The sequence below is a fragment of the Methylobacter tundripaludum SV96 genome (assembly GCF_000190755.2).
GTDB lineage: Bacteria > Pseudomonadota > Gammaproteobacteria > Methylococcales > Methylomonadaceae > Methylobacter_A > Methylobacter_A tundripaludum.
Genome location: NZ_JH109152.1, coordinates 806,351 through 864,021, shown reverse-complemented (window position 1 = coordinate 864,021; position 57,671 = coordinate 806,351). Strand labels below are relative to the sequence as shown.

At 47.4% G+C, this 57,671-nt stretch carries 56 protein-coding genes and 1 CRISPR repeat array (2 of these 57 running past the window's edge); of the genes, 26 read left to right on the top strand and 30 right to left on the bottom strand.

The features are described from left to right. Positions 1-714 carry the start of a sodium-translocating pyrophosphatase gene (locus METTU_RS03890; protein WP_006889994.1) on the bottom strand. 1,413 nt of this gene lie to the left of the window's left edge, so 714 of the gene's 2,127 nt are visible here — the first part of the coding sequence; the start codon lies at positions 712-714; its stop codon lies beyond the left edge, outside the window. A 115-nt stretch (positions 715-829) separates the two neighbouring features. After that, positions 830-1,309: a hypothetical protein gene (locus METTU_RS03885; protein WP_006889993.1), complete on the bottom strand. Its 480-nt coding sequence runs from the start codon at positions 1,307-1,309 to the stop codon at positions 830-832. A 474-nt stretch (positions 1,310-1,783) separates the two neighbouring features. Between METTU_RS03885 and METTU_RS03880 the strand changes: the two genes are divergently transcribed. From METTU_RS03880 to METTU_RS03810, 15 genes are all read left to right on the top strand, one after another. Beyond that, on the top strand, positions 1,784-2,683 hold the full coding sequence (locus METTU_RS03880; RefSeq protein ID WP_254257815.1) for a helix-turn-helix transcriptional regulator: 900 nt from the start codon (positions 1,784-1,786) through the stop codon (positions 2,681-2,683). A 163-nt stretch (positions 2,684-2,846) separates the two neighbouring features. Beyond that, a complete protein-coding gene (locus tag METTU_RS03875; protein ID WP_006889991.1) occupies positions 2,847-3,050 on the top strand; it encodes a type II toxin-antitoxin system HicB family antitoxin in 204 nt (67 codons plus the stop codon). A gap of 245 nt (positions 3,051-3,295) precedes the next feature. Next, on the top strand, positions 3,296-6,055 hold the full coding sequence (cas3, locus tag METTU_RS03870; RefSeq protein ID WP_006889990.1) for a CRISPR-associated helicase/endonuclease Cas3: 2,760 nt from the start codon (positions 3,296-3,298) through the stop codon (positions 6,053-6,055). Positions 6,056-6,190: 135 nt separating this feature from the next. Beyond that, positions 6,191-7,717, top strand: a complete 1,527-nt coding sequence (gene casA, locus METTU_RS03865; protein WP_006889989.1) for a type I-E CRISPR-associated protein Cse1/CasA — start codon at positions 6,191-6,193, stop codon at positions 7,715-7,717. Continuing rightward, positions 7,710-8,186, top strand: coding sequence for a type I-E CRISPR-associated protein Cse2/CasB (casB, locus tag METTU_RS03860; protein ID WP_006889988.1), 477 nt, complete (start codon positions 7,710-7,712; stop codon positions 8,184-8,186). The genes casA and casB overlap by 8 nt, the downstream gene beginning before the upstream one ends. A 2-nt stretch (positions 8,187-8,188) precedes the next feature. Beyond that, a complete protein-coding gene (locus tag METTU_RS03855; protein WP_006889987.1) occupies positions 8,189-8,446 on the top strand; it encodes a DUF4160 domain-containing protein in 258 nt (85 codons plus the stop codon). A 5-nt stretch (positions 8,447-8,451) separates the two neighbouring features. Continuing rightward, complete coding sequence (locus METTU_RS03850; RefSeq protein WP_006889986.1) at positions 8,452-8,712, top strand: DUF2442 domain-containing protein; 261 nt, start codon at positions 8,452-8,454, stop codon at positions 8,710-8,712. Beyond that, complete coding sequence (cas7e, locus tag METTU_RS03845; RefSeq protein ID WP_006889985.1) at positions 8,705-9,973, top strand: type I-E CRISPR-associated protein Cas7/Cse4/CasC; 1,269 nt, start codon at positions 8,705-8,707, stop codon at positions 9,971-9,973. The genes METTU_RS03850 and cas7e overlap by 8 nt, the downstream gene beginning before the upstream one ends. Before the next feature lie 3 nt (positions 9,974-9,976). Continuing rightward, the gene (cas5e, locus tag METTU_RS03840) at positions 9,977-10,669 is read left to right on the top strand and encodes a type I-E CRISPR-associated protein Cas5/CasD (protein WP_006889984.1); all 693 of its coding nucleotides are present in this window, start codon (positions 9,977-9,979) and stop codon (positions 10,667-10,669) included. Further along, positions 10,656-11,273, top strand: coding sequence for a type I-E CRISPR-associated protein Cas6/Cse3/CasE (gene cas6e / locus METTU_RS03835; protein ID WP_006889983.1), 618 nt, complete (start codon positions 10,656-10,658; stop codon positions 11,271-11,273). The genes cas5e and cas6e overlap by 14 nt, the downstream gene beginning before the upstream one ends. A gap of 53 nt (positions 11,274-11,326) precedes the next feature. After that, the gene (locus METTU_RS03830; protein ID WP_006889982.1) at positions 11,327-11,602 is read left to right on the top strand and encodes a type II toxin-antitoxin system Phd/YefM family antitoxin; all 276 of its coding nucleotides are present in this window, start codon (positions 11,327-11,329) and stop codon (positions 11,600-11,602) included. Then, on the top strand, positions 11,599-11,925 hold the full coding sequence (locus METTU_RS03825; protein ID WP_006889981.1) for a type II toxin-antitoxin system RelE/ParE family toxin: 327 nt from the start codon (positions 11,599-11,601) through the stop codon (positions 11,923-11,925). Before METTU_RS03830 ends, METTU_RS03825 begins: the two co-directional genes overlap by 4 nt. 265 nt (positions 11,926-12,190) lie before the next feature. Beyond that, positions 12,191-13,102 carry a type I-E CRISPR-associated endonuclease Cas1e gene (gene cas1e, locus METTU_RS03820; protein ID WP_006889980.1) on the top strand — a complete coding sequence of 304 codons (912 nt, stop codon included), beginning with the start codon at positions 12,191-12,193 and terminating at the stop codon, positions 13,100-13,102. After that, positions 13,083-13,388 (top strand): type I-E CRISPR-associated endoribonuclease Cas2e, encoded by a 306-nt coding sequence (cas2e, locus tag METTU_RS03815; protein ID WP_006889979.1) that lies wholly within the window; start codon positions 13,083-13,085, stop codon positions 13,386-13,388. The genes cas1e and cas2e overlap by 20 nt, the downstream gene beginning before the upstream one ends. Positions 13,389-13,473: 85 nt before the next feature. Next, a CRISPR array of direct repeats spans positions 13,474-16,308; the repeat unit is 29 nt; unit sequence GTGTTCCCCACACCCGTGGGGATGAACCG. A 333-nt stretch (positions 16,309-16,641) separates the two neighbouring features. Further along, positions 16,642-17,646, top strand: a complete 1,005-nt coding sequence (locus METTU_RS03810) for a cytochrome-c peroxidase (RefSeq protein WP_006889978.1) — start codon at positions 16,642-16,644, stop codon at positions 17,644-17,646. Positions 17,647-17,808: 162 nt separating this feature from the next. Here the strand turns inward: METTU_RS03810 and METTU_RS03805 are convergent, their stop codons facing one another. Together METTU_RS03805 and ppx are read right to left on the bottom strand one after the other, a co-directional pair. Beyond that, positions 17,809-19,017, bottom strand: coding sequence for a YfiM family lipoprotein (locus METTU_RS03805; RefSeq protein ID WP_254257814.1), 1,209 nt, complete (start codon positions 19,015-19,017; stop codon positions 17,809-17,811). Positions 19,018-19,087: 70 nt separating this feature from the next. Next, the gene (gene ppx, locus METTU_RS03800) at positions 19,088-20,587 is read right to left on the bottom strand and encodes an exopolyphosphatase (protein WP_006889976.1); all 1,500 of its coding nucleotides are present in this window, start codon (positions 20,585-20,587) and stop codon (positions 19,088-19,090) included. Positions 20,588-20,730: 143 nt separating this feature from the next. Here ppx and METTU_RS03795 point away from each other — a divergent pair, with 143 nt between their 5' ends. The 4 genes from METTU_RS03795 to METTU_RS03780 all read left to right on the top strand — a co-directional run bounded on the left by METTU_RS03795 (position 20,731) and on the right by METTU_RS03780 (position 23,830). Further along, positions 20,731-21,675, top strand: coding sequence for an ABC transporter ATP-binding protein (locus METTU_RS03795; protein WP_006889975.1), 945 nt, complete (start codon positions 20,731-20,733; stop codon positions 21,673-21,675). Continuing rightward, a complete protein-coding gene (locus METTU_RS03790; RefSeq protein ID WP_006889974.1) occupies positions 21,672-22,436 on the top strand; it encodes an ABC transporter permease in 765 nt (254 codons plus the stop codon). The genes METTU_RS03795 and METTU_RS03790 overlap by 4 nt, the downstream gene beginning before the upstream one ends. Positions 22,437-22,801: 365 nt before the next feature. Next, complete coding sequence (locus METTU_RS03785) at positions 22,802-23,404, top strand: glycoside hydrolase family 19 protein (protein ID WP_006889972.1); 603 nt, start codon at positions 22,802-22,804, stop codon at positions 23,402-23,404. A gap of 99 nt (positions 23,405-23,503) precedes the next feature. Next, positions 23,504-23,830: a hypothetical protein gene (locus METTU_RS03780; RefSeq protein WP_006889971.1), complete on the top strand. Its 327-nt coding sequence runs from the start codon at positions 23,504-23,506 to the stop codon at positions 23,828-23,830. A 7-nt stretch (positions 23,831-23,837) separates the two neighbouring features. Here the strand turns inward: METTU_RS03780 and cpdA are convergent, their stop codons facing one another. The 10 genes from cpdA to hemF all read right to left on the bottom strand — a co-directional run bounded on the left by cpdA (position 23,838) and on the right by hemF (position 33,373). After that, positions 23,838-24,641, bottom strand: coding sequence for a 3',5'-cyclic-AMP phosphodiesterase (gene cpdA, locus METTU_RS03775; RefSeq protein WP_006889970.1), 804 nt, complete (start codon positions 24,639-24,641; stop codon positions 23,838-23,840). Positions 24,642-24,650: 9 nt separating this feature from the next. Next, positions 24,651-25,967 (bottom strand): amino-acid N-acetyltransferase, encoded by a 1,317-nt coding sequence (gene argA / locus METTU_RS03770; RefSeq protein ID WP_006889969.1) that lies wholly within the window; start codon positions 25,965-25,967, stop codon positions 24,651-24,653. A gap of 66 nt (positions 25,968-26,033) precedes the next feature. After that, complete coding sequence (locus METTU_RS03765; RefSeq protein WP_006889968.1) at positions 26,034-26,432, bottom strand: hypothetical protein; 399 nt, start codon at positions 26,430-26,432, stop codon at positions 26,034-26,036. 1 nt (position 26,433) lies between these two features. Continuing rightward, positions 26,434-26,946, bottom strand: coding sequence for a hypothetical protein (locus tag METTU_RS03760; protein WP_006889967.1), 513 nt, complete (start codon positions 26,944-26,946; stop codon positions 26,434-26,436). Positions 26,947-27,150: 204 nt separating this feature from the next. Beyond that, a complete protein-coding gene (locus METTU_RS03755) occupies positions 27,151-27,411 on the bottom strand; it encodes a hypothetical protein (protein ID WP_006889966.1) in 261 nt (86 codons plus the stop codon). Between the two features lie 177 nt (positions 27,412-27,588). Then, positions 27,589-29,277 (bottom strand): dihydroxy-acid dehydratase, encoded by a 1,689-nt coding sequence (ilvD, locus tag METTU_RS03750; RefSeq protein WP_006889965.1) that lies wholly within the window; start codon positions 29,275-29,277, stop codon positions 27,589-27,591. 49 nt (positions 29,278-29,326) lie between these two features. Then, on the bottom strand, positions 29,327-29,998 hold the full coding sequence (locus METTU_RS03745) for a TIGR04211 family SH3 domain-containing protein (RefSeq protein ID WP_006889964.1): 672 nt from the start codon (positions 29,996-29,998) through the stop codon (positions 29,327-29,329). A gap of 139 nt (positions 29,999-30,137) precedes the next feature. After that, on the bottom strand, positions 30,138-31,046 hold the full coding sequence (argF, locus tag METTU_RS03740) for an ornithine carbamoyltransferase (RefSeq protein WP_006889963.1): 909 nt from the start codon (positions 31,044-31,046) through the stop codon (positions 30,138-30,140). Beyond that, complete coding sequence (locus METTU_RS03735) at positions 31,036-32,223, bottom strand: aspartate aminotransferase family protein (RefSeq protein ID WP_006889962.1); 1,188 nt, start codon at positions 32,221-32,223, stop codon at positions 31,036-31,038. Before METTU_RS03735 ends, argF begins: the two co-directional genes overlap by 11 nt. A 235-nt stretch (positions 32,224-32,458) precedes the next feature. Beyond that, entirely contained in the window at positions 32,459-33,373 is a 915-nt protein-coding gene (gene hemF, locus METTU_RS03730; protein ID WP_006889961.1) for an oxygen-dependent coproporphyrinogen oxidase, read from the bottom strand. A 256-nt stretch (positions 33,374-33,629) separates the two neighbouring features. Here hemF and METTU_RS03725 point away from each other — a divergent pair, with 256 nt between their 5' ends. Continuing rightward, the gene (locus METTU_RS03725) at positions 33,630-34,025 is read left to right on the top strand and encodes a cupin domain-containing protein (protein ID WP_006889960.1); all 396 of its coding nucleotides are present in this window, start codon (positions 33,630-33,632) and stop codon (positions 34,023-34,025) included. Positions 34,026-34,097: 72 nt separating this feature from the next. After that, positions 34,098-35,003, top strand: a complete 906-nt coding sequence (locus METTU_RS03720) for a DMT family transporter (protein ID WP_006889959.1) — start codon at positions 34,098-34,100, stop codon at positions 35,001-35,003. A gap of 71 nt (positions 35,004-35,074) precedes the next feature. On the opposite strand, the gene METTU_RS25045 is transcribed toward METTU_RS03720, so the two are convergent. Next, on the bottom strand, positions 35,075-35,332 hold the full coding sequence (locus METTU_RS25045) for a DUF3309 domain-containing protein (RefSeq protein WP_436969944.1): 258 nt from the start codon (positions 35,330-35,332) through the stop codon (positions 35,075-35,077). A 699-nt stretch (positions 35,333-36,031) separates the two neighbouring features. Here METTU_RS25045 and METTU_RS03715 point away from each other — a divergent pair. Beyond that, a complete protein-coding gene (locus METTU_RS03715; protein WP_006889958.1) occupies positions 36,032-36,799 on the top strand; it encodes a Crp/Fnr family transcriptional regulator in 768 nt (255 codons plus the stop codon). A 54-nt stretch (positions 36,800-36,853) separates the two neighbouring features. On the opposite strand, the gene METTU_RS03710 is transcribed toward METTU_RS03715, so the two are convergent. The 4 genes from METTU_RS03710 to METTU_RS03695 form a co-directional block, all read right to left on the bottom strand. Continuing rightward, the gene (locus tag METTU_RS03710) at positions 36,854-37,300 is read right to left on the bottom strand and encodes a hypothetical protein (protein ID WP_006889957.1); all 447 of its coding nucleotides are present in this window, start codon (positions 37,298-37,300) and stop codon (positions 36,854-36,856) included. A 166-nt stretch (positions 37,301-37,466) separates the two neighbouring features. Next, the gene (locus METTU_RS03705) at positions 37,467-37,940 is read right to left on the bottom strand and encodes a BON domain-containing protein (protein WP_006889956.1); all 474 of its coding nucleotides are present in this window, start codon (positions 37,938-37,940) and stop codon (positions 37,467-37,469) included. 297 nt (positions 37,941-38,237) lie between these two features. Beyond that, complete coding sequence (locus METTU_RS03700) at positions 38,238-39,329, bottom strand: OmpA family protein (RefSeq protein WP_006889955.1); 1,092 nt, start codon at positions 39,327-39,329, stop codon at positions 38,238-38,240. Positions 39,330-39,656: 327 nt separating this feature from the next. Then, a complete protein-coding gene (locus METTU_RS03695) occupies positions 39,657-40,139 on the bottom strand; it encodes a CinA family protein (protein WP_006889954.1) in 483 nt (160 codons plus the stop codon). Positions 40,140-40,175: 36 nt separating this feature from the next. On the opposite strand from METTU_RS03695, the gene mutS reads away from it, so the two are divergent. Next, positions 40,176-42,746, top strand: coding sequence for a DNA mismatch repair protein MutS (gene mutS / locus METTU_RS03690; protein ID WP_006889953.1), 2,571 nt, complete (start codon positions 40,176-40,178; stop codon positions 42,744-42,746). A 61-nt stretch (positions 42,747-42,807) separates the two neighbouring features. Here the strand turns inward: mutS and METTU_RS03685 are convergent, their stop codons facing one another. From METTU_RS03685 to rpsB, 9 genes are all read right to left on the bottom strand, one after another. After that, positions 42,808-43,530: a DsbC family protein gene (locus METTU_RS03685; RefSeq protein ID WP_006889952.1), complete on the bottom strand. Its 723-nt coding sequence runs from the start codon at positions 43,528-43,530 to the stop codon at positions 42,808-42,810. Between the two features lie 97 nt (positions 43,531-43,627). Next, on the bottom strand, positions 43,628-44,989 hold the full coding sequence (gene rseP, locus METTU_RS03680; protein ID WP_006889951.1) for an RIP metalloprotease RseP: 1,362 nt from the start codon (positions 44,987-44,989) through the stop codon (positions 43,628-43,630). Beyond that, positions 44,989-46,173, bottom strand: coding sequence for a 1-deoxy-D-xylulose-5-phosphate reductoisomerase (gene ispC, locus METTU_RS03675; RefSeq protein ID WP_006889950.1), 1,185 nt, complete (start codon positions 46,171-46,173; stop codon positions 44,989-44,991). Before ispC ends, rseP begins: the two co-directional genes overlap by 1 nt. After that, positions 46,170-47,051, bottom strand: coding sequence for a phosphatidate cytidylyltransferase (locus METTU_RS03670; RefSeq protein ID WP_006889949.1), 882 nt, complete (start codon positions 47,049-47,051; stop codon positions 46,170-46,172). Before METTU_RS03670 ends, ispC begins: the two co-directional genes overlap by 4 nt. 60 nt (positions 47,052-47,111) lie before the next feature. After that, positions 47,112-47,900 carry an undecaprenyl pyrophosphate synthase gene (gene uppS, locus METTU_RS03665; RefSeq protein ID WP_006889948.1) on the bottom strand — a complete coding sequence of 263 codons (789 nt, stop codon included), beginning with the start codon at positions 47,898-47,900 and terminating at the stop codon, positions 47,112-47,114. 14 nt (positions 47,901-47,914) lie between these two features. Beyond that, a complete protein-coding gene (frr, locus tag METTU_RS03660; RefSeq protein WP_006889947.1) occupies positions 47,915-48,472 on the bottom strand; it encodes a ribosome recycling factor in 558 nt (185 codons plus the stop codon). Next, on the bottom strand, positions 48,465-49,196 hold the full coding sequence (pyrH, locus tag METTU_RS03655) for a UMP kinase (protein WP_006889946.1): 732 nt from the start codon (positions 49,194-49,196) through the stop codon (positions 48,465-48,467). Before pyrH ends, frr begins: the two co-directional genes overlap by 8 nt. Positions 49,197-49,294: 98 nt before the next feature. After that, a complete protein-coding gene (tsf, locus tag METTU_RS03650; RefSeq protein ID WP_006889945.1) occupies positions 49,295-50,182 on the bottom strand; it encodes a translation elongation factor Ts in 888 nt (295 codons plus the stop codon). 112 nt (positions 50,183-50,294) lie between these two features. After that, on the bottom strand, positions 50,295-51,032 hold the full coding sequence (rpsB, locus tag METTU_RS03645; protein ID WP_006889944.1) for a 30S ribosomal protein S2: 738 nt from the start codon (positions 51,030-51,032) through the stop codon (positions 50,295-50,297). A 315-nt stretch (positions 51,033-51,347) separates the two neighbouring features. Here rpsB and map point away from each other — a divergent pair, with 315 nt between their 5' ends. Then, entirely contained in the window at positions 51,348-52,112 is a 765-nt protein-coding gene (gene map, locus METTU_RS03640; RefSeq protein WP_006889943.1) for a type I methionyl aminopeptidase, read from the top strand. Continuing rightward, complete coding sequence (gene glnD, locus METTU_RS03635) at positions 52,109-54,754, top strand: [protein-PII] uridylyltransferase (RefSeq protein WP_006889942.1); 2,646 nt, start codon at positions 52,109-52,111, stop codon at positions 54,752-54,754. The genes map and glnD overlap by 4 nt, the downstream gene beginning before the upstream one ends. A 183-nt stretch (positions 54,755-54,937) precedes the next feature. On the opposite strand, the gene METTU_RS03630 is transcribed toward glnD, so the two are convergent. After that, positions 54,938-55,315: a PilZ domain-containing protein gene (locus METTU_RS03630; RefSeq protein ID WP_006889941.1), complete on the bottom strand. Its 378-nt coding sequence runs from the start codon at positions 55,313-55,315 to the stop codon at positions 54,938-54,940. Positions 55,316-55,459: 144 nt separating this feature from the next. Beyond that, complete coding sequence (locus METTU_RS03625; RefSeq protein WP_006889940.1) at positions 55,460-56,677, bottom strand: UbiH/UbiF/VisC/COQ6 family ubiquinone biosynthesis hydroxylase; 1,218 nt, start codon at positions 56,675-56,677, stop codon at positions 55,460-55,462. 393 nt (positions 56,678-57,070) lie between these two features. On the opposite strand from METTU_RS03625, the gene gltB reads away from it, so the two are divergent. Then, positions 57,071-57,671, top strand: partial view of a glutamate synthase large subunit gene (gene gltB, locus METTU_RS03620; RefSeq protein WP_006889939.1) — the beginning only. 4,019 nt of this gene lie beyond the right edge of the window; only the first 601 of its 4,620 coding nucleotides appear in the window; its start codon is at positions 57,071-57,073; its stop codon lies off the right edge, out of view.

The window sequence follows — 57,671 nt, the reverse complement described above, 5'->3', positions numbered from 1 at the left end:
AATGATAGAACCGCTATAACTTTCAAATAAGTCGGCACCCATGCCCGCGACATCACCCACATTATCGCCCACATTGTCAGCAATGACGGCGGGATTGCGCGGATCGTCCTCAGGAATGCCTTGTTCGACCTTACCCACCAAGTCAGCGCCCACATCGGCGGCTTTGGTATAAATGCCGCCGCCGACCCTTGCAAACAGCGCAATACTGCTCGCGCCAAACCCGAAGCCGGTAATATAGGTCAGCTGGTTCGGGTTGCCGTTAAACATCAAAAACAGTACCGTCATGCCGATCAGACTAAAACTGACCACCGCCATACCCATAATCGAGCCGCTGCCAAAGGCAACGCGCAACCCTTCATGCAGATTGCGCCCGGCCGCTGCCGCAGTTCGGACGTTGGCGCGAACCGCCACATACATCCCCAAATAGCCCGCGCCTGCCGACGCAATCGCCCCCACCACAAAACAAAGCGCGGTCTGCCAATGTAAAAATGTGGAAATAACCGTAGCGACTATGACGACAAAAATCGCAATGACACGATACTCACGCGACAAAAAAGCCGCCGATCCCTCTTGAATAGCCTTTGCAATGGCTTGCATGGTTTCATTACCGGGGTCATAGCCAAGAACGCGTCGCAATTCCCAAATCACGAATGCGCCCCCTACAATACCCATCAATAATGCGATAACAACTGATGCAGATGTTGGAAACATCATAACTACCTCTCCTCTTTGGTTGGTTTAGCTCTAAGCCCGTAAGCTCACGCTATTTTTTTATTATTTATTTAGCTATCGCACGCAATTGGACAGCCATGACTATTAGAAGCGGCATTTACGCGAGACGCAACTGTTTAAGTCCGGCGCAAGCCTCACCGCCACCGATGTCTGGCATTATTCTTAACTCCAACACCTTTAATTGATTAAGCCTGACCTCATAATGCTCGATTTCGCGCGTGGTGCCCGGAGGAGAAAAGTGGTATTGCTGGCGTAAAATTTCCCGGTATGCATCCTCATTATCCATCAACCAAAGTAGGATAAATTCCTGGGTGCGCGACTGTTGCTGCTCATCGAACATCAGAAAAATGTGTTCTATGGTGAGGGGTTGATCGAAAACAAGACGGATCGTTTGCTCACCGGCGCTTGCCGCCTGCCATCCTGCGCCCGAATCCCCCGTCAGTAACAAGGCGGACTCAACCGGGTGCTCCGGACACTCCGAGGTAAACTCTACTTGGGCCAGATGCTCCAGATCCAGAAAATTCAGATCGGAAGATGGGGCATGTTCAGCGGCTTGGTTGATCATTATTTTGCGCATTATTAATCTCCTGTTGCAGCGTAACGTTCATAGTAAAAAGGGAGCGTCAAACAGGGACAAGACAAAAGAACGCTGCCTTTTCACTTAGCGATATGACGCTTTATGGCTACTCATCTCCTCGCGTTTGCGCTGGCTTACCGTGTAAAAACACCCAGCCGAAGATTAACCAACGGTGCAAACCACCGTGGGCTAGTAATAACACGAATTTGACTGATAAACACTGATAAAATCCGTTTCAACCCGTCAATCAGTGTCGCCTAGAGGCGCCTGCTTTTGGTATCCGTGTTCTATTATTCATAGCCGGAAACCGTTGAATAGCTACGCTTTATTGAATATTTCAATCGTAGGGTAGTAGCCCGGCCGATCACCATGCTAAACAAAACAGGAAAAAATCAAATGGACCGTTTCGACAGAATATATCGATTACACAACCTCTTAACCAACCGCCGCACCCCGATACCGTTAACAGACATCATGAAAGAACTCGAATGCGCCAAGGCAACAGCGGCACGCTATATTGAAGACATGCGTCTTTATCTTGATGCGCCGCTGGAATACGACCGGAAACTCAACGGCTATTACTACGACCAACAACATGCAGACAAGCCCTACCAACTGCCCGGACTCTGGTTCAGCGCCGAAGAACTGAACGGCCTGCTGATCTGCCATCAAATCCTGCAAAACATCAGCCCCGGCATACTCAGCCAGCAAATCACCCTACTTCAACAAAGAATCAACCAGCTGTTCAAGTTACAACCGCACTCCCCGGCCAACATCTCACAGAAAATAAACATCCTCTCCATCGGTCGGCGCTTAAAAGACGATGCCCAGTTCAAAAAAATAGCCGCCGCCTTGTTCAACGACAAACGAATCGACATTCACTATACCGCCAGGGGTGAAAATGCTGCCCAAACCCAACGAACAATCTCGCCGCAACAACTCATCTACTATCGCGACAACTGGTATATAGCCGCCCACTGCCATCATCGGGATCAACTGCGGGTGTTTGCCGTAGATAACATCGGCGCAGCAAAAATACTAGATCAAATTGCCCTGTCGACCGACCCGAAACAGCTGGAACAATTCCTCACCTCGTCCTACGGCATCTTCAGCGGCGATGCAGAACACATCGCCGTATTGGAATTTAGCAAAACCAGAGCTAAATGGGTCGCCGATGAAAACTGGCATCCCAACCAGCAAGGACAATGGTTGGACAACGGGAATTACCAGCTGAGCATCCCGTTCAACGACAGCCGCGAATTGATCATGGACATCCTCAAACACGGCGCTGAAGTGGAGGTTAAATCGCCGCAGTTTTTGGTTGATGGAGTCAGGGAGCAAGTAGAAGCTATGCAAAAAATTTATAAAAAATAAAGTTCAACCTCACCGAATGAGGTTGTCGTTTGATAATGTAGTACTTGGTTTTTAATTGATTTTAGAGATTCATGAGCAGACTTATCCCGTTTTTAACGAGTCGGGATGTAATCTGCACTAACCAGCGTAGCTGAATTTTTTTATAGACAACGAGGAAATACCAATGAAACTTAAAGTCATAATTCATGAAGCTGAAGAAGGTGGATATTGGGCTGAAGTACCTTCGATACCGGGTTGTGTTACTCAAGGCGACACCTTTGATGAGTTACTGAGCAATTTTTACGAAGTTGTGGAAGGCTGTTTAGCCGTCGATATGGAAAATTTTATCGTTACAGAGAAAGATAGGGTAATGGAGATCGCCGTGTGAAACCGATCACCGGAAAACGATTAAATCAAGGAATTGAATAGCATCAACGGGCAGCCGCGAGTTGACGATGGTCATCCTCAAACAGGGCGCAGAAATGGAAGTTAAATTGTCCCACTATTGCTTGACTGTATCGGTGAGCAAATAGAAAACCATGCAAAAAAATTATTAAAAAATAAAGCACAACCTCACCGGATGAGGTTGTAACCGTGGATAATGGGAATCAAAGCAAGCGTTAGGGCGGAAACATGACGGAAAAGTTGTATTACACATTTTGGGGAAAGGCGCATGAACCACTTAAAGCGGCTTATTGTTCGGGGCATGATAAAGAAAAAATATTAGCTAATTTTAAGGAACAGCTTGCCAAGCAATTGAAAAAATCCAAGAGTGAATTAAACACGGCTGATCTGGACAAGTTCGCAGAAAAAGAAAAGTGGCAATATAAACAAGATAACTACGCGCCTTATCATTTACTGCCTTACCATTGTTTGGATGTGGCGGCAGTGGCAGATCAGTGGTGGCAACATAGTTCGGCATTACGTCAGCAGTTTAAACAGTCCATGCAAGTGAATGAGAATTCAGCCTATGCCTGGTTGATGTTTTTTATAGCTCTGCATGACTTAGGCAAGCTGGATATTAGGTTTCAGATGAAATCACCCACCACAATGCAACAATTACAGGCCGATATTTATGCGGCTCTTAAAAGCACAGTAGATACCAAATACGATCACGGCAGTAATGGCTATGGCTGGTTTGAAAATGAATTGCCCGATTATGGTTTTGATTGTCTCAATGAAAATGAGGCAATGGACTGGATGCAGCAAGTGGCAGGTCATCATGGGCGTATTCCTGAAAATAGTTCGTTGGTAGAACCTGCATTTATTAGCGATGCCATTAAACAACAAGACAAACAGGCGCGTATTGAGTGGGTACAAAACCTTAAACAGATTTTCTTGGAGCCTGTGGGCTTGGAGTTGAGTGACATTCCGGAAACTTTACCATCCATGCTTGCAGGATTTTGTAGCGTCTGTGATTGGATAGGTTCATCAACTGATTATTTCTCGTATCAAACATCAGAACAAGCTGATTTAAAAGCCTATTTCAATTCACGCTTACCATTTGCTGAAAAAGCTCTTAAGGCGTTCGGCGTGTTGTCGAAAGTGAAAGGAAAAGGCGGTATGGCCGCGTTATTCCCACAATATGAGCCACAAGGACTACAAACGGTTGTCGATATTTTTCCGCTTGCACAAGGTTTAACGCTTATTGAAGCCCCCACTGGTTCAGGCAAAACCGAAGCTGCGTTAGCGTACGCTTCAAAGTTATTAACGTCTGATCCAAGTTTAGGAAGCAGCATTATCTTTGCATTACCCACCCAAGCTACAGCCAACGCAATGTTGAAGCGTTTAAAAGACGTTGCCGATAAATTGTTTGAAGGCGGTGCAAACGTAGTCTTGGCACATGGCAAAAGAGACTTGAATCATGATTTCAAAAATATCCTGGCAAACAGCCGATTGACTGCTCAAGGCGCAGAAGAAGCGGGGGTGCAATGCTCCGAATGGTTGGGGGCGAGTAAAAAGCGGGCATTTTTAGGGCAGATTGGCGTGTGTACGATTGACCAAGTTTTATTGTCAGTGTTGCCTGTGCGGCATCAATTTGTACGCGGCTTTGGAATTCAAAAAAGCATTTTGATCATTGACGAGGTTCATGCCTATGACAGTTATATGTATGGGCTATTGACTGAGGTTCTTAAACGTCAAAAACAAGCTGCCGGCAGTGTCATTTTATTATCCGCGACATTGCCACATCATCAAAAAGCCAAATTATTACAAAGCTGGGGCGTTCAATCGGAACAGAAAAATCCGGCATATCCGCTAGTGACTCATGCTTCGGCTAATCTGGTTCTTCCTTTTGAATTGCCGGACTCCGAACAAACTGCCGAGCGCATGGTAAATGTTGAAACATGGCAAGCCGAACAGCTTGTTTTATCACCAGAGCAATTGGAGAAAATTGTTCAAGCCGCTGAGCAAGGTGCGAAAGTTGCCGTGATCTGCAATCTGGTTGCCGATGCCCAAAATATCGTTCAACAATTAGCCGGATTAACGACGATACCGGTTGATTTGTTCCATTCACGGTTTCGATTTGTTGACCGTCAGAAGATAGAACAAGACATTACCGGCTATTACGGCAAGCATGAACAAGACCGCGCATCAGGAGGCCGGATTTTGGTCGCAACGCAAGTGGTTGAACAAAGTCTTGATTTGGATTTTGACTGGATGCTCACCCAACTTTGCCCGGTCGATTTATTATTTCAACGTTTGGGGCGATTACATCGGCATCAGCGCGACAACAGACCGCAAAGATTTGAGCAGCCGCGTTGCGTGGTGATTGTGCCGACGACGGAAGCGGTCTATGGTGATACGCTCTATGTTTACCAAAACCTAAGGGCATTGTGGCGGACAGAACAATTTCTGAAAAACAAAGAGATTATCTTTAAATCGAATCAAGAAGACTTGAAAAAATACACTGCCTATCGGGATTGGATAGAAAAGGTTTATTGTGAAGAAGCATGGGGCGATGAGCCTGAGGTCATAGAAAAAGCCTATCAGAAATATTCAGATGAAGTGGTTGATGTTCAACGCATGATTGCAAATATGATAATTAAGCGAAAGGTTGAAGAAATTAAAAGCGATGAAAGTGATAAGGCCGGATCATTAACGCGTGATGGCGAAATGAGCATAACTGTTATTCTGGTTGTTAAAAAACAAGGCAAGCTTTTTACTTTAGATGATGTTGATTTGGATAGCTTGGAAAAATGGCAGTACTGGGAAACGATCAGTTTAAATTCGATTTCAGTCACTCAACGCTGGCAAGATCAGCTCCCTAAGGCAGATGCTAGAGGGCTACGTTTTTTGCCGATGGTTTTTGAAAAAGAACAATGGGTTAGTCAGCTGGAAAAAGTGACGTTTATTTATTGTAAAGAGGTGGGGTTGACGATAACGAAAGCGTAAGAAACGGTTGTGGTAGCTGTCCTTTACAAATCCCCAGAGGTGTGGGGATTTACTTTGCATCGTTCTTTTCAATTTTAATGTAAGGCGCATAAAGACTGCCCTTGTGTACGTGCCTAAATTTTAGGCTGGAGAAAAATGAATTTACTAATTGATAAGTGGATACCCGTGTCATTCAACGGTGAGTCGCAGCGGATTTCCTTAAAAAAACTGCTGTGCGATAAGCAAGAGCAAGACTGGCATATAGCAGTTTTGCGTGACGATATGGATCTCGCCGCATTGCAATTACTTGTTTGCTTGGTGCAAGTGGTGTTGATGCCGGAAGATGCAAAAGCCCTGAAAAAACGCTGGTCTGAACCGATGTCCGAAACAGATTACGAGCAAGCCATACAGTCGTTTATTGACTGGTTTGATTTGTTGCATCCTGAAACACCGTTCATGCAAACCGCCAGCGTGACACCCGAAAAAGGCAATAAAAATTGGGCGTCATTACAGAAGATGTTTGTGGGTTTGCCTGAAAAAACCAGCACCAGTGCATCATCTAACGGATTTTTCAATACACCTAATGAAATTCAGGCTGTTCATTTGGGCGATGCAGCCATTGCTTTATTTCAGCAAGCGACTAATGGCTTTAGTTTGGGCGGAGCAGCGTTTTCGGTGGGATTAAAAGGTTCTATGCCGCTAACAACCTTGGTTTTAAGTGAGAATTTAAGAAAAACCATCTGGACAAATGTATTGAGTAAAGCGTTTTTGATGGAGAAAGCGCCCGAATTATTAAATGCAGAAATACAGAAGCCGACATGGGTTATTGCACCGCATTCAAACAAACAAGAAGGTGCGCTACATATCGGCTTGTTGCGTGGTTTATTTTGGCAACCTGCAAAAATAAAGCTAGCAGTTAAAGATGGCTTAGCCACTGGATTTTTCAAAAATACCGGAATGTGCAGTATTGCCGGTTTTTGGCAACATCCGCATACACCGATTGACATGCTACGGCTGCATACAGGTAACGCTAAAGAAAAACCCTTTCTTTCAGCGCGTAACGATTTGCCCTTGTGGGGACAAATGTTGAGTTTTTTTTATACTCAATCGCAAGTAAAGTTGGTTGATACACAGCAAGAAGGCACTAGTTGCGCTTTGGTTGTGCAGCAATATCAAGACAACAGCACTTGGCGAGGCCGTGATATTAAACTTGCCATAGGTGGTTATGTAAAGGGAGGGAGTGCTGAAAGCCTAGCCGGGCGTAGGCATGAAACCTATAGCCTTTCTACCGACTGGGAAAACAAAAGCGCTGAAATGCTTCATCTAATCAATATCGGACTTGAGGTTTATAAAAAGTTGAATGCGGCAATGAATAAGTTTGCCTTAATCGCAATTGATAAAGGCACACTCAAAGCTAAAGAATCGAGTTTTAAAAAAGCAGTAAAAGGCAAAGCCAGACAAGCGTATTTTGATAATTCAGAAAGTTTAATGCACAGTATTTTAAGAAAATTGGTCTGGGATGATATAGCGTCTTATCAAAAACAATTTGCTGATTTAGCGCGAACCATTTTTGAACAAATCATGATGCCTTATGAACATGAACCAAAAATGCTACAGGCCATTATTGAAAGTCGAGCCATGTTAAACAACATGCTGAATAAAATGGGAGCAGTACATGAATAAACCACAAAATGACTATTTAAAACTAGTTGAACGCTATCAACAACTGGATAACGGGCAGAAAGCCATGTTACGTCGTGCAACCAGTCCTGATGACATGACAGGTATTGCTGCGTTCTATCAATTGATCAGCGCGACAAAATTTCAATTGAAGCAAGATGAAAAACAAGCGGCCCAACTGGTTTATTTTTTGCCTTGGGTTCAACAGCGAGCTAACGGAAAGCCATTAGGTAGATCATTACATGAGCATGGCATTAGCGAGAAACGCCTATTTTTAGTGGTGCGCCGCGAATCCCCTGATGACTTGATTCAGTTAAGGCGTGTTGTACAACAAATAAAGCCTATCGCTTATGCCGATTGGTCCGATCTGGGCAATCTTTTATTTTACTGGGGTAAAAAGAACAAGCATCAATTAATGCGTGATTTTTACATTTCCGCATCGCCACACCTCCAAGAACCACCAGAGGATTGATCATGCCTATCGTCAGCCGCTTTTTGGGCATCATTATTACCATGTATTGGTCTGATCACAGTCCACCACATTTCCATGCAAAATACGGTGAATATGAAATTATCGTCACTATTGATGGCGGTGTCGTTGAAGGGAAATTCCCAAAACGGGCATTAAAACATGTGTTGGAATGGCTGGACTTACACCAGGAAGAATTATTGGAAAACTGGCGTTGCTGCCAACGACGCGAACCTTTAAAAGAAATAGCACCTTTGGAGTAGCCGCAATGATATTACACGTTACCGATGCCAAGCATCTTCAAGATTACCAGATATGGCTCAAATTTAACGATGATGCAGAAGGCGTCGTCGATTTAAGCAAAGAGTTATGGGGAGGCATGTTTGAACCGCTTAAAGACTTAAGTTTGTTCAGTCAGGTTAAATTGGATACAGAGCTCGATACTATTGTTTGGCCTAACGGGGCTGATTTAGCACCTGAATTTTTACATGAATTATTACAACAATCGCAAGGAACACAGCATGTCTGATAAAAATTTCGTCAATTACCATATCCTGATTTCCCATAACTCCTCATGCCTAAACCGTGATGATATGGGCATGCAAAAAACCGCTGTTTTTGGCGGCACACGGCGGGTGCGTATTTCCAGCCAGAGTTTGAAGCGGGAAATGAGGAAGCCCCGATTGGAGGAACATGCCAACAACTATTGGAAGCAGCATTTTGGTGAGCCGTCTATTCGTACCCGCGACTTAACAAAATTAAACGAGAAATTTATTAAAGAACTCGGCGATGAATTTGAATCGGCTTTTGTTACCGAAGCGATTGACCGTTTTGTTAAAACCGCTAAATCGACTGCAAATGAAGTGGAAGAAGATACAGTCGACGAAGAAGGCGATGATTCGGCAGAAAAAAGTGAAGCTAAAAAAACAGCAAAAAAAATTGCCGTTGCACCTTGGGTAGTTAATGAGATACGTGAAATCTGCCGCGTCATTAAAGCAGTTAAAGAAGAAGGTCTATCGGATGATGAGTTGAAAAAGATTGACGAGTCGTTCAACAAACAAAAAAAGAAGAAAAAAAGCAAGGAAGAGTTAATTGATGAAGCTATCGGCAAAAAAATTGAAAAGCAGCTAAAGGAAAAAGCCGAAGCAGTTAAGAATGCACTGGCTTCCGCTGTGGACATAGCCCTTTTCGGGCGTATGGCAACCAGCGGACTTATGACCAGCGTTGACGGTGCAATGGCGATGGCGCATTCCATTACTACGCATACCGTTGATGGCGATATTGATTGGTTTACGGCAGTTGATGATTTAATCCAAGACTCCGGCGAAACGGGTTCAGGACATTTAGATACCCAGGAATTTAGTGCGGGCGTCTTTTACCGTTACGCAAGCCTTAACCTGTCGCTATTGCAAAGAAACCTGGGCGTTGATAGGGCTGGTGCGTTGGATATAGCCAAACATTTTTTACACTTGCTGGCGACCACCATCCCATCTGCAAAACAAAACAGCTTTGCCGCGTTTAACCCTACTGATTTTGCCTGTGTATCGCTGAGCGACATGCCTATTTCCTTAGCCAATGCCTTTGAAGAACCTGTAAGCAGAGGTAAAAACGGAGGCTTCCGTAAACCGTCAATTAGCGCATTTTGCGACTATAAACAAAGAATATATGACGGTTACGACTTGCAAGATGCGGTTGGTTTTTTCAGTATAGAAGACTGCACCCTACAAGATAAGCGCATGAAAACCTTAGTCGAGCTGGAACAATGGTTACAAAATAACGGCAAGGCATAAGCTATGCAAGATTACCTGATCATTAAACTACAAGGAGCGATGCAGGCTTGGGGCGGTCACACTTATGAGGACTATCGGCCCAGCTTAATCTTTCCAACACGTAGCGGGATAGTCGGCTTGTTAGGTGCGTGTCTTGGTATCGAGCGCGAGGATATAAAAGCGTTAAAAGCACTGGATAAGAGTTTTCAACTGACAGTTCGGACTAATAAACGCAAAATTTCCCAGCGGGAAAGTACAGAAGATAAATTTGTGTCAATGCAAAAAATCACCGATTTTCATACCGTACAACATGCCAGAAAAGTGGATGGTAAACCAAGGCCAGAAGCGATTGTTTCAAGGCGCGAATATCTTTGTGATGCTGAATTTACACTGGCAATGGCATTTGTAAAAGATGCTGATTACGGCTTGGAACAGGTTAAACAGGCGATCCAAAAACCGGTTTACACGCCGTTTTTAGGGCGGCGTTCTTGTCCGATACAAAGCCGTTTATATGAAGCCATCGTAAACGCAGAAAACGCACAAGCCGCATTAATTAAGGTTGAGCCTTATCATGGTACGCTTTACAGTGAAATTGAATTGGATGGTGGCACACCGATGATGACGCGCGATCAACCTTTATTTGCCACTAAAGTACGGCAATTTAATAACAGGAAGATTTACATTTTGGGTTCTGGAGGTGAGCATGTACCTGAGTAAAATCCATATTCCCTGGCATCAAGCTCAAAATCCCTATCAGCTCCATCAAGCCTTATGGCGGTTGTTTCCTGGCTTTGAAGATGCGGATCGGGAGTTCCTGTTTCGCGTTGAACAGCTGCAAAAAGGCATTGGCGCTCAGGTATTATTGCAATCAGCCATACAGCCGCAAAGCGGCGAACAAAGCCCGGCATTACTGGCCCAGCGCGAATACATTTTGAATATTCAAAACGATCAGCGCCTACGCTTCAGGCTACGCGCCAATCCCATAAAAACCATCAAAGACAGCAGTAAAGGCACCGTCGAGAAAAAAGGTAAAACCTTTAACAAAACTGTGCGTGTTCCTTTGTTGCACGAAGAGCAGCAACAGGCTTGGCTGGAGCGCAAGCTGCAAGCTTTTGCCCAACTGGAAACGCTGATTATGCAATCGGAACCGATTTTGTATTTTCGTAAAGCTAAAGAAGGCCGAAGCGGAAAAATCCAGACGGTGATGTTTGATGGCGTACTGACAGTTACCGATGTCGAGGCTTTCAATGACCAGGTAATTAAAGGCATAGGCCCCGCCAAAGCCTTCGGCTGCGGCCTGCTTTCTTTAGCAAGGATTTAAAATAAACTGAATTTAGTTTATATTTAGGTATTTGCAAAACGCGCGAGAACACTATGAATCTATCAAAAAACATTAAACCCATTAGCTATCTCAAGGCTAATGCCGCGCAGGTCGCTTTGGAATTAAAAGATTCCGGCCAAGCGATGATTATTACTCAAAACGGCGAAGCCACTATGGTGGTTCAGTCCGTTGCCGAGTATGAGCGCATGCAGGAAACCTTGGCATTGTTGAAAATGCTGGCGCAAAGCCAGCAAGCGGTCAGTTTAGGGAAAACCGTCACCAGTGTGGATGCTTTTAGCCAATTGCGGGCGCGGCGCGGGCTGGCATGACGCTGGAGGTTGTTCTATCGGAACCGGCGCTGGCTGATTTGCTGGATATTAATGATTATTACCTTGTGGAAGTTAGCGATCATGTCGCGGGTAAGATCATCGATAGCCTGGGAACAGCGGTAAACAATTTAGCTGACTTTCCCGATAGAGGCAGCATCCCCAAGGAGTTGTTGTCTTTGGGGATTCGGCAGTATCGGCAGGTGATTGAAAAACCTTATCGGATTATTTATGAAACATTTGCCGACAAAATTGTAGTCCATGCAATACTCGATGGACGGCGCGATATGCAAACCCTGCTTATGCAGCGTATTTTGCGTGTTTGAGTAGGATAGGTGAGTCCCTTGTTCGCGCTCTTAAGCCTCGCAAAGTACGGCATTTAGAATCATAAGTTCAAAGCCAGCTTTGAATTCCTGTATTCACGTTTTCTGGAGTCCAAAGCTGGCTTTGGCCGTATTTTCGCTCGTTCCCAAGCTCCTGCTTGGGAATGCAGTACCGGAAGCTCTAGCTTCCATCTACGCGAAGCTGGAGCTTCGCCGACTTCGTTCCCAAGCAGGAGCTTAGGAACGAGCAAACCCTTGGATTAAAATCATGCTGCCACCCCTAAGACCCATCACCATGAAAGAACGCGTCTCCATGGCTTTTATCGAAAAAGGCCAAGTCGACGTTAAAGACGGCGCTTTCGTCGTCATCGACGAAACCGGCATCAGAACTCATATCCCGGTCGGCAGTATCGCTTGCCTGATGCTCGAACCGGGGACGCGGGTTTCCCATCAGGCCGTCAGCTTGGCCGCCAGAGCCGGAACCTTGCTGGTTTGGGTCGGCGAGGCCGGGGTTCGGCTTTATGCGTCCGGCCAGCCGGGCGGCGCGCGCTCGGATCGCTTGCTATATCAGGCCAAACTGGCATTGGACGATGTGGCGCGGTTAAAAGTGGTGCGCAAAATGTATGAAATCCGTTTCGGCGAAAAGCCGCCGGAACGGCGTAGCGTCGAACAACTGCGCGGCATAGAAGGCGCTCGCGTTAAAAAAATCTACCAGCTGTTAGCCAAACAGGCCGGTGTGGAATGGAAAGGCCGCAGATACGACCAGACCGACTGGGATAACGGCGATATGCCGAACCGTTGCATCAGTTCGGCAACGGCCTGTTTGTACGGCATCAGCGAAGCGGCGGTGCTGGCGGCAGGTTACGCGCCCGCCATCGGCTTTATTCATACCGGCAAACCCTTGTCGTTCGTCTACGACATCGCCGATTTATTCAAATTTGACGACATTATTCCCCATGCGTTTAAAATCGCCGCCAAAAATTATCACAACCCGGAACGGGAAGTGCGCTTGATGTGTCGCGATATTTTCCGGCAAAGTAAAATTCTCAGAAAAATCATTCCCACCATAGAAGAAGTGCTGGCCGCCGGTGAACTTGAACTGCCCCAACCTGCTGAAGAGAATATCGCTCCGGCCATTCCTAATCCTGAGAGTATCGGCGATGTTGGTCATCGTAGTTGAAAACGTCCCGCACCGATTAAGAGGGCGATTAGCCGTTTGGCTGATCGAGATTCGGGCGGGCGTTTATGTCGGCGATTTATCGGCTAAAGTCAGGGAGATGATCTGGGCGCAAATTGTAGACGGTATTGAAGAAGGCAATGCAATTATGACCTGGAGCACCAATACCGAATCGGGTTTTGATTTTGTTACTTTGGGTAAAAACCGTCGTCTGCCGGTCGAGTTTGACGGACTCAAACTGGTTTCTTTTTATCCGCTTGAAGACCAAAAGGATAATGATGCTCTTTAACAATTTAATGGTAAAAAACGGCTGTTTTTTCGGTGGAAAAATCGGAGTGGTTATTTCGGTTGATTAACAATATGTTATGATCAGTGTGTTCCCCACACCCGTGGGGATGAACCGCTACCATCGGCAGCGGCCAGCAGGCTGATGAAGTGTTCCCCACACCCGTGGGGATGAACCGACCGTTGCCACGTCCGGACGTGTGATGCTAGTGTGTTCCCCACACCCGTGGGGATGAACCGGCTAATAAAAATATTCGAGGAGGCTGGGATGAGTGTTCCCCACACCCGTGGGGATGAACCGCCAACATATAACCAGTACAATTCGCCTCAGTCGTGTTCCCCACACCCGTGGGGATGAACCGTGGTGTTTTTCCATCCCATAAATCGAATTCGCGTGTTCCCCACACCCGTGGGGATGAACCGCCTTAGGCATCGTAAACTCGTCATCGGACGGCGTGTTCCCCACACCCGTGGGGATGAACCGCGCCTTGTTCCTCTTTTTGAGACTGGACTGATGTGTTCCCCACACCCGTGGGGATGAACCGAACAACCCAGTCCAATGGATCAGTCTGAAACTGTGTTCCCCACACCCGTGGGGATGAACCGCGCAATTAATAACCAAGCAACCCCGTTGATCGGTGTTCCCCACACCCGTGGGGATGAACCGACAATATCAGTGATCAGCACAATAACAAATGCGTGTTCCCCACACCCGTGGGGATGAACCGAACTGTTCTCGGACGACAAGCCAGATCCTGGGGTGTTCCCCACACCCGTGGGGATGAACCGAACCTGTTGGCATTGGGGCCAATGGTGCTCGGGTGTTCCCCACACCCGTGGGGATGAACCGCGCCTTGTTCCTCTTTTTGAGACTGGACTGATGTGTTCCCCACACCCGTGGGGATGAACCGCGCGGATGGCAATTATTACGCCGTTCCAGAGGGTGTTCCCCACACCCGTGGGGATGAACCGCGCTTGTGCGCCTGCTCGACAATCTTTTTATCGTGTTCCCCACACCCGTGGGGATGAACCGTTGACGAATTTACACAGCGTATTTTTGATAAAGTGTTCCCCACACCCGTGGGGATGAACCGCACCCCTTCAACTTCGCAAATCCTAGCCAGAGGTGTTCCCCACACCCGTGGGGATGAACCGCATTGTTGAGATTGATCCAGGATGCCCGGTATGTGTTCCCCACACCCGTGGGGATGAACCGATTGAGATAGCTTTTATGATCGCCTTGGCGTGGTGTTCCCCACACCCGTGGGGATGAACCGCAAAAAAATACAATCCCATTGGCAACCAATCCGTGTTCCCCACACCCGTGGGGATGAACCGCCCCTAATGCTCCTTGTAGTCGCTGCAATAAAGTGTTCCCCACACCCGTGGGGATGAACCGGTTTTAGGCGTTGCTCGTTTGGAGTGTAGTGCGTGTTCCCCACACCCGTGGGGATGAACCGCCGGTCGGCTACTCATACGAATGTCTTAATACGTGTTCCCCACACCCGTGGGGATGAACCGCCACGGCCCAAACGGCGACAACCAACCACGAAGTGTTCCCCACACCCGTGGGGATGAACCGCTCGTCACCGGTTTTGTTTCTCATGTTTTTATGTGTTCCCCACACCCGTGGGGATGAACCGATGATCTAAAACCTGATCTTGATAAAGCGACGGTGTTCCCCACACCCGTGGGGATGAACCGCCGGTTGTTGAAGGCGAATTAATGGAGAATGTGTGTTCCCCACACCCGTGGGGATGAACCGCATCAGCGTGCCGTCAGGAAGCTCAGACCACTGTGTTCCCCACACCCGTGGGGATGAACCGTTCTAAATCTTCTTTCAAATACCGCTTCCCATGTGTTCCCCACACCCGTGGGGATGAACCGTTCCGTGGCATTGGCAACATCGACGGCCATAGGTGTTCCCCACACCCGTGGGGATGAACCGGGAAACCCGCTGCGAGGCAATCCACTCGTCCAGTGTTCCCCACACCCGTGGGGATGAACCGGCACATATCACATTCGTCTTCAGTTTCGCAGTGTGTTCCCCACACCCGTGGGGATGAACCGCGCTTCCAATCGTTCCCGTGGCGTTCCTTTATGTGTTCCCCACACCCGTGGGGATGAACCGGATTATCCGCAGTTACCCTACCATCGCAATAAGTGTTCCCCACACCCGTGGGGATGAACCGACATTCTTCCCGTTCTGCCAGTGAAAAAAATCGTGTTCCCCACACCCGTGGGGATGAACCGGTTTTTGCCCTTCGTCGCCCTATGCCGGAACTGTGTTCCCCACACCCGTGGGGATGAACCGTTCAGTGGTGGTTCAATCGTTCGGGCTTCGTTGTGTTCCCCACACCCGTGGGGATGAACCGTTAACACTATCCATTATTTAACGGTGAATCCAGTGTTCCCCACACCCGTGGGGATGAACCGCGCCTGTACTCATCAATAATCCGAGAACACGCGTGTTCCCCACACCCGTGGGGATGAACCGACCCGGCAACGCATAGCCTGCTAGGCGCCGAGGTGTTCCCCACACCCGTGGGGATGAACCGGACATGTCTGGTCATGTGCGGATACCTATTGTGTGTTCCCCACACCCGTGGGGATGAACCGCGATACTCCACTTGAAATGAGTAGCCGTTTTTGTGTTCCCCACACCCGTGGGGATGAACCGCCTGCGCCGAGCAAAAGGTCATCGGGTGAGCAGTGTTCCCCACACCCGTGGGGATGAACCGGTATCTCTTAAATGCTCGACTGTTTCAGCAGCGTGTTCCCCACACCCGTGGGGATGAACCGTTCATGGTGCTTCGCTTTCCACTCCTTCTCGAGTGTTCCCCACACCCGTGGGGATGAACCGGTCATGCTGATACTGATACCATTTGGTGCATGGTGTTCCCCACACCCGTGGGGATGAACCGCGATTGACGCCATTGCAGCCAACCGGATGGAAATGTTCCCCACACCCGTATAATGAATAACCCCCATTTCATCCGCATTGATCAGTCGAATCCGTATCCTCCGCGTTCTATTTTTCATTGCCGAATAGTTGCGATAGTGCCGCGCGAAATCAATTTTTTCATCATCATACGGTCAATCTGATCGCTACTTTGAGCCGTTTAAAGACGGTAAGGGAAATTTGGTTGTACCTTGTCCGCTTCATATCTTACAATCCCACCGGGTGTGCAGTAAGGTTACTGGGCGTGTAGGTTCCCCACACATTAATAATATTAAGAAATATTTTGGAGGATAGTATGTTTAAAATTCGTTCGCTGGTTACAGCGTTGGCGTTGGCAAGTTCGGTTTCGGTGGCTTCGGCTTGGGAAACTTTGCCCACAGAAGCACCGGCACCGGCCGATAATGCTACAACGCCTGCTAAGGTTGAGTTGGGGCAAATGCTCTATCACGACCCGCGCCTGTCTTCTACAGGTACGGTTTCCTGCTCTTCCTGCCATAACACCATGCTGGGCGGTGAAGATAACAGGCCGAATTCTATGGGCGTTAACGGTCAAACAGGCGGACGTAGTGCGCCGACCGTTTGGAATGCCGCGTTTAATAAAGTCCAGTTCTGGGACGGCAGAGCAGCAAGCCTGGAAGCACAGGCCGCTGGCCCCGTGACCAACCCCATTGAAATGGGCATGAAAAACTGGGATGATGTAGTGACTCGTTTGCAGGCGATTGCGGGTTATCAAAAAGCCTTCGAGGAAGCTTTCGGTAAGGATTCGATTTCCAAAGACAATGCCACCAAAGCGATCGCGGCTTACGAAAGAACGTTGATTACGCCTAACAGTCCTTATGACAAGTATGTTTCCGGCGATAAGTCGGCTTTATCGGCACAACAGGTTCGCGGCATGGAAAAAGTTGCGGAACTGGGTTGTACCACTTGTCATAGCGGGCCGGCGTTTAACGGTCCGGGCATGTTCCAGAAGTTTCCTGTAACTCCCAACGGCTATTGGGAAGCACAACATCATTTCAGCAAGGATAAAGGTTTAGCGGAAGTCAGCAAAAATGCGGCTGATGAGCATTTATTTAAAGTGCCGACTTTACGCAACATCGCTTTGACTGCGCCTTATTTCCACAACGGTTCGGTTAAAACGCTGGATAGCGCGGTAACCTTGATGGCAAAACTGCAATTGGGCAAAGATTTAAGCAAAGAAGAAGTTGCGGATATTGTGGCCTTTTTGAATGGTTTGACCGGCGAATTCCCTAAACAGAAAATGCCTGTATTACCTGCCACACTCGGTTCTACTTTTAATTAAAGGTAACTACGCTGATGAATATGATGAAGATAGGGTGTTGAATAAAAATCTTATTTAATCATAATTATCAGCGTCGCCTAAAGGCGCCTACTTTTGACATCAGCGTTCTATTTTTGGCTGCTGAGTAACTTACAAATTGAGGGAGCTTTAAGCTCCCTTTTTTTATTCTGCGTTGTAAATAGGTGTTGCTGAAATACGGGCATCAATCTGCTTTGAAATTTCCTGGTAAACGGGACTGTTTACGGATTCAAAGCGCTGTTTAAAGTCGACCTCATTCATGTGCTCGGGAAGGTCTCTGGGGTCAGGCATAAAATCGCTGTAATCTTTTATTCCGGACATGGCTTTTTGCATTTTTCGTGCATTTTCCGGTGATGAGGTTGCCATTTCACCAAAGCGCGTACCGGCTTTGTCGGCTGCCAAGTCAATAAAACTGAAGCCGCTACCGCCGTGTGCATCGCTTAATTCTTTTTCTTCACCGGCAATCTGGGCCGCTTGCTTGTTTACCGATGCGGTAAGCGCCGCTGAACCTATGAAATGTTGGGCCAGATCGATGCGTTTGTATAAAAAAGCAGCGTATTGTTGTCCGGTTACAGGCGTAGATTCAGGCGTAGACAGGAGTTTTTTGGTCTCCTGTTTATTGACATAATCGTTGATCGCGGAAATAACCACCCTGTTCTCTTCTATGGCAGTTTCCAGTGTAGAGCGCTGGTAAGCCAGTTCAAACAGTGGACGTAACAAGTCCGCCAGCGATAAACGCCATTCAGGATTATGTTTGGCAACGATGTCGGCCAGTTTTTGCTGGTAAATATTCAACGCAGAATTGTCGCCGGTGTGAGTCAGGAAGTTTCGCGCCTGAATCAAGGTATCCTTGTTCGGATAATAGGTAATGGTGAGTTTTTCCGCGTCAATTTTAACCGCCTTGAGAGGCCGGGTTGCCAGAATGAAATATTCATTCAATGATGAATGCTGAATAATGGCGTCGATAACAAAGGTGGCCAATTTTGCCGGTAACAACAGTTTTCCGGCTTTGAATTTGGTTATTACGGGAAGATCATTGCCGGTAACGTTGCCTAATCTAAAGCTGATGTTTAAATACTTGCCCAGGCTGTTTTCGGGCAACGCCATGGTGACTTTAAATCTCAGCTCATCGTTTTTAAAATCCAAATCAGCGGCACTTTTTCTATAGCGGTTTAACAAATAATTGCCGGCAAGATTGAGATCGGCTTCGGTTAATTCAATGATGCCGATCTCATCAGGTTTGGTTTTAGAACCTTCATGCAGGATTTTTTTTGCCCTGACCAAGTCGTCACGGGTAGGCGACCATCCCACAGCAAGCTCGGGTTTGTCGCCAACGCCGAAAAAAACCAGCATCGCGCATAAAATTATTAGAGCACTAAAACAATATAACAAAATGCGTAATAAGATTTTCATGAGCCGACTATTAAGAAAATTCCAATTTGAATCCTGCCGATTTTAAATAATCGGCTTCCTGAATTAAATCGGCATGGGTCAGCGGCGCCTGAGCCAACCAATCGTCTGGAAACTGCAGGCGGATTTTGGATTTTGTTAGCGATATTTTGAAATCGGGTTTGTCATGTTCTTGGCGATTGCGGTGCAACAATACCGACAGCCGCAAAATAAGGGTTAGAGTGGGCGCGTCAATATTCCAGGGAGAGGGTAATTCATTGAAAAGGGAGCGGGGAAATTTACGTCGATGAGACTTTACAACGGTTGATAATAAAATCTGATCCTGCCTGGAAAAACCGGCAAAGTCGCCATTCTCGATGATATAAGCGCTGTGTTTATGATACTGACTGTGGGCGATGTCCTGACCGATCTCATGCAGGTCTGCCGCCCAGTTTAAAAACTGCACAACGTCTTCGTGGTTAGGCCCGCAAAAATCTTCGCCCAATTGCTCCAGGATATAGCCGATCGTCTGTTTAACGCGAGCGGCGTGTTCTTTATCGATATGGTAACGATCGGCCAAGGCCTGCACGGTTGCCGAGCGAATATCATGATCATAGAGTCGCCCCAGCAAATCCTGAATGAGCCCTTCCCTCAGCGCGCCATCGGAAACGGTCATTTGCTCGATGCCCAAGCTTTTGAAAGTGGCGTAGACGATGGCGACACCGCCTGGAAATACCGGGAGGCGTTCAGGATCGAGTTCGGGCAAATTAAGCTCGTTGACATGGTTGCACTGAGTGAGATGGGCAACCAGATGTTCCAGACCTTCCATTGTTATGCCGTTATTGCTCCAGTTTTTGGCTTCAAGGACTTTATCGATGGCCTTTAAACTGCCCGATGCGCCGATGGCTTCGTCCCAGTTCTTGCGCTGAAATTGTTTTTGGATCGGCTCAAGCTGCTGCGCGGCAAACAAGGTTGCCTGAGTAAAGGCATCTTTGGATAGCTTGCCGTCTTTAAAAAAGGCGTTACTTACCAACACGCAACCCATGGGCGTGCTTTCTTTTACTCGGGGGGTGTCGCCGGAGCCTATGATGTATTCGGTGCTGCCGCCGCCTATGTCCATAACCAGACGCAAGTTAGCGTTGCTGCCCAGACTGTGCGCGACTCCCTGATAGATCAAGCGGGCTTCTTCTATACCGGAAATAATGTGGATAGGATGATTTAAGGCTTTTTCGGCCTTGTCCAAAAACTGCTGGGAGTTTTTAGCTTGGCGCAAGGTGCTGGTGCCGACCACGCGGACGCTTTCCGGCGGAAAGTTACGGATTCTTTGACCAAACCGTTCCAGGCACTCTAAAGCCCTTTCCTGGGTATTGCTATCGAGGTAATTCTTTTTGTCCAGACCGGACGCAAGCCTTACCATTTCTTTAAGACGATCGAGAGTTTGTAAATTACCATTAGCTAAACTGCACACAATCATGTGAAAGCTGTTAGACCCCAAGTCTACAGCGGCAACGGTTTCGGGAGGTTTCTTCAGCACGAGTTATCCAGTTTTGTCTATGAAGCGCGTTAATATCTGATAAAATCACACGGTTTTAGTCATCCAACTATCTGGATGTAGCGCGTAATTCAGCTTACGTAATTTAACTTATTTAAAGGCTTCCGTTAAGTGTTAGTTTCAGCATGAATGCATTATCTCTGCGTAATCTCAGAAAAACCTATAATAATGGCTTTGAAGCCTTAAAAGGCATCGATCTCGATGTTGAAGCCGGTGATTTTTTTGCTTTGCTGGGGCCGAATGGCGCCGGCAAGTCAACGGCTATAGGCATTATCAGTTCACTGGTCAATGAATCCAGCGGCTCAGTCAGTATCTTCGGGCATGACTTAAGACGTGAGCGGGCAAAAGCCAAAAGCTGTATCGGCCTGGTTCCGCAGGAAGTCAATTTTAATCAGTTCGACACCGTCAAGAGTATTTTGCTCAATCAGGCCGGTTATTACGGTACGCCGCGCAAACTTGCGCTGCAACGCACCGAATACTGCCTTAAGCAAATGGATTTATGGGACAAGCGCGATACCGTTTCCAGACGTTTGTCGGGCGGCATGAAACGCCGGGTCATGATCGCCCGCGCCTTGGTGCATGCGCCCAAGTTATTGATTCTTGATGAGCCGACCGCAGGCGTCGATATAGAAATACGCCGTTCCATGTGGCAAATGATGCAGGAAGTGAATCAGCAAGGCACGACTATCATTTTAACCACGCACTATCTGGAAGAGGCGGAAAGTCTGTGCCGAAACATCGCCATCATTAATCACGGAAAAATTGTCGAAAATTCAGATATGGCAAGTTTGCTGGCGAGGCTGCATATCGAACATTTCGTGCTGGATCTGGCTCGCCCCATTGCTGCGGCACCGGTGATTGAAGGCTGTCAAATTGAGCGCGTGACTGACAAGACGCTTAATGTTGCCGTACCCAAAGAGCACAGCCTTAACACGCTATTCAGCCAATTAAGCGCACAGAATATCGAAGTCACCAGTTTGAAAAACAAGACTAACCGGCTGGAACAGTTATTTATGGATTTGATTGACTCGAACCCCACCGGCTCAAAAGCGACAGGTGATAAATCATGAATTACTCTATTGCCTTTAGAACCATCGTTACCAAGGAAATACTCCGGTTTATCAGGATCTGGCCGCAAACCCTGCTGCCTCCGGCTATCACCACAGCACTGTATTTCCTGATTTTCGGCAAGTTGATTGGCGACCGCATCGGCACTATCAGCGGCGCCAGTTACATGGACTATATCGTCCCCGGCATTATTTTAATGTCGGTTATCAGTCATTCCTACGCCAATGTCGTATCTTCGTTTTACTCGACCAAATTCCAGCGCAATATTGAAGAGTTGCTGGTTGCCCCGATACCCAACTGGGTCATTCTGGGCGGCTATGTAAGCGGCGGTATTATCCGCGGCTTACTGGTAGGCGTTGTTGTGGCTTTAATCTCTTTACTGTTTACCGATATTACGGTTAACAATATCGCCATTACCCTGTCAATCGCCGCGCTGACAGCCACTGTATTTTCCTTGGCGGGCTTTATCAATGCGATACTCGCGGAGAGTTTCGACGATATTTCGATTATCCCCAACTTTGTGCTGACTCCGTTAAGCTATCTGGGCGGCGTTTTCTATTCGGTAAACATGCTGCCCGATTTTTGGCAGATCATCTCGAAGGGAAATCCCATTTTGTACATGATCAATGCCTTTCGTTATGGCTTGATAGGTGTGACGGATGTTGATATTCAGATGACCTTTATCATTACCGGCGGATTTATTCTTACCCTGACCTTATTTAGCCTTTACCTTTTACATAAAGGCATTGGGATTAAGAACTGATGTTACGCAGCTAGTCGAATTTCGACCGCTTTAACATTAAGGAGTCGCTAGCGCGACACTTGATTGGATCGGGTTGTCGCACCCGAAGGCGAGTTACTTTCTTTTGCTTCGCCAAAAGAAAGTAACCAAAGAAAAGGCGACCCGGTTACCGCTTGCTTCCTGCGCTCCTCGCTTTTATCGAGGGTCAGCAGAAGGGGCTCCTGCCCCTCTGCTGACGCGCGGCATCCCTGCCGCGCCCCTAACGGGCTATTCTCGATAAAAGCTCCGGTGCTCGGCGCGGCAAACGGGAGAAATATCATCCGTGCGTGACATCAGTTAAGATCTAATAAAGCAGCCACCCTAACCAGACACTTTAGGAGTTTCCAGTGCCGTCAACAGGCTTTAATCCAGAGAACCTTAAAGGGTATGTTCCTGATGAAGTTATTGCCCAGATACCTTCTGTAGCCGCTATAACCAATGCGTTAAGATTAGCCCACTTCCTGGCGCAGTGCGCTCACGAGAGTGACGGCTTCAAGGTGGTTTATGAAAATTTGAATTATTCGGCCGATGGCTTGAAAGCAACATTCCCCAAATACTTTCCTGAGCCGTTAAACGAATCTTATGCGAGAAATCCAGCCAAAATTGGCGCTAGAGTCTATGCCGACAGAATGGGCAATGGCGATGAAGCAAGCGGCGACGGTTACACATTCAGGGGGCGTGGTTATATTCAATTAACGGGTAAGTCGAATTACGCTAATTTTGGTAAAGCTGTCAATGAAGATACCGTTGCCAGTCCTGACTTAGTGGCCACCCACTATCCGCTGACTTCTGCCGGTTTTTTCTTTGATTCCAATAACATATGGACTGTCTGCGACGGTGGCTCAACGGATGCCGTGATAACAGCCGTCACCAAGAAAGTTAATGGCGGAACGAATGGCTTGGCTGAGCGTGCCCAGCTTTTTAAAGAGTACTATGCGTTATTAAGTTAGCGCATTGCAGCCGCAGCCTTCAGGCCGGCAATATGATAAAAATGCGTTTCCAGCTGCTAGTCTTGTATGCCCGGCCCAATCTTTTTTTCCGGAGGGAAAATGATTAAATATGTCACGCTGATCTTATTTCTTGTTACATCGGGATTTGCATCCGCCGAACCTGTGCATCATTGTTCGACAGAAGCCTCCATTCAAGCCAAAAAGCTACTGGATTTTCACTTTGGATTAGATGACAGAACCGAAATTGATGAGCATGTTACCGCGCTTAAACCGATAAAAAATCCTGCCGGAAAAGGCAAGTTCGACGTTCTGGAAGTCTATGGCCACATCTACAGAGGGACTTATCGGATGCGTTTTATTTACGCTCAAATGGAGAATCAGTGTCTACTCGTCGGACAGGAAATCCTGGAGATTACTAATTTGTAAGCTGTTTTCAATATCCATGCTTATTCGCTTGCAACTCAGTCAATGGCTCCGGCAAGCGGATAACTTCGGATTCGACCCGGCCATCTGCATACAGCTCTATTAATCGATAACCCGGAGCCGTATCGCTGACACTGAATTCAGGGGTTTCGGGTGCAAATTGAAAGCAGGTAGAAGGTGCGCCCAATACCCGAAAGGTCGCTATTTTTATATCCATGACTTGGTGGATATGACCGGTGGTTATGACTTTTACTTGAGGGTATTGGTCTACTACTGCCAATAATTCCTGACTGTTTTCTATGATCATGGTATCCATCCACGGACTTTTAGTTTCCAGAAAATGATGATGGACTGCGATAAGCGCGTGACGATCCGGGTTCTCAGTTAAACAGTTTTCAAGAAAGTCCAATTCCTCTTTTGACACACGGCCGCCGGGTTCTCCAAGTATTTGGCTGTTCAGGCTAATCAGCTGCCAACTACCCAGCTTAACCTGTTTGCGGCAGTTAATCCTGTCGGTATTAAATACCTGTTGCATGAGTTCATAATCGTCATGATTGCCGGGCAGGCAGATGCATGGCGTTTCATGAGCTTCAAGGCTGGTTAAGATGCGCCGGTAGCTGGCAGGACAAGGATTCTGAGCCAAGTCGCCGGTCAGCATAATCAAATCGAAATGATGTTTTTCAGTAAAAGCCTGTTCAAGGCAGGCATTGAAATAATGCTCGGTATTAATCCCCATCATTTTATCTTCCGGAGCCGCCAGAATATGCAAATCGGATAGTTGCAGGATTGATATACAGGCGGTGTTATTCGTCATGGGAAGTTGTTATGAAATGTCTTTACAGAGAACTTTGGAGTTTCTTTGCGGGTTATACAGCGCCTTGAGCTGATCGGGAAGATCGGTAATATTCGACGATAAAAATCCCCGTTCAATAAACCAGTGCATGGTTTGCGTAGACAACACGAATAATTTTTTAAGCCTGAGTTCCCCTGCCCTGCGATAAACATATTCAAGCATGCGATTGCCTCTGGCCGATCCCTGATAATCGGGATGTACGGCAAGGCAGGCAATCGCGCCGAACCGGTTTTGCACATCGGGGTGCAACGCGGTGCAGCCGATGATCAGGCCGTCGCGCTCGATAACAATATAGTCGGCAATTTCCATTTCAATTTTTTCTCGGGAGCGCTTGGCCAGCTTGCCTTGCTGCTCCAGCGGCTTGATCAACTCCAGAATGCCGCCAATGTCGTTCAGTGTCGCCGGGCGCAATTCTTCAAACGCCGTGGAGCTGATCAGCGTGCCGATGCCGTCACGGCTGAATAATTCCAGCAATAACGCGCCGTCGATGGTTCTATCAATCAAATGCACACGGTCGATGCCGGATTGACAGCTTTGCATCGCCGCTTTGAGCGGCAAGCTGATGCTGGTGGATATGCCCGGATGTTGTTGTAAGAATGTGTCGGCTTCAGCGGTGGTCATTTGCTGAATTTGTTCGCCGTTATCGGGATTGCAGCAGCTTTGTTCTGTTAACAAAACCAGTTTTTCGGCTTTCAACGCAATCGAAACCGCCGTGGCGACTTGCTCGGCCGACAGATTGAAGACTTCGCCGCTCGGCGAATAGCCAACCGGCGAGATTAACACCACATTGTCCTGGTCAAGCTGCTGATGAATGGCCGCGCTGTCGATACGACGAACTTCGCCGGTATGACAGTAATCAATACCGTCAATCACGCCTATCGGTTTGGCGACAACAAAATTACCTGAGGCCACCTTGATCTTGGCCCCCGCCATAGGCGAGTTAGCCAGCCCCATCGATAACAAGGCTTCAATTTCCACGCGAACCAATCCGGCAGCTTCCTTAACGCATTGCAAAGCTACATCGTCGGTAATGCGCAAGTTGTTATGAAAGCGGGCGGGAACGTCCAGTTTGGCAAGTCGCTGGTCGATCTGCGGACGTATGCCGTGGACCAAAACCAGGCGTATGCCCAGGCTGTTGAGTAAGGCAAAATCGTGAACATGGTGATCGAAATCATCAGCCAGCACCGCCTCGCCACCAAAGAAAATAACAAAGGTTTTGTTACGGTGGGCGTGAATGTAAGGGGATGAGTCTCTAAACCAGCTGACGAAAGATTTTTGTGGTTCCATGATTATTTTATTAGTGTGTGGTGAGTTTCCTTACTAAACCCCTACGGTTCTTACCGCGTTATCATGCTAGAGCTTAATTACACAGTCGCCAACCTGAACACCCTCTAGCTCCTTGAGGTATGATGTACCAGGTTTGATAGATTCAGTTACTGTATTTTGACCTAGTATCCCACTCATGCCATATCCACCAGTAACCTTCGTTATTTCTTTTACATCTGATGATTTTTCATATTCATAAGATTTAAGAGTTGAAATTTTATTTTGTACATTAATAACGGATGCTTTCCCTCGAACAATTTCAAGTTGTTCAAGTGCTTCCTGAGTATCGGGATCAACGATTTCTTCACCAAGACCAATAATTAAAAATTTGTCACCTTCCACAACCCCCTTTTCTGAACCCATATTTATAACTACCGTAAATTCGTCCCTAACCTGGCTAACTTTTCCAACGTATCGAACACTCATTTTAATTCTCCAAGTTACTGAACTGCTCTAATGCTGTCATTGGTACGACAGGGCGCACAGTGATGTTTTTTAGTTGCTCGCTTGTAAATAACATTTTTTCAACAATTCCAAAATCGAATCGTATTTTTATTTGAATAACTGTGTCTTGAACATGATGCACAACACCAAGATAAGCTAATCTGTCACGTTCGTCCTGTTGCGCATAACAACCAACCACAATACTGTTTATAAAATTATCGTTCTTCTTGATAATAAAAATTTGATCTTCTGGGTAATACTTAATTGGATGCTCAAAAGGTAGTGATGGTTTTGTCTCTTGTGACAAATCATAAATAACCTTTAGTAAGATTAGTATGACCGTTGTTGAAATTACTAGGCTGAATATCAGCCATTTGATTGATAGCTGGTCGTTTATGTTTATAAACATTGTGACTAGGCTAGATGAAAATCCCACCACACCTATTAAGTACGGAAAGCCAGATGAGCTGAATGTTTTTGTAATTTTATCTTTCATTCTAAGAATTCCATTTACACATAATCAATGTTGTAAAGCGTAAATTTACTGTTAATCGGCAACATTCTCCGGCTGTAGGATACAGGTCTGATATATGATAACTACTAAGTACCGTAGGATGTGCTGACGACTGCATGGATGCAGGAGGTAGAGCAACGCAGGAGCAGTTGCCGAGGTACGAAGCGCATCGTTCGAGTTACAAACTTAAAGCAATTTAACCAACGTAGCGACAACTGCAATAGATACCGCCATCAAACCACCCAACTTGATGATAATCCTATATTCCAGTTCACGCATGTCCCGACGTAAATTGTTTTCCAGTTCGATCAAATCATTTTTGGTTGCTAGTTTGTCTTCAATCAGGCGCGCTTGTTCACTGGCGAATACTTCGGCCTGCTCTTCGGTAAAGCCTACCGCTTTGAGCTTTTTCACAAAACTGTGCGTATCGAAAGTAATGGTGGTCATGGCTCTCTCCTGATTGAAACTTAATCGCCCGCATACATGTAGGGTAGAGCGATAGCGAAATCTATCATCAATGGAAACAATGGACTTCCTTATGTTAGCCCATTCTACGGATCTTTTCTTCGCGTTCTTCGTGTCTTCGTGGTGAATTTCTAAAAGGTACGCACAGCGTACCCTACATCAATCCAAATTATCGGTCACTGCACCTAATGAAGCCGAACTCACCAACTTGGCATATTTCGCCAACACTCCACGGGTATAACGCGGCGCAGGTTGCGTCCACTTTTCGAGGCGACGGGCGATTTCATGTTCGTTGACATGCAGTTTCAGTTCGTTGTTTTCCGCGTCGATGGTGATGGTATCGCCATTCTCGACTATCGCCAACGCGCCGCCGACATAGGCTTCAGGCGTGATGTGCCCAACCACGAAACCGTGGGTGCCGCCGGAAAACCGGCCGTCGGTAATTAACGCGACTTCCTTGCCCAAACCTTTACCCATGACCGCCGAAGTAGGTGACAGCATTTCCCGCATGCCGGGGCCGCCTTTGGGGCCTTCGTAGCGGATAACAATCACGTCGCCTTTGACGATATCGCCGTTCAAAATGCTTTGCAGCGCTTGTTCTTCGGCTTCAAACACTTTGGCTGTGCCGGTAAATACCAGCCCTTCCTTGCCGGTGATTTTGGCGACCGAACCGCCGGAGGCCAGATTGCCGTACAACACGACCAAATGACTGTCTTTCTTGATCGGATTTTCCAAGGAGTGAATCACTTCCTGATTTTCAGGATACGGTAAGACATCAGCCAGATTTTCGGCCAGCGTAAGGCCGGTCACGGTTAAACAATCACCGTGCAGTAAACCTTTATCCAACAGAATTTTCATCAACGGTTGAATACCGCCGATTTCGATCAATTCGGTCATCAGATAACGGCCGCTGGGTTTCAAGTCGGCCAGCATCGGTACATGTTTGCCGATACGGGTGAAGTCGTCCAGGGTAATATCGACGCCGGTTGCGTTAGCCATCGCCAGGAGATGCAATACTGCATTGGTCGAGCCGCCGAGTGCAATGACCACGGTAATGGCATTCTCGAATGCCGCTTTGGTCATGATGTCGCGAGGCTTGATGTCTTTTTTCAGCAGTTCCAAAACGGCAGCGCCGGCGCGTTCGCAATCCAGGCGTTTGTCGTTTGAAATGGCGGCCTGGGCTGAGCTGTTGGGCAAGCTCATACCCAGCGCTTCAATGGCTGAGGCCATGGTATTAGCTGTATACATGCCGCCGCAGGAACCCGCGCCCGGAATGGCTTTAGCTTCGATTTCGGCCAGTTCGGCATCGTCGATCTGGTTGTTGGCTCTGGCGCCGACCGCCTCGAATACCGAAACCACATCCAGCTTTTTGTCTTTGTGGCAGCCGGGCATAATCGTTCCGCCGTAAACAAACACAGCTGGACGGTTTAAACGTGCCAAAGCCATCATGCAGCCGGGCATGTTCTTGTCGCAGCCGCCGATCGCGACGACACCGTCAAAACCCTGGCAACCGACCACGGTTTCAATCGAGTCGGCAATCACTTCGCGGGATACCAGCGAATATTTCATGCCCTCGGTGCCCATCGAAATGCCGTCGGAAATAGTGATGGTGTTAAAGATGACGGCTTTACCGTCGGCATTGTTAACGCCAAGCGCTGCCGCATCGGCCAGCTTGTTGATATGCATATTGCAAGGCGTGACCATGCTCCAGGTTGAAGCAATGCCTATTTGCGGTTTTTTGAAGTCTTCATTGTTAAAACCAACAGCATGCAACATGGCGCGGCTCGGTGCGCGCTCCATGCCGTCAACAACCAAAGAAGAGAAGGTGCGGGTGTTTTTGTCACTCATAATAAAAATTAAAGTCTAAGGGCGAAGGAGCCGGGCTTTTTTGCCTTAATTAATACGAATCCCAGCTGCTTCTGCTACGACGCCAGCTGAGCTTAGGCAAAATAAATCCTAAAATAACACCGATAAGCGCGAGTATGCCGCCGTATAAAAACCAGTCTTGATTGGCGGTGTCTTGCAAGGCCTGATTTTCAAGCTTGAATTGTTGCAGTTCCCGTTCAACATTAACCACGCGTTCTTGAAGTTCATCGCGCTGGTTCTTTAATTCCACGGTGCTGGCGGCGGTTTTTTTCAGTTCGCTGAGTTCTCTGCTTAGCTGATCCCGTTCTGTCGCCAAGGACTGTTCAAGTGACGTTCCCGGCGTGATAGATTCTTTTATTGTGGCTAACTCGGCTTTAAGCGTGGCGTTTTCAGACTGTATCGCTGCCAGGTTTTTGTTGGCAACGTCCAGTTGGGAACGACTGGGCGGTTCCTTCATGGTATTACGGATCGGCATGTAGCCCTCTGTGCCGTCATTCAGGCGGACGTGGGCAAATCCGGTGCTTTTGTTTTCATCTATTATCGTCAGCGGGGTGCCGGTCGGAAGCAGCTTTACAACTTTACTGGTGTTATTTTCTTCGCTCCTGAGTGATAAATTCAGATTATCGGTAACATAGACGGTTTCAGCCTGGGCTGAACCCAAAGTTACCAGTAGGATAAAAAACGAGTTTAGTATTTTTTTCACTTGAATCTCTATGGTTGTTCACCTGACGACTGCCAGGGATGGCGGAAGTGTCGCAATCGGTAAGGAACCTATGCGACCGACTGCCGGGAATGGTGGATATGTCGCAATCGATAGGGGGCCGATGCGATTAAGGTTAATTCTAACGTGATTTTTTGCACAGGAGAAATTCCAGCAATGCCTTTTGTGCATGCAGGCGATTTTCAGCTTCATCAAAGATAACGCTTTGAGCGCCGTCAATCACGTCGGCGCTGACTTCCTCCCCCCGATGGGCGGGCAAACAGTGCATAAACAGCGCATCGTTATGTGCAACTTTCATAACCTCGGCGTTGACCTGATAATTCTTAAAGGCCATTTCGCGTTGTTTTTGTTCTTCTTCCTGCCCCATGCTGGCCCAAACATCGGTGACGACCAGGTCTGAATTTTGGGCGGCGGCCAGCGGCGTGTCAAAGAACCGGACGCGTTCTCCGGCAGCTTCGACGATGTCTTGTAAGGGCTGGTAATCTTTTGGGCAGGCGATATTCAAAGTGAAGTCCAGCACCGTTGCCGCATGGATATAAGAGTGACACATATTATTGCCGTCGCCGATCCAGGTCACCGTTTTGCCTTTGATGTCGCCGCGATGTTCAAAATAAGTCTGCATGTCGGCCAGTAATTGGCAGGGATGCTGCAAGTCGGTCAAGCCGTTGATCACCGGGACGCTTGAATATTGGGCGAAGGTGGTCACCGTTTCGTGCTTATCGGTCCTGAGCATGATGCAATCGACCATGCTGGAGATGACTCTGGCGCTGTCTTGCAACGGCTCGCCCCGACCCAGCTGTGTATCTCTGGGCGATAAAAACAATGCGCTGCCGCCAAAATGACTCATGCCGGATTCAAATGAAATACGGGTGCGCGTCGATGATTTTTCAAAAATCATCGCCAAGACCTGTCCCTTTAACGGTTGGTAATCAGGATCGCGGTTATTTTTTAGGACGATGCCTCGGTTGATCAAGCTACGAAGTTCGTCGCCGGATAAGTCAAGCAGGCTGATGAAATGTCTAGGATTCATAGGGAGTGTCTGTATGCTTATGAATAAGTGTCGATAAGGTTTCTACGAGTTGAGCGATTTGTTGCTGATTAATAATCAACGGCGGCAGCAACCGAATGGTTTTTTCACTGGTGACATTAATCAACAGGTTATTTTGCAACGCTGCATGTACTAACTCAGTGCATGGACTGTCGAGCTCAATGCCGATCATCATGCCTTTGTGGCGAATATCGACAACATGCGCATTGCCCTGTAACCGGTCTTTAAACGCTGAGCAGATAGCATCGCCTTTTTGCGTGGCCTGCTCGATCAGGTTTTCAGCATCCAATGTCGCCAATACCGCTAAGGCCGCGCTACAGGCTAACGGATTGCCGCCAAAGGTAGAGCCGTGATTGCCTGCGGTGAATATCTTCGCCGCTTTGCCTCGAGCAAGACAAGCGCCGATGGGTACGCCGTTGCCCAACGCTTTGGCCAAGGTACACACATCAGGCAGTATCCCGTTATGCTGGAAAGCGAGAAACTTGCCGGTACGACCTACCCCGGTCTGGATTTCATCAAGCATCATCAGCAGGTTATGCTGGTCGCACAGACTGCGGATTTGGTTAAGATAATCGGCGGCGGGAATGTTGACGCCGCCCTCCCCCTGTATCGGTTCAACCAAGACGGCGACGACATTCTTGTGCAGCTCAACCGCTTGCTCGATGGCGTTGACGTCGTTGTACGGTACGCGAATAAAACCTTCAACCAACGGCGCAAAGCCTTGTTGGATTTTAGCGTTGCCGGTAGCGCTCAGCGTTGCCAGCGTGCGGCCGTGGAAACTTTTTTCCATGACGATAATCGCCGGGTTTTCTATACCCTGCTCGTGACCGTATTTACGCGCCAATTTGATCGCCGCTTCATTAGCTTCCGCACCGGAATTGCAAAAAAAGACATTATCCATGCCGCTTTTTTCGGCCAGCTTGTCGGCCAGCTGTTCCTGAACGGCGATACCGTACAAATTCGACGTGTGCAGCAGTTTTTCACTTTGTTTGCAGATAGCTTGATGCACGGCAGGATGGGCATGACCCAAGCTGCACACCGCTATGCCGGATACCGCATCCAGGTAGCGATTATTGTTTTGATCAAACAACCATGCGCCCTCTCCCCGTTCGAAGGTTATGGGCAAGCGTCCGTAAGTTGGCATAATGTGGCTAGTCATCGCTTCCGTCTGTAATTAAAGGAAAAATAGGCCGCAACCTGCCGCCCATTACAAAAATGCTCGATTATAGGTTTCAATTTAGTCTCAGGCAAGTTCTAATGATTAAGCAGGAAGTATTAAACATATCACCACGAAGACACGAAGGACACGAAGTTTTTGCTTTGTTTTTTCTTCGTGTTCTTCGTGTCTCCGTGGTAAAAATTTTTTAATTTTCGTATATTTTTTTATTACCTACTCAAGCACCCAGCCAATTTTGCGGCTTTAAATATTCATCATAAAGCACGGCTTCTGCACTGCCCGGCTCGGGTTGCCAGTTGTATTTCCAGTGAGCTACCGGCGGCATGGACATTAAAATCGATTCGGTACGCCCTCCGGATTGCAGACCGAACAAGGTGCCGCGATCGTAAACCAGGTTAAATTCGACATAACGCCCACGGCGGTATAGCTGAAAATCGCGTTCCTTGTCGCTATAAGGCGTGTCCTTGCGTTTTTGTATGATAGGCAGATAAGCGTCGATATAATGATTGCCCACGCTTTGCATAAAAGCGAAAGACTTCTCAAAACCCCATTCGTTCAAATCATCAAAAAACAGCCCGCCTACGCCACGGGTTTCATTCCGGTGTTTTAGGAAAAAATACTCGTCGCACCATTTTTTATAAGTCGGGTAAATATCATCGCCGAACGGCTGGCAAGCAGCGCGGGCGGTTTGATGCCAGTGCAGCACATCTTCTTTAAACGGGTAAAACGGCGTCAAATCGAAACCGCCGCCGAACCACCAGATAGTCGGTTCACCCGGTTTTTCCGCGATTAAAAACCGCACATTGGCGTGCGATGTCGGCACGTAAGGATTGTTGGGATGAATGACCAGCGACACCCCCATCGCCTGAAATTGCCGGTCTGCAAGTTCCGGGCGTTTAGCCGTTGCCGAAGGGGGCAGTTTAAAACCGGATACATGCGAAAAATTAACGCCGCCCTGTTCGATAACCCGACCATCGGCCAATACGCGGGTTCGGCCGCCGCCACCTTCAGCCCTGTCCCAAAGCTCTTCAATAAACCGAGCTTCAGGTTCTACAGATTCCAGCGCCGTACAAATTTGGTCTTGCAGATTAAGCAGGTAGTTTTTTACTTGAGTGATGTTGTCAATATTCATGCGCAGGTCGATGTTGTGTTTTAAATGCCGGTCATTAAAAAATCCAGAGCCGCAATAGTCTCGTCTCCTGATTCGGTAAGTCGGTCAAAGCGTTATAATAATGCGCATATTCTGTGTGCATTTAAAGAATTTAACAAATAGAAAAAAACAGGCCGTAGCGTATACTTTTTCTTTAAGCTGCTTTAACAAAGCTATAAGATGAATTTATTAAATAATAGAAAAACAGTTAACCATCATAAAATCGAGAGGCCGATAGATGTTAAAAATACCAACCATCAAATCAACAGGATTTATTCTGGCAACGCTTACAGCGTTATTCTTGAGCGGCATACAGGCTGTCTCAGCCCAAGAGAAAACCGGCCTGAATAGAACCGTTTTATTAGAAAAAAAACTGGAGCTTTCCAGCCCGAACATCAATACCAAAATGATACGGGTCGCGTTTCCACCCGCATTTAAAACACCTTGGCATACCCATGAAGGACCGGGGCCTCGCTATGTGGTTAAAGGCACATTAAAAGTCATCGAGGGCGGCAAAGCCAACACCTACGCTGCTGGTGAAGTTTTTTGGGAAACGGGCGAGCTGATGTCGGTAGAAAATGTCGGCGACGATGCCGCCGAACTCATTATTTTTGAATTAGCCCCGGTCAAGTAAGTCATCTATTGATGAGCGGCACTATCGAAAAGCGGTGCCGGCATCTTTCTTTACACCACCCGATTTAAATTAATGCGCATATATCTAGCCTACATCAGTATTGTTTTGCTTTGGGCGACGACACCGCTGGCCATCAAATGGAGTGGCGAAGGTCCGGGGTTTCTGTTCGGGGTAACCGGACGAATGGCGATTGGTACGCTATGCATTTTATTGATGCTGGGCCTGTCCGGACAACGCCTAGCCTGGCATCGTAAAGCGCTGCTGACTTACCTTGCCGTGGCCGTACAAATTTACGGGTCGATGCTGGTGGTTTATTGGGCGGCGCAATTTATTCCTTCCGGCTGGATTTCGGTGATATTCGGCCTTTTACCGTTGATGACGGCTTTATTGGCGGCGGTCTGGTTAGGGGAACGGAGCCTGACTCTGGGCAACCTGCTGGCCTATGTGCTGGGAATTAGCGGCTTGTGGGTCATGTTCGGCTCGGCCTTGCAATTGGGGCATGACGCAGTGTTGGGTATCATCGGCGTACTGGTATCTACCTTTTTGCAGGCTGTCAGTTCGGTTTGGGTCAAACGCATTGACGGAAAAATACCGGCGTTATCCCAGGTAACGGGCGGCCTGTTGTTGTCTCTGCCTGCTTATCTGATTACCTGGGCAAAGTTTGACGGTCATTGGCCGACTGAAATTTCACCCATCAGTCTGGCATCTATTGTCTACTTGGGGATGATAGCCACGACGATCGGCTTTGTGCTTTATTACTATTTACTGATCCACCAGAGCGCCACCAAGGTTGCGCTGATTACTTTAATTTCACCGGTCATGGCTTTGCTGTTGGGTCATGCCGTTAATCATGAACCGCTGACCATGAAAGTGGCAACAGGCACGCTACTCATACTCGGCGCATTGCTGATGCATGAGTTCTTTGATCGGTTATTGGGTTCAAAGCAAGCTAAACTCCCCGATAATATGCCGAATTAGGGCATATTTGCAGGCTTGGCTACTCACATTGCAATGAGACAACTCGCATCGGCTTTGACTCTGAAAGCGAACTAGATTTTGTCTAATAAGATAATCAGCACCAGCCCAAGCCCTCCGCTGGGTCCGTAGCCCCACCCCCGGCTATGTGGCCAAGTTGGAATGACGCCAACAAGCATCAGGATAATAAATTGTACTAAGGATATGGTCAGTAATAACTTCCCGATATGGATTGAGTGAAATTTTTCCGTTCGCCCTGAGCTTGTCGAAGGGTGAGCGGGAAAATTTCGGCCTACCGCGTCAAGCCGATCATGCTTCGACAAGCTCAGCACGAACGGCTCGACGATCGAAAATAGTGGTTTCGGGAAGTTATTTTCAACCAAATCCTAAGCGACATGACAGCACTCCTCTTGAAGAAAAACACTTAACTCAAAACCATTCCCAAACGGCGTGACATTGACCTTTAGGATCATCCTCTCACGTGAGGCCATGGTGCATTAGCCCCAAGACACCCACGGCAATCAAATACGCGGCCACGAAAATCTCGGCACCAACAAGATCAATATCCCCATCACAAGTGCCAGTAGAGTTTCGATTGCAATATTCATAGTCATTATCCTTGAGTAAAAAACAACTTAACGACAATATCTGATGCAGCCCCGGTATCGCACATAAAATCGCCGTCGGCGATGATAGGCTCTGATTTTGCCGAGCCGGGTCAGTCGCCTTAGTTCGTCCATCGAATAGACTGCCGCTAGTGGTGCGAGTGGTTACAATCACGTTTCAAGCCCGATCCCGCACCTCATTCTGGAAAAGTTTTCGGCGATTCAGGGGGCAATCCCCCTACGACCGCCACCTGGTTCAGCCCCGCTTTATCCAAACCAATCCTGAGCAGTAATTTGAAGCTAAAGCATCTCCTATACTATAAAATATAAGCAGTATTTTTATCCTGTGCCCCTTGGATTTTCCACCAAGCCTAAACCTCATGGGTGGAACCATTCAATCTTGACCCACAAATATGGATATTGCTTATGCATGATCTACATAACCCTAGACAAAACAATCTCCTTGATGCCCTGACCTCAGATGGATGCGAGCGTCTTTCCTCTCAACTTGAACTGATCCAGATGCCGCTCGGCAAAGTCCTTTACGAGTCGGGGGACGAGCTGTCTCACGCCTATTTCCCCACGACCAGCATCGTATCGCTACTTTATGTCATGGAGAATGGCGCATCGGCTGAGATCGCCGTGGTCGGTAACGATGGCATCATTGGCGTCGCACTCTTCATGGGAGGAGGAACCATGCCTAATCGAGCCGTCGTGCAGAGCGCAGGCTACGCCTACCGGATGCCGGCGAATTTACTTATGCAGGAATTCGACCGCTTTGGAGGGCGCCGCTACGGAACGTTACACCATTTATTGTTGCGCTATACTCAGGCGTTGATTACCCAGATGGCACAAACGGCGGTCTGTAACCGGCATCACTCTGTGGACCAACAACTCTGCCGCTGGCTGCTGCTAAGCCTTGACCGGCTCTCTTCAAGCGAGTTGACGATGACTCAGGAATTAATCGCCAATATGCTCGGCGTACGCCGCGAAGGCGTCACGGAAGCCGCCGGAAAATTGCAGCGAGCGGGACTGATTGATTACAGCCGCGGCCGTATCACTGTGCTTGATCGACCGGGACTGGAAGAACGGGTCTGCGAGTGTTACCAAGTAGTCAAAACAGAATTCGATCGTTTGCTCCCCTCGCCCCGGCATGGCCCATTGACAGCAAACCTTCCCGCCGAGTCAGAATAGCCGCCAGAACCCACCTGAGATGAAAATCGTATCCGAGGAATATCACAGACATGCTCAAAGGAAGGCGAAATGCCGATCTAGTCTCCCTGCTCTTGGGGCCAAGTGAACGACAATGAAAGTTCGCTGTTTGACCGTTACCGCTTTATGGATTACCTGATGACCCTCTCGTTCTACGCTAACGATGTAACGACCAGGCTTGAGTTTGGCGAATAGCATAGGGCCGTCAGACACGGATTCCATGAGTATATTACCGCGTGAATCGGTGATACGAACCTTGACGTCACTGACATATTCTCCTGTACCCCTTACCGAAAATAGCAGGTTCAAGTTGTAGTCAGCCCGCATGGCTTCCATCGCATTCCGTTCATCCTCCCCCACCCCACCAGTGACAAACGTAACCTCACCTTGAGTTTGCGGCTTGATAATAAGCTGTTCCTCCGCAGCTACAGAAAAACCGCTCAGCATGCAGAGAAAAATAAGCGCTAAACATAAACGTTTCATAAAAATTGCTCCTTGTGGGCCGTAAGGGATAACGATGGCACATACAGGATTATCACCACCATTATTTGGATTTTTGAGCGCCCCTTAGCCTTCCATTAACGCAGTTACGCCTCTGAATTGTTTTTTTATACAATGGTCTTTAATTTAGAGGCTATTAAGCAAAGCCCTATTTACCCGTCATAATATTAACAACCAGGCTGCTTTCAACCGAAAGCACATTCTTCTGGCTCTTGGCCACTTCTATCGCTTTGCTGATGCTGGGCTCGGAATCAACCGTACCGCTCAACTTCACTACGCCTTTGTCGGTGGTTACTTCGATATGGGATGCATTAAGCAGAGGGTCATTTAAAATTGCCGCCTTAACCTTTGTGGTAATAACCGAGTCATCGATGTATTCTCCCGCTGTTCCGGTTTTTTCGGTTACCGACTCCTTTGCGCCTTCAATTTCCTTTTTTGCTTTTTCTGTCGTTTGATCAATCTTTTGCTCAGCCTTTTCAGCCGCACGATCGATTTTTTTCCCTGCCTTTTCTGCAGAGCCTTCTTGTTGGCAACCCGCCAGTCCTAAAACAACTGATAGACAGGTAACCACAAGAACGCTATCGATTAAAACCTTTTGCTTATCTTTATTTGTCGTTTTCATGAGCTATTCCTTAAAGTGTTGTATTTTTAAAAGTGTGCCAAGTGACATAAGACCGTCCTCATTAAAAAATCGTCAGAGAAAAAAACACTTTCTTATAAATCACTCACAGCGAGCTAAAAACTCATTTTAAGTCTAGCGGCAGTATCGATTGCAGTCTGTACGGTATCGAACATAAGAACTCTATGGTTGATTAGTCATGGCCAAACAACCTGACAAAAAAAACCCGCCTTGAAAGCGGGTTTTAGTGTTTACAGCATTTAAGAAGATTCCGGCCGACTGTTCGGCCTTAAATCCTTATTAATTTTCAATCCAAATCAACTCAACACGACGGTTTTCAGCCTTACCCGCTTCCGTGCTGTTATCGGCAATAGGTTGAGTTTCGCCATAGCCTTTTGCAGTCAGTCTGTTGGTAACGCCTTTCAGTTTAAGATAATCAACAACTGATTGTGCGCGCCGTTGTGATAGCTTCAGGTTATATTTATTGGTTCCTTCGCTGCTGGTGTGTCCCTGAACCTCAATATCATTTTTCTGAGGATAGGAAACAAGATTTCCAGCGACACCATCAAGTATTTCCTTGGCATTCAACGTCAACTCAGCAGAATTATATTTGAAGTGCTGACCGGTGAGCACAAGCTTGATCGGGCATCCGTTGTTATCAATTTTGCTGCCTTTGATAGTTCCTGGACATTTATCCAGGCAATCGTTAACACCGTCAAAATCCGAATCGCGGGTGGAACAACTTTCAGCTGCGGCAACCGGAGCAACGGCAATTGGGGCCTCAGCCTTTGCAGCAGGCTTTGGCTTGTCGCCGAACGGAATGACAAATCCAACGTTAACCGTCATATCATGAAATTCATCTGTACCGGGCTGTACATGCGCATTGAGGTTGTTGTTGTAACGATAACGCACATCACTGCGGAGCAACAAGTTGTCGTGTAACTCATAGGTAAAACCTACGCCAGCTTCGCCAATGACGCTGGCACCGCAATTAGCGGAAGCACAACTGTTCATGCCACCTACGCCGACAACCGTATAAGGCGAGAATTTATCGCGGGTGAAATAATACTGTAGATCAGCCGTGCCGCCAGTCAGACTCCAGGGGCCATTATCACCGCCAAACTCTTCATAAAACCCTTTCACTTCAACGTTGAAATGCTTATCGAGGATCTTACCGATGCCCATACCGCCACCCCAGCCATCGCTTGCTCTACGATCGCCACCGGTTTTCACAAATGAAGCGAAAGGCGCTACGTACCACCGATCATCCTGAATTTGATCGGCCGCATGTGCCAGCGGCAGGAAACCTACACTGATTAGTGAGGCAATAGTGAGTAATTTATTTTTCAGCATAATATTTTCCTTATCTATATGTTTATATTTACTTTTCATGAACTGTTCCTTTTAATTGATCTCGTTATTTCATTTCGATTTACACTATGTTTGAACGACGATTACGTTAATGCCATCCTTACAGAAAACGTTCCTTATTATAACAGTTTGTTGTTAAAAAATCTCAAAAGTAGCTTAACCGCAACAATGGCAACTCGTCTGTGCGCTACCGCACATAACTGCCTTACGAGCAAAACAATTACGTAATTTTTTAAAGTGGGTGACAGTTCGCCACACATCATGCCCTAACCTATTTTCTGACGCGCTTTGAGTCCTGCGGGTAACGGAATTAAACCCGTCCTTTCTTCCGCAACAAGTTGCATGACGTCAGTAAAATAACCACATTCCCTCAACAGCACTTTTCACTGTTTGCGCCCTTATTTGCCGCCGGTTTCCTGATAATTGCTTTCTAACTACCTTGGCTTTCCCATTTTTATCCGCCCATGCGATAAACACAGTACCGACCGGTTTCTCCGGCGTCCCCCCATCCGGCCCGGCTATGCCGGTCACCGCAACCGCAACATCGGCATCGCTGTGTGCTAAGGCTCCCGCCGCCATTTCCGTTGCGGTTTCGGCACTCACCGCACCGTAGTTTTCCAATGTTTGCGGACTGACACCCAACATCTGCACTTTTGCCATATTGCTATAAGTGACAAACCCCCGGTCAAACCAGGCTGAACTGCCTGGCACTTCGGTAATCGTTTGGGCAATCCAGCCGCCGGTACAGGATTCGACGGTGGCTATTGATTTACCGTTTGCTTTTAATAAGCGACCCAGTTGTTCGGCCAGCTCAAATAATTCAGACTCCATGATGTGACCTCGTGCGACTTCGGCTAAAATAGACGCATGAGTATAAAACAAAAAACCACCGACCAGCACACGCCGATGATGATGCAATTTCACCGCATCAAAGCCGAACACCCCGATACCTTGTTGTTTTACCGTATGGGGGACTTTTACGAACTGTTTTTCGATGACGCCAAAAAAGCCTCGCAACTGCTGGATATTACGCTGACCAGCCGGGGACAATCGGCGGGCCTGCCGATTCCTATGGCCGGCATTCCTTATCACGCGGCCGAAGGCTATCTTGCCAAGCTGTTAAAGCACGGCGAATCCATCGCGATATGCGAGCAAATCGGCGATCCTGCAACGTCCAAAGGCCCGGTCGATCGCAAGGTAGTGCGTATCGTCACCCCCGGCACCGTCACCGACGAAGCCTTGCTGGAAGACCGGAAAGATAATCTCTTGGTCGCAGTGTGCTCGTTCCCCAATGCACAGCACGGCATCGCCAGCCTGGATTTAACCAGCGGCCGTTTTGTATTGCAACAGGTTGAATCCATCGATCAGTTATTAAGCGAAATCGGCCGCCTTAACCCTGCCGAATTGCTGTTTAACGAAGACTGGCCGCTACCCGCAAGCTTAAAGCAGCGTGGCGGTTTGTGCCGGAGACCACCCTGGCATTTTGAAGCTGAAAGCGCCAGGCAACTGGTGTTAAAACAGTTCAACACGCTTGATTTAAAAGGTTACGGATGCGAGAACATGCCCGCCGCCATCGCTGCGGCAGGCGGTTTGCTGCAATATGTTAAAGACACCCAGCAAAGCGCGCTGCCGCATATTCAGGGCATCCGCACCGAAAACAGCGATGACAGTATTTTGCTGGATGCGTCCAGCCGCCGTAATCTTGAACTGGATTTTCACCCCTCCGGACAGCTGCAATACACACTGTTCGGGGTGCTGGATAAAACCGCAACAGCAATGGGCAGCCGCTGTTTGCGGCGTTGGATCAACCGCCCTCTGCGCGATCACGACATCCTGAACAACCGCTATGCCTGTATCGATACCCTGCTGAATGTCCTGTTGTACCGCGATATTCAAAGCCATCTGCGCCAAGTGGGCGATATTGAACGGATCAGCTCCCGCATTGCGTTAAAATCGGCGCGCCCCCGAGACTTGCTGGTACTGCGCAATACCCTGGCGGTTCTGCCCGCGCTGCAACATGCGCTTTCCGACGGCGATAACCCGCAGCTTGCGCAGTTATGCGGGCAGATCGGCGAACATCCTGAGATGCTAAAGCTGCTGCAAAGCGCCATCATCGATAATCCACCGGTGTTGATCCGCGACGGCGGCGTAATTGCGCCCGGCTATCATCCTGAACTGGATGAGCTGCGCAACTTAAGCCAGAACGCCGACCAGTTTCTGATTGATATGGAGAACCGGGAAAAGGCGACGACCGGCATCAGTACGCTGAAGGTCAATTATAACCGTGTGCATGGCTACTATATCGAGATTTCCAACCTGCACTCGGAAAAAGTCCCCACACATTACACCCGCAAGCAGACCTTAAAAGGCGCCGAGCGTTACATTACCGAGGAACTGAAATCGTTTGAAGACAAGGTGCTCAGCGCCAAGGAAAAATCGCTATCTTTTGAAAAAGCCTTGTACGAAGAATTGCTGAATATCATCGGCGCTTCGTTAATTCCGTTGCAACAGTGCGCCGCCGCGCTGGCCGAGCTGGATGTACTGGTCAATTTTGCCGAACGCGCCGAAACTTTGAATTTATCGCAACCGAAGCTGGTCGATCAACCCGGTATAACCATTGAAGCCGGTCGTCATCTGGTTGTCGAGCAGGTTTCGGACATTCCGTTTGTGCCCAATGACTTGTCGTTTTCCAGCAATCGCCGGATGCTGGTCATTACCGGCCCGAACATGGGCGGTAAATCGACTTACATGCGCCAAGCGGCGCTGATCGTCTTAATCGCCCATATCGGCTGCTATGTTCCGGCCAAGTCGCTGGCCTGCGGCCCTGTCGACAAGATTTTCACCCGTATCGGCGCGTCCGACGACCTGTCCAGCGGTCGCTCCACGTTTATGGTGGAAATGTCGGAAACCGCCAATATCCTGCATAACGCGACCTCGAAAAGCCTGATCTTGATGGACGAAATCGGCCGCGGCACCAGTACCTTTGACGGCCTGTCTCTGGCTTGGGCCTGCGCCGATCATCTGGCTAAAGAAACCCAAGCGTTTACGCTGTTTGCGACGCATTATTTTGAGCTGACCACGCTGCCCGAAGAACAAAAAACCATCCATAACGTGCATTTGGATGCGATGGAGCATGGCGACAAGATTATTTTCTTACATGCTGTGAAAGACGGCCCGGCCAGCCAAAGTTACGGTTTGCAGGTGGCGTCGTTAGCCGGTGTGCCGCGCTCGGTGATCGATAAGGCCAAAGCCAAATTACGGCACCTGGAAGACCATGCCTATATTGAACAGCAGGCGGAAACCGGGGTTAATCAGTTGGATTTGTTTTCATCGAAAGAATGTCATCCGGCAGTTGGGTTGCTGGAAGACATGAGCCCGGATGAACTTAGCCCGAGACAGGCTTTGGAGTTGCTTTATCGGCTTAAGGGGATGGTTTAGCTTTATTGAATGACAAGCAAGGGCGACTCATCAAGCCGCCCTTGCTTTACCGGTAATCTGCTTATTTTTGACCTTTTTCGTCTGCCAGCGCTTCAGCCAGCTGCTTTGCGGGCAGGTAACCCGGAAATATATTACCTTTTTCGGTAACGATCATCGGCGTTCCCTTCACTTCGAAATCCTCAGCCAATTGCATGTGCTCGTCAATCGGGTTGACACAAGTTTTAGCCGGCGGTGTATCGCCTTTTTTTGCTGCGGTTAAAGCTGCTTTGCGGTCATCTGCGCACCAGACCGATACGGCTTTGTGGTATGAGTCGGAACCTTTGCCAGCTCTTGGGAAGAACAAATACTGGATAGTAATGCCTTGAGCCATGTATTGATCGATTTCCGAATGCAATTTACGGCAATAACCGCAGTCAATATCGGTAAAGATACTAACCGTATATTTGCTTTCTTTGGGTTTGAACACGATCATTTTATCCAGACCGAGTTTCTCGATGGCCTGCTTGCGAACACCGCTCAATTTCTCTTCGGTTAAGTCTACACGCGCAGCAACATCGACCAAGTGACCTTGAACCAGATACTTACCATCGTCGGAAACATAAAATATATTGCCGCCCACTGTAACTTCATAAAGTCCGCTAATTTCAGAGGGTTTAACCGACCCCACTTTTACCGACGGCATGGATTTGGTCAGCGCTTGCCTGATAGCATTTTCATCAGCATGCGCGACGGATAAAGTCAGGCCGAGTAATGATAATGCGGCAATCTTAATAACTTTTTTCATAATGTTATAGTGTTCCTGTGTGAGTTTATAGGGCGTAGGATCGACTCTTCACTTAAGTAAACCGCCTTAGTTCCAACCTTAGTATCTTATTGCTGAATTATTGAAATAAGCGCTCAACATCCAAAAACATGGCCAATGCCATCAATGACACAAGCAATGCAATGCCGATTTGTTGAAAGAAGATTTGCGCCCGCTCTGAAACAGGACTGCCTTTAATGCCTTCTATCGCAAAAAACAGCAAGTGTCCGCCATCCAGCACCGGTATCGGCAATAAATTCAATACGCCTAAACTGACGCTGATCAAGGCCAAATATTTTATAAAGGGAACCAAACCCATCGTGGCAGACTGTCCCGCATATTGGGCAATGCTGATAGGACCGCTTAAGTTGTCTACGGAAGCCTTGCCAACCAGCATTTTTCCCATCATTTTCAAGCTGGTAATGGAATAATAATAGGTGGTTTCGAAGGCAACAGGTATCGCTGCCAGCGGCGACAATGAATATTCAACACTCACCGACTTCATCAGTTCTTCCGGTATATAAACTGAAGCGCCGACTTTACCTTCGGTATTCTTGCCCACAACCACGCTTTTGGGGGTAATGGTTGCGGGTAAACGTACGCCGTCGCGCTCGATTTCCAGCTTTATTGCGACATCGGCGTGACTTTTTACATAAGTCACCCATTGCATCCAGTCGGTTATGATTGTACCGTCGGCACTCACAATCAGGTCGCCTTGTTTTAAACCGGAAGCGAGAGCGGCGCTATCGGGAAGGACTTTCCCTATGATGGGCTGTAATTTCGGAGACCAGAGTTTAAAACCTAATCGTTGATATAGTACATCAGGATTTTCACTGTCTTTATCAGTAAGTTTAAGCGTCCTGATAGCTTGCTGATCATCAAAGCTTTTTACCGTAACCTTTATGTTCTGTTCCCCATCAAGCGCTGAGGATACTAACACGCTCATTGCCTCAGTCCAGGTGGGCGTCACCTTGTCGTTAACCGAGATAATCTCATCGCCTTCGACAAAGCCTGCCGCCGCGGCTAATGTACCCTGCTCTACCGAGCCGAGTATCGGTTTTATACCCATTTCGCCAATAACCAGCGCCCCCCAGAACAGCGCAACGGCGAGTACCAGGTTAAACACGGGACCTGCGGCGACTATAGCCGTTCTGGCCAATACCGATTGGCGGTTAAAGGCATACGGCAAGTCCGCTTCCTTAACTTGGCCTTCCCGCTCATCGACCATCTTGACATAGCCGCCCAGTGGAATTGCCGATATTACGTATGCTGTCGCATCAGGACTTTTTTGATACGCCCATAAAACCTTGCCGAAACCGACCGAAAACCGGAGTACTTTTACCCCGGCTTTACGCGCGACCCAGAAGTGCCCGAATTCATGAAATGAAACCAGGACACTGATGGCGACTATGAAATAAAACAGCGTATGCAGAAAATCCATCAATTATTAAGCTCTCCAATAATCTGTGCAGATGCCAATCTGGCTTGTTGATCTGCGTCTAAAATAATTTCCAAGGTATCGGCGGCCTTAACCTCGAATTTTTTCATGCAGCGTTCGATAATAACCGGAATATCGGTAAACCGAACCTGTTCGTTTAAAAATGCTTCGACCGCAATTTCATTGGCCGCATTTAACACCGTCGGCATGATGCCGCCTGCATCAATAGCCTCATAGGCCAGACGCAAACAGGGAAACCGCTCCAAATTAGGCTCATGGAAATCCATGCGCCCAACATCAAAAATATTCAGAGGGGCAACGCCCGAATCAAACCGTTCCGGCCAAGCCATTGAATAGGCGATAGGTATGCGCATATCGGGATTGCCCATTTGCGCCAAAACCGTTCCATCCACATAATCCACCATCGAATGGATAACGCTTTGCGGATGAATGACCACTTGTATCTGATCTGGGGTCATATCAAATAAAATACAAGCCTCGATCATCTCAAGACCCTTATTCATCATCGTTGCCGAATCCACGGAAATTTTTCTGCCCATATCCCAGTTGGGATGAGCGACCGCTTGATCCGGCGTTACATTGATCAATTGATCAACCGGCATTTCCCGAAAAGGACCGCCCGAAGCCGTCAATAAAATACGCCTCGCTTGTTTCGCCGGCATACCGGTTTTGTAACCGGCAGGCATGCACTGGAATATCGCATTATGCTCGCTATCAATAGGCAGCAATTGCGCTCCCGACTCAGTAACGGCCTGCATAAAAATCGAACCCGACATCACCAGGGCTTCTTTATTGGCCAGCAATATGGTTTTACCCGCTTTTGCCGCAGCAAGACTCGGCAATAAACCCGCCGCGCCTACGATGGCCGCCATGACTGAATCGACATTGTCCAACGTTGCAACATGCTCCAGCGCCTTGGCGCCGGACAACACCTTTATATCGGCAATGGCCGAATTTTTAAGTTTTTCTTCAAAGATTTTAGCCTTTTGCTCATCCACTACGACGACAACTTCAGGATGGTGTTCCAGACATTGTTCATAGAGGGTATCAATATTGGTATTGGCCGTTAACGCAATAACTTTATATAGACTGGAATGTCTGGCTACCACATCTAAAGTGCTGACGCCGATTGAGCCTGTCGCTCCGAGTATGCAAATACCTTTCATGACATAAGCCCAATCACGGCTATACCCGCATAAAAAAATGGAACGGCGGCAATCAAGCTGTCAATTCTATCCAGAATACCGCCGTGACCGGGCAGTACTGAACCGGTGTCTTTGACGCCACGCTGGCGTTTGACCACACTGAAAAACAAATCACCATAAATAGAAATCAACACCGTCAGCACAGACAACAGTATAAAATCGGTTACCCTCATCCAGACAAAACCATCACGATAGCCATAATAGCCAATAAAAGCAGCCGCCCAAACGGCTCCGGCTATTAAAGCGCCGTACATACCTTGAACCGTTTTACCTGGGCTGATTTCGGGTGACAACTTGGTTTTACCGAATTTCTTGCCGGCAAAATAAGCTGCAATATCCGCTGTCCAGATTAAAACCAGAAAATACAAGGTCATTTCCGAACCGTAAAAAGCTCTTAATCTACTCAAAAATAACCACGTTGCAAATAAAACAAGCCAGCCTATCAATGCCTTATAGCGAGTTTTCATTTCCAGCTTTAAAACACCGGCAGGCGTGTTTCTGATTAATATCATAGCCAATATCCAGAACAGCACCGGCGCTATAACCAGCCATTCCAGAGCGCCTGAATAATCCCTCACATCAGGCCAATCCAATGCTTGCGCAGTCAGTTCCAGAAATTGCGTCCAAAAATGCAGCCATAACATGGGCAGAATCAACGCAACTAAAAATAATCCGCGTTTAAACGGCGAATTAATGCCGATAAGGTTAGTCCATTCCCATGCCGCTAAAAGCGTAATTAGCCCTATGAGCAATGAAAAATACTCCGACTGCAGCTGGAAAACGGCAAGTACAACCAGAGGAACCAGAATTAATGCAGTAATAATTCGCTGTAGTAACATTTTTATAATTATTAGATGAAGTTGGAAGTAAGTGTTAGTTTTCAGTAAAAAACCAGCAGGTTATTTTAATGTAATCGATTTATCAAGCAGTTGCTCTCCGGTATGACCAAAGCGTCTTTGTCGGCTCTTAAAACTATTGATAGCTTCTTCAAGTGAGTTCTGGTCAAAATCCGGCCATAGCGTCGCTGTAAAATACAGCTCTGTATAAGCGAGTTGCCATAACAAAAAATTACTAACGCGTTGCTCGCCGCCAGTCCTGATAAACAAGTCGGGTTCGGGCAGGTCTGCGGTTGATAAATACTGATTGATCAGCTGCTCATTGATATCCTGATCTTTCAATTCTCCGGACGCTATTTTTCCCGCCACCGTCCGAAACGCCTGACACAGGTCCCAGCGCCCACCATAATTTGCCGCAATAACCAGCGTTAAAGCATTATTGTCTTTGGTTTGCGCCTCGCCTTCGGCCATTTTGGTCTGCAACTTGTCAGAGAATGCCGTTCTGTCGCCAATAAATCGCAAGCGGATATTATTACGATCAAGCTTGTTGATTTCCCGTTGCAAAGTCGCCATAAACAGCCCCATCAACAATGACACCTCTTCATCCGGGCGACGCCAGTTTTCACTGCTAAAAGCGAATAAGGTCAAGACTTCAACTTCTTGTTTGGCGCAATACTCTACAATTTTTCGAACTGCTTTAACCCCGGCCTGATGACCGATAGCTCGCGGCATAAATCTTTTCTGCGCCCAGCGGCCATTACCGTCCATGATAATGGCGATATGGCGCGGGTTGTTATTTATACCGGTGAGGGTACTTGTTGATTCCAAACTGTTACAGTCATCCGTAGACATTGTTTAAATCCCAATTACATTGACAGTAAATCAGCTTCTTTTGCTTCCAGCAATTTCTCAACGTCTTTTACATACTGATCAGTCAATTTTTGAATCTTTTCTTCAGCTGCACGCGCCTCGTCTTCGGAAATCATTTTTTCCTTCAAGGCCTCTTTTATGGCTGAATTCGCATCGCGACGAATGTTTCTGATCGCAACACGGCCATTTTCCGCTTCATTCTTGACGACTTTAACCAGGCTACGACGACGCTCTTCAGTCAGCGGCGGCAATGGAATACGAATAACCATCCCATTGGTAGCAGGATTCAAACCCAGGTCCGATTTCATGATGGCTTTTTCAATGGCCTGTACCATACCCTTTTCCCACGGCGTAATCGTCAAAGTACGTGCGTCTTCGACGGCAATATTGGCAACTTGGGATAACGAGGACTCGGTACCGTAGTATGAAACGTTAATCTGATCCAGTAAGCTGGGATGAGCCCGGCCCGTTCTTATTTTTGAGAATTCATGCTTTAAGGCTTCAATGCTTTTGCTCATGCGAGTTGAAGCGTCCTGTTGAATATCACTAATCATTATCTGTTCCTCGTTCAATAAGGGAGCCTATTTCTTCGCCCATCATCAGTTTCATTACTGCGCCTTTCTCGAAAACATTCATCACCCGCATGGGTACATTGTTATCCCGGCATAATACCAGCGCAGTGGTGTCCATGACATTGAGACGCTGATCCAGCGCTTCATCATAAGTTAATCGCGGATAGAATTTTGCATTTGGATCTTTTTGGGGATCGGCGGAATAAACGCCTTTGACTTTAGTAGCCTTAATCATCAATTCGGCATTGATTTCAATGGCCCTAAGACTGGCTGCCGAATCGGTGGTGAAAAAAGGATTTCCGGTCCCTGCTGCAAAAATAACAACCCGGCCTTTTTCCAAATGCCGGATTGCACGGCGGCGAATATAATCTTCACAGACCTGATTGATTTTCAGTGCGGACATCACCCTGACCGGCTGACCGTGTGCTTCCAAAGCATCCTGCATGGCCAGGGCATTTATTACAGTAGCCAGCATCCCCATCTGGTCGCTGGTTACTCGATCCAATCCTTCCGAAGCTTTTTCAGCGCCGCGCAATATATTACCGCCGCCGATAACCAAACCAACCTGAAGACCAACATCGCATAACTCTTTAATTTCAGTTGCAAGACGTTTAACAATATCCGCATCAATACTACCACCGGTCTCACTCATTAAAGCTTCACCGCTTAACTTAAGCAAAATTCTCTGGCAAATTGTTTTAGTCATTTTAATTATCAGGGCTGGTATTTATCATTGATGAATAAACAGGTGTTAGGCGAAAGATCAAGGTTTTTTCGCCTTGAATCTTCCGCCTTTCGCCTAAATTAATTGCCTCTAACTTGTGCCATAACCTCTTCGGCAAAGTTTTCTTCTTTCTTCTCAATTCCCTCACCCACTTCCAGGCGGGCAAAACGAATAACACTGTTACCTTTTGAGGCAAGCAGTTTGGCGACAGTAACTTTATCGTCCTTAATAAAAGGCTGGCCCAACAAAGTGATTTCAGCCAAAAATTTACTGATCCGGCCTACAACCATTTTCTCAATAATTTCCGCAGGTTTTCCGCTTTCTGCAGCTTGAGCCGAGAAAATCTCTTTCTCTTTTTCAATCAGTTCTGCAGGCACTTGTTCGTCAGAAACACAAGTCGGTTTGCTTGCTGCAATATGCATGGCGATGTCTTTACCTAATTCAGCATCAGCCTTGGCCAATTCAACGATCACGCCGATTTTTTTACCGTGTAAATAGCAAGCTGTACCGCCGGTAGCAGTCTGGTATTTTTGGAAACGTCTGACAGTAATATTTTCGCCCAACTTGGCAATCAGGCCGCGACGAACTTCGTCCACAATCGTGCCGTCAGCCAATTTCATTGCCAACAGTTGTTCATCTGTTTCAATATCGGAATTCAACAAAGCTTCTGTGACATTATTGACGAAATTTACGAAATCATCCGCTTTGGCAACAAAATCAGTTTCACAGTTAACATCAACAATCGCCACAGTTTTTCCGTCATCACTGACTTTAGCGCCGATGATGCCTTCAGCAGCAATGCGGTCGGATTTTTTATCGGCCTTGGCTAAACCGGATTTGCGCATATTTTCAATGGCCAGTTCCATGTCGCCATTGGCTTCAACTAATGCTTTTTTGCACTCCATCATACCGGAGGCAGTTCTTTCACGCAGTTCCTTAACCATTGCTGCACTAATAGTAATACTCATTCTTTGTCTTTCCTCATTATTCATAACTGTAAAAACGCCCCCGTGAGGAGGCGTTTTTGCCTAACTTTAAGTACTCATTTCACAGGAAACGCCTGTGAAGATAAGATCGTACTTATTCTGCCGCCTCTTCAACAAAATCATCAGCTTTTGCTGACAATCCCAAACCTGCCGATTTAGCTTCCATTACTGCCGCGGAAACACTTTCGCAATACAGTTTAACTGCACGAATTGAGTCATCATTACCAGGAATAATGTAATCAATTTTTTCCGGTGAATTGTTGGAATCTACAATACCAACAACCGGAATACCTAATTTTTTAGCTTCACTGATCGCATTTTTTTCATAACCGACATCCAGAATGAAAATCACATCAGGAACGCCTTTCATGTCTTTAATTCCACCCAGACTGCGCTCCAGTTTTTCAAGTTCGCGTTCCATACCTAACGCTTCTTTCTTGGCAAAACGTTGATAAAGCGTACCGTCAGCTTTCATCGCTTCCAGTTCTTTAAGGCGATTGATTGACTTCTTGATGGTTTTGAAATTTGTCAGCATGCCGCCTAACCAGCGATGGTTGACATAAGGCATGCCGCAGCGTGCGGCTTCTTCAGCAACCACTTTTCGCGCTGCTTTCTTGGTACCAACAAACAGGACTGTGCCTTTGTTTGCTGTCATCTGACCCAGATAATTCATTGCGTCATTAAACATTGGAAGCGTTTTTTCCAAATCGATAATATGGATCTTGTTACGTGAACCGAACAGGTACGTAGCCATTTTCGGGTTCCAATAACGAGTTTGATGTCCAAAATGAACACCCGCTTCAAGCATTTGACGCATAGATACTGCTGCCATTAATTTCTCCTAAGATAAAAAATTCGAAACATCTGTTCCGAGTTGGGTTACGCCTCCACCTATCCCGCCTGGAAACCAGTAACAACCCTCCTCTTTCGAGGTCAGGTTACACCGGCACCCTTCCAAACGTGACGATAGGTGTGAGTATTAGTTCAAAAACGAACTTCCCTTTATACCATAATTACTTTTTCACAACAAGCCGATCTCTGTTAAAATAATCTCATCACACAGCCGCAAAGTAGAAAACACAAGCTTAAAAAACTTATCGTTTGCGCTTGTTAAACCCTTATTCTTATCAGCCTTGTACCTGTTTTTATGAGCATAACTATTAAAACCGAAAGTGAAATCGAAAAAATGCGGATTGCCGGAAAACTGGCGGCCGAAGTTTTAGAAATGATTGCACCCTATGTTGTTCCCGGCGTCACCACCGACGAACTCAATCAGATTTGCCACGACTATATTGTTGACGTACAACAAGCCATCCCTGCACCGCTCAATTATCACGGCTTTCCAAAATCCATCTGCACTTCGATTAACCAGCAGATCTGCCACGGCATTCCCAGCGATAAAAAACTTAAATCAGGCGATATTGTCAATATCGACATTACCGTCATCAAAGACGACTACCACGGCGACACCAGTAAAATGTTTTGCGTCGGCGAAGTCAGTCCGCACGCAAAACGCCTGGTTAAAATAACTCAGGAAGCCATGTTTTTGGGTATTAACCAGGTAAGACCGGGGGCCACATTAGGCGATGTTGGTCACGTCATACAAAAACACGCAGAATCCAATCGTTATTCCGTAGTCAGGGAGTTTTGCGGCCACGGCATCGGCAAAAAATTCCATGAAGAACCGCAAGTATTGCATTACGGTAAAGCCGGTGAAGGCGAGGTTCTTGAGGCGGGCATGATATTAACTATTGAACCCATGATTAATCTAGGCAAACGACACATGAAAGTATTGGCCGACGGCTGGACCGCAGTAACCAAAGATCGAAGCCTATCTGCACAATGGGAACACACCATTTTGGTAACCCAAAGCGGCTATGAAATTCTGACTTTGCGCCAAGAAGAAATGTGACCGCCTTGAACAAAAACATTAATGCCGCAATTTTTGCCGAAAAAGACAGCCTACAACAATTTAAACAACTACTAAAACAAAAAGACGCCGAACTGCGACAAAAATTCAACCCTCACAAATCGGTTTCCAAATTACTTAAAGAAAAATCCGATTTTATCGATGAAATCTTAAGCTGCTGCTGGCAACATTTCCTTGGCGAACACGCAGGCCAACTGATGTTGTGTGCCGTTGGCGGTTACGGCAGAAGAGAGTTATTCCCTTATTCCGATATCGATATTGTCGTTTTACTGGATTCTGACGACACGTCCGCTTACCAGGAAACACTAGCAAACTTCTTCACTTTCCTCTGGGATATCGGCTTAAAACCGGGACAAAGCGTACGCACCATCAAACAGTGCGTCGAAGCGGCAATCAGTGATCAAACGATCATCACCAGTCTCATGGAAAACCGGTTGATTACCGGCAACACCGCCCTGCATAAAGCGCTGAATCAACAAATCACGCCGGATAAGATCTGGCCATCGGATCAGTTTTTTGCCGCCAAAATGGAAGAACAGCGACAGCGCTATGCCAAATTTCATGACACTGCCTACAATCTCGAACCCAACATCAAAGAAGGCCCCGGCGGACTCCGCGACAGACAGGTTATCGCCTGGGTGTTCAAGCGTCACTACAACTCATCAACACTCAAGGAACTGATTAAATACGGCTTCTTGCCCGAATCCGAATATTTCGAGCTGGTTGCCGCACTTGAGGTGCTATGGCGAATTCGCTACGCATTGCATCTTTTAACCAACCGATGCGAAGATCGACTTATTTTTGATTATCAACGCGATCTTGCCCGGCAATTCGGCTTCAGCACAGAGCATCAGGAATACAATCAGGATGTCGAACAATTCATGCAGTTTTATTTTAAAACGGTACTTGGACTTGAGCGCCTCAATGAAATGCTGCTGCAATTATTTAATGAGCGCTTCGTTTCCGGAGAAGTTATTTACAAATCAATCCCGCTTAACGACAAATTCGTCGCCATCAACGGCTACCTTGAAGCCATTGACGACACGCTTTTCGAACGGCACCCGCTGGCCTTGCTGGAACTCTTTTTAGTTCTGGAGCAAAATTCATCAATCAAAGGCGTCAGGGCAACAACCATACGCTTGATTCGTAAAAGCCTGCATTTAATCGACGACGCATTTCGCAAGAACAAAGACGCCAACCGTCTTTTCATAGAAGCATTCCGTCAACCGCGAGGCATTACCGATCAATTAAGGCGCATGAATCGCTACGGGATTTTAGCCGCCTACATCCCTTGCTTTGCCAATATTGTCGCCCGCATGCAGTATGATTTGTTTCACATATATACCGTGGACGAACACACGCTTTTTGTTATCCGCAACTTACGCCGCTTTGCCTTGGAAAAACACCTTGATGAACTGCCTTTCTGCAACGATATTTTTCTGCTGATCCCAAAACCCGAAATACTGTATCTTGCCGGTCTATTTCATGACATCGCCAAAGGCAGGAGCGGCGACCATTCCGCCATTGGCGAAGAAATCGCCAGGGAGTTCTGCGTTCAGCACGATCTTTCCCAGCATGATACCAACCTGATTTGCTGGCTGGTTCGCAATCATTTGGTCATGTCGATGACTGCACAACGAAAAGACATCAGCGATCCTGACGTCATTCATCAATTTGCCCAGACCGTTGGCAGCATTGAATACCTGAACCACCTATACCTGCTGACCGTAGCGGATATTCGCGCCACCAATCCCGAACTGTGGAACGCATGGAAAGATGCTCTGCTCAAAGAGCTTTACTCGGTGACCTATAGCGCCTTGCACAGGGGCTTGCAAAATCCCGTGGCGCTGGCGGACCGCCTGCTCGAAAACAAAAAAGAAGCAAAAGACGAACTTATTAAACTGGGCATATCCGAAGCGGTTATCCTCAAATCCTGGCAGCATGCCGGTGATGATTATTTTTTAAGATATTCAGCCGATGAAATAGCCTGGCATACCATTGCCATCGCCTCCTCCAGGGAAGATGACTTGCCTCTGGTCCTGCTCCGCCCGCAAACTCAACGCGGCAGCGCGGAAGTTTTTGTCTATACAAAAAATGAAGAAGCTATTTTTTCGCTGAGCACAGCCACTCTCGACCAACTGGGACTCACCATTCTTGACGCCCGGATCATGACCACGACCGATGACTATGTGCTGAATAGCTTCTTGGTCCTCGAACAATCGGGAGAACCCATCAACGAACTGTTCAGAGAAGTGCATATTTGCACCGCCCTTCGCAATAATCTGCTCCTTCGCGAAGTCAAAAAACACAAAAATATTCATCGCCAGTCAAGACAGGCCAAACATTTTCCCATCCCCACCAGCATTCAATTTCACGCCGACCCTTTAAACAGGCATACGATTATTGAGCTCATCACCACGGATCATGCCGGACTTTTATCAAAAATAGGTCGCGCATTTGTAAAAAAAGACATCCATCTGCACAGCGCAAAAATAACCACCATCGGCAGCCGGGCTGAAGACATGTTTTACATCACGGACAACCAGTCACAACCCATCACAGACCCTGCCACACAGGAACAAATACGCGAAGAAATTTTGAAAATGCTGGGTACTACAGGTTAATACTGAGTTTAATATAGCGAAGACACAACGCCTGTAGGGGCAGACTAAAGCCTAACGCATCAACCACTTAGGAACGCACATAAAGTTGCTACTAATAGCCGGCGCGCAGGCTTTGCCTGCACACGCAAGCAAAGCTTGCACTCCCGCTACAGACTTACGGCGCGAGTTGTTCAAATTATTTCCTTAGTTAGGCGCCAGCCTTTTCTCAATAAACCGAACAAGCCATTCATGGCCATTACTCTCAATATCAGCATAACGCAGTCCGATTTTACATTGATCGCTGGATATACGCCGCGAAAAAGCCACATGGCATTTCGCGACTATTTTGGATGGATGACCATCCCGCTCAGACAGATCCAGATCGACAAACACCGATACCGGCTTACCGTCGCGAACAAAACTCCCTCCCGGGGTAATCATGTTCCGTTGCTTGATATTACATTCGATACCTAGCCCATCGCTGGATACATCTACTGCACTCACCTTAATGCGCACACCATCTTCGGTAGTGACAATAGCGGAAACTTGTACTGGAATCCTTTGATAAAGCCTTCTTTCCATAACCGTTTACACTCACTATCAAAATCACTTAAAAACTCAAGTTTAAAAAATTACTTATTCCAATGCAACCGATGCGGCTGACCGCCTGTCAACTATCAAGAATATTGCCGGAAATGCAGCACATCCAAAACAATATCCTCTTGATTAAATAATCGACTCACCCCGTGCAAGCTTGGGCAAGTTACCGTCCAACCCCATAGCGCTACGCATCACTTTATTTTTAGCGGGCAAAATGCGCTCGGCCAAGCCCAAGCCCAAATTGCGTAAAAACTTGACCGGCAGGACCTGATTACTGAACACTCGATAAAAAACATCCATTACCGTCATCATTTTCAGATTTTCATTACGGCGCATTTTTTCATAGCGCCTTAAAACCGCCAAATCACCCGGATCCAGCCCCTGCTTGCTCGCATCAATCAACACCTCGGCCAATGCCGCAGCATCCAGCAAACCGATATTAACCCCCTGCCCCGCCAGCGGATTAATCATATGCGCCGCATCGCCAACCAAAACCACACCGGGCTTAACATAGCTTTGCGCGTGCTGCCGTTTCAATGGAAAGCTTGCCGTACCCAAAATAGCATTAACCTTACCCAGACAATCGGGAAAAGTTGCCGTCAATTCGCGCAACAAATCTTCGCTGAACAAGGTTTTCAAGCGGGCCACTTCATCCGGCGAGTTATACCAGACTATAGACCCGTAATGGCCGGTTAACGGCAAAAACGCCTGCGGTCCGCTGGGTACAAAGCGCTGCCAGGTTATATCCTGCTGACCGTAATCCGTATCAATATAAATCACCAGTGCATGCTGACTGTAATCCCAGCTGGTTACGCCCAACCCCACTGCCTGCCTGACTCTGGATTGGCCGCCATCTGCAGCAACCAGCACTTTTGCCGACAAAATCCGACCATCGCCCAGCTCCACTTCGGGTGATTGGCCCGCCGAATAGTTAATTTTATTAATGGTAGCCGGACACATCAGCTCGACATTGGCAAAATCCTGCAACCGCTCCAATAACGCCAACTGGGTCACCCTGTTTTCAACGATAAAACCCAATTCAGGATAGTTAATATCGTCACTACAAAATTCAGTATCCCCCGCCGTCTCCCAAACCCGCATCCTGCGAAACGGGCAAAGCCTGCGATTAACAACGCCGCTCCATGCACCCACGGTTTCAAGTATATTTTTTGATGCAATACTGAGCGCAGAAACCCTTAAATCATGCGGCTGATCAGGAGCAAAAGCCTGTGGCGGCGCGCTCTCTATCACCGCCACCTTCAACGAACTCCCACCAAGACCGCAGGCAACAGCCGCCCCAACCATACCCCCACCCACAACCACAACATCAAAATTTTCTTTCATAATTAACCAATAATATGATATGAATTGACTTAAATAATTGCACCGACTCTTAAAGAAACAAGAGTCCGCCTACAAAAACAGAAGAAATATTCAACGAGAACAATCAATCATTAAAACAGAGCGGAAAGATACCACATCCATTTAAAGAATAAGCAAAATACCGCCATCAACTGCGTGACAAAAGACCACCGCCTAGCCTATATCAGCGAACAATATCCCAACTGATTAGTGGCGCAGACAACAAAAGACTGCGTGACAGAATCGCCTGTCATCCGTATAATTAACTGGTTTTGCCGTACCGTGGCCTCTGATGCAGGCATCAAAACAGGTGCGCAATGAGGGTTGATAAGTTAGAGGACTACAACCCTTTTGTAATATTTTTTAGAGGTGACAATGAGTCAAAGTACGCTACCGACCAGACAGGGTTTATATGATCCACGCAATGAACATGATGCATGCGGCGTGGGTTTTATCGTTCATATAAAGGGCCAAAAAAGCCATGAAATCGTACGTCAGGGTCTGGAATTACTTAAAAACCTGACCCATCGTGGCGCGGTTGGCGCCGATATCTATGCGGGCGATGGTGCGGGAATTCTGATTCAAATGCCTGATGCTTTTTTGCGCGCAGAGTGCGACAAGATAAGCATCACCCTTCCGAAAGCAGACGATTATGCCGCAGGCATGGTATTTTTACCGCGCGACGCCTCCAATCGAGCCACTTGCGAGAAATTGCTAACCGACATCATTGCACAAGAAAAACTCGTACTATTAGGTTGGCGCGATGTGCCTGTCGATAATCATACCTTGGGCGAGTCAGTCAAACTGGTTGAACCGTTTATTCGGCAGATTTTTATTGCACGCAGCGAAGACTGCGCCGATCAAGACGCTTTCGAGCGTAAACTGTTTGTGATTCGCAAACAAGTTGAAAACGCCGTCCGCGATTTGAAGCTGGATCATGGCCACTCTTTTTATATCCCGTCCTTATCGTCACGCA

Excerpts from the sequence above, each read along its gene's own strand:
- METTU_RS03885 (WP_006889993.1), bottom strand. The coding sequence starts at position 1,309 with ATGCGCAAAATAATGATCAACCAAGCCGCTGAACATGCCCCATCTTCC.
- METTU_RS03880 (WP_254257815.1), top strand. The coding sequence starts at position 1,784 with ATGAAAGAACTCGAATGCGCCAAGGCAACAGCGGCACGCTATATTGAA.
- METTU_RS03875 (WP_006889991.1), top strand. The coding sequence starts at position 2,847 with ATGAAACTTAAAGTCATAATTCATGAAGCTGAAGAAGGTGGATATTGG.
- cas3 (WP_006889990.1), top strand. The coding sequence starts at position 3,296 with ATGACGGAAAAGTTGTATTACACATTTTGGGGAAAGGCGCATGAACCA.
- casA (WP_006889989.1), top strand. The coding sequence starts at position 6,191 with ATGAATTTACTAATTGATAAGTGGATACCCGTGTCATTCAACGGTGAG.
- casB (WP_006889988.1), top strand. The coding sequence starts at position 7,710 with ATGAATAAACCACAAAATGACTATTTAAAACTAGTTGAACGCTATCAA.
- METTU_RS03855 (WP_006889987.1), top strand. The coding sequence starts at position 8,189 with ATGCCTATCGTCAGCCGCTTTTTGGGCATCATTATTACCATGTATTGG.
- METTU_RS03850 (WP_006889986.1), top strand. The coding sequence starts at position 8,452 with ATGATATTACACGTTACCGATGCCAAGCATCTTCAAGATTACCAGATA.
- cas7e (WP_006889985.1), top strand. The coding sequence starts at position 8,705 with ATGTCTGATAAAAATTTCGTCAATTACCATATCCTGATTTCCCATAAC.
- cas5e (WP_006889984.1), top strand. The coding sequence starts at position 9,977 with ATGCAAGATTACCTGATCATTAAACTACAAGGAGCGATGCAGGCTTGG.
- cas6e (WP_006889983.1), top strand. The coding sequence starts at position 10,656 with ATGTACCTGAGTAAAATCCATATTCCCTGGCATCAAGCTCAAAATCCC.
- METTU_RS03830 (WP_006889982.1), top strand. The coding sequence starts at position 11,327 with ATGAATCTATCAAAAAACATTAAACCCATTAGCTATCTCAAGGCTAAT.
- METTU_RS03825 (WP_006889981.1), top strand. The coding sequence starts at position 11,599 with ATGACGCTGGAGGTTGTTCTATCGGAACCGGCGCTGGCTGATTTGCTG.
- cas1e (WP_006889980.1), top strand. The coding sequence starts at position 12,191 with ATGCTGCCACCCCTAAGACCCATCACCATGAAAGAACGCGTCTCCATG.
- cas2e (WP_006889979.1), top strand. The coding sequence starts at position 13,083 with ATGTTGGTCATCGTAGTTGAAAACGTCCCGCACCGATTAAGAGGGCGA.
- METTU_RS03810 (WP_006889978.1), top strand. The coding sequence starts at position 16,642 with ATGTTTAAAATTCGTTCGCTGGTTACAGCGTTGGCGTTGGCAAGTTCG.
- METTU_RS03805 (WP_254257814.1), bottom strand. The coding sequence starts at position 19,017 with ATGCTGGTTTTTTTCGGCGTTGGCGACAAACCCGAGCTTGCTGTGGGA.
- METTU_RS03795 (WP_006889975.1), top strand. The coding sequence starts at position 20,731 with ATGAATGCATTATCTCTGCGTAATCTCAGAAAAACCTATAATAATGGC.
- METTU_RS03790 (WP_006889974.1), top strand. The coding sequence starts at position 21,672 with ATGAATTACTCTATTGCCTTTAGAACCATCGTTACCAAGGAAATACTC.
- METTU_RS03780 (WP_006889971.1), top strand. The coding sequence starts at position 23,504 with ATGATTAAATATGTCACGCTGATCTTATTTCTTGTTACATCGGGATTT.
- cpdA (WP_006889970.1), bottom strand. The coding sequence starts at position 24,641 with ATGACGAATAACACCGCCTGTATATCAATCCTGCAACTATCCGATTTG.
- argA (WP_006889969.1), bottom strand. The coding sequence starts at position 25,967 with ATGGAACCACAAAAATCTTTCGTCAGCTGGTTTAGAGACTCATCCCCT.
- METTU_RS03765 (WP_006889968.1), bottom strand. The coding sequence starts at position 26,432 with ATGAGTGTTCGATACGTTGGAAAAGTTAGCCAGGTTAGGGACGAATTT.
- METTU_RS03760 (WP_006889967.1), bottom strand. The coding sequence starts at position 26,946 with ATGAAAGATAAAATTACAAAAACATTCAGCTCATCTGGCTTTCCGTAC.
- METTU_RS03755 (WP_006889966.1), bottom strand. The coding sequence starts at position 27,411 with ATGACCACCATTACTTTCGATACGCACAGTTTTGTGAAAAAGCTCAAA.
- ilvD (WP_006889965.1), bottom strand. The coding sequence starts at position 29,277 with ATGAGTGACAAAAACACCCGCACCTTCTCTTCTTTGGTTGTTGACGGC.
- argF (WP_006889963.1), bottom strand. The coding sequence starts at position 31,046 with ATGAATCCTAGACATTTCATCAGCCTGCTTGACTTATCCGGCGACGAA.
- METTU_RS03735 (WP_006889962.1), bottom strand. The coding sequence starts at position 32,223 with ATGACTAGCCACATTATGCCAACTTACGGACGCTTGCCCATAACCTTC.
- hemF (WP_006889961.1), bottom strand. The coding sequence starts at position 33,373 with ATGAATATTGACAACATCACTCAAGTAAAAAACTACCTGCTTAATCTG.
- METTU_RS03725 (WP_006889960.1), top strand. The coding sequence starts at position 33,630 with ATGTTAAAAATACCAACCATCAAATCAACAGGATTTATTCTGGCAACG.
- METTU_RS03720 (WP_006889959.1), top strand. The coding sequence starts at position 34,098 with ATGCGCATATATCTAGCCTACATCAGTATTGTTTTGCTTTGGGCGACG.
- METTU_RS03715 (WP_006889958.1), top strand. The coding sequence starts at position 36,032 with ATGCATGATCTACATAACCCTAGACAAAACAATCTCCTTGATGCCCTG.
- METTU_RS03710 (WP_006889957.1), bottom strand. The coding sequence starts at position 37,300 with ATGAAACGTTTATGTTTAGCGCTTATTTTTCTCTGCATGCTGAGCGGT.
- METTU_RS03705 (WP_006889956.1), bottom strand. The coding sequence starts at position 37,940 with ATGAAAACGACAAATAAAGATAAGCAAAAGGTTTTAATCGATAGCGTT.
- METTU_RS03700 (WP_006889955.1), bottom strand. The coding sequence starts at position 39,329 with ATGAAAAGTAAATATAAACATATAGATAAGGAAAATATTATGCTGAAA.
- METTU_RS03695 (WP_006889954.1), bottom strand. The coding sequence starts at position 40,139 with ATGGAGTCTGAATTATTTGAGCTGGCCGAACAACTGGGTCGCTTATTA.
- mutS (WP_006889953.1), top strand. The coding sequence starts at position 40,176 with ATGAGTATAAAACAAAAAACCACCGACCAGCACACGCCGATGATGATG.
- METTU_RS03685 (WP_006889952.1), bottom strand. The coding sequence starts at position 43,530 with ATGAAAAAAGTTATTAAGATTGCCGCATTATCATTACTCGGCCTGACT.
- rseP (WP_006889951.1), bottom strand. The coding sequence starts at position 44,989 with ATGGATTTTCTGCATACGCTGTTTTATTTCATAGTCGCCATCAGTGTC.
- ispC (WP_006889950.1), bottom strand. The coding sequence starts at position 46,173 with ATGAAAGGTATTTGCATACTCGGAGCGACAGGCTCAATCGGCGTCAGC.
- METTU_RS03670 (WP_006889949.1), bottom strand. The coding sequence starts at position 47,051 with ATGTTACTACAGCGAATTATTACTGCATTAATTCTGGTTCCTCTGGTT.
- uppS (WP_006889948.1), bottom strand. The coding sequence starts at position 47,900 with ATGTCTACGGATGACTGTAACAGTTTGGAATCAACAAGTACCCTCACC.
- frr (WP_006889947.1), bottom strand. The coding sequence starts at position 48,472 with ATGATTAGTGATATTCAACAGGACGCTTCAACTCGCATGAGCAAAAGC.
- pyrH (WP_006889946.1), bottom strand. The coding sequence starts at position 49,196 with ATGACTAAAACAATTTGCCAGAGAATTTTGCTTAAGTTAAGCGGTGAA.
- tsf (WP_006889945.1), bottom strand. The coding sequence starts at position 50,182 with ATGAGTATTACTATTAGTGCAGCAATGGTTAAGGAACTGCGTGAAAGA.
- rpsB (WP_006889944.1), bottom strand. The coding sequence starts at position 51,032 with ATGGCAGCAGTATCTATGCGTCAAATGCTTGAAGCGGGTGTTCATTTT.
- map (WP_006889943.1), top strand. The coding sequence starts at position 51,348 with ATGAGCATAACTATTAAAACCGAAAGTGAAATCGAAAAAATGCGGATT.
- METTU_RS03630 (WP_006889941.1), bottom strand. The coding sequence starts at position 55,315 with ATGGAAAGAAGGCTTTATCAAAGGATTCCAGTACAAGTTTCCGCTATT.
- METTU_RS03625 (WP_006889940.1), bottom strand. The coding sequence starts at position 56,677 with ATGAAAGAAAATTTTGATGTTGTGGTTGTGGGTGGGGGTATGGTTGGG.